Origin of the sequence: Streptococcus sp. SP1, assembly GCF_030440005.1 — a bacterium.
GTDB lineage: Bacteria > Bacillota > Bacilli > Lactobacillales > Streptococcaceae > Streptococcus > Streptococcus parasanguinis.
Window position 1 is genome coordinate 57,672 of record NZ_JAQFJJ010000005.1, and the last position, 57,671, is coordinate 115,342.

General features: G+C 40.2%; 59 protein-coding genes and 1 other annotated feature (2 of these 60 cut by a window edge). Of the genes, 52 read left to right on the plus strand and 7 right to left on the minus strand.

Annotated elements, in window-relative coordinates; all coding sequences use genetic code 11:
* From pcrA to PCY07_RS03905, 4 genes are all read left to right on the plus strand, one after another.
* Nucleotides 1-1,784, plus strand: partial view of a DNA helicase PcrA gene (gene pcrA, locus PCY07_RS03890; RefSeq protein ID WP_301355341.1) — the 3' portion only. It extends 502 nt beyond the left edge of the window; only the last 1,784 of its 2,286 coding nucleotides appear in the window; its start codon lies beyond the left edge, outside the window; its stop codon occupies nt 1,782-1,784.
* Between the two features lie 329 nt (nt 1,785-2,113).
* Entirely contained in the window at nt 2,114-3,388 is a 1,275-nt protein-coding gene (locus tag PCY07_RS03895) for a DUF2130 domain-containing protein (protein ID WP_301355342.1), read from the plus strand.
* A 9-nt stretch (nt 3,389-3,397) separates the two neighbouring features.
* Nucleotides 3,398-3,841: a GNAT family N-acetyltransferase gene (locus PCY07_RS03900; RefSeq protein WP_301355343.1), complete on the plus strand. Its 444-nt coding sequence runs from the start codon at nt 3,398-3,400 to the stop codon at nt 3,839-3,841.
* Nucleotides 3,842-3,872: 31 nt separating this feature from the next.
* A complete protein-coding gene (locus tag PCY07_RS03905) occupies nt 3,873-4,673 on the plus strand; it encodes an alpha/beta hydrolase (protein WP_301355345.1) in 801 nt (266 codons plus the stop codon).
* A gap of 36 nt (nt 4,674-4,709) precedes the next feature.
* Here PCY07_RS03905 and PCY07_RS03910 read toward each other — a convergent pair whose 3' ends face one another.
* A complete protein-coding gene (locus tag PCY07_RS03910; RefSeq protein ID WP_301355346.1) occupies nt 4,710-6,026 on the minus strand; it encodes an FAD-containing oxidoreductase in 1,317 nt (438 codons plus the stop codon).
* A 181-nt stretch (nt 6,027-6,207) separates the two neighbouring features.
* On the opposite strand from PCY07_RS03910, the gene truB reads away from it, so the two are divergent.
* The 13 genes from truB to PCY07_RS03975 all read left to right on the plus strand — a co-directional run bounded on the left by truB (nt 6,208) and on the right by PCY07_RS03975 (nt 18,674).
* Nucleotides 6,208-7,104, plus strand: a complete 897-nt coding sequence (gene truB, locus PCY07_RS03915) for a tRNA pseudouridine(55) synthase TruB (RefSeq protein WP_301355347.1) — start codon at nt 6,208-6,210, stop codon at nt 7,102-7,104.
* Between the two features lie 4 nt (nt 7,105-7,108).
* Nucleotides 7,109-8,029 carry a bifunctional riboflavin kinase/FAD synthetase gene (locus PCY07_RS03920; protein WP_301355348.1) on the plus strand — a complete coding sequence of 307 codons (921 nt, stop codon included), beginning with the start codon at nt 7,109-7,111 and terminating at the stop codon, nt 8,027-8,029.
* Between the two features lie 171 nt (nt 8,030-8,200).
* Complete coding sequence (locus PCY07_RS03925; RefSeq protein ID WP_021152971.1) at nt 8,201-8,602, plus strand: Spx/MgsR family RNA polymerase-binding regulatory protein; 402 nt, start codon at nt 8,201-8,203, stop codon at nt 8,600-8,602.
* 12 nt (nt 8,603-8,614) lie between these two features.
* On the plus strand, nt 8,615-8,893 hold the full coding sequence (locus tag PCY07_RS03930) for a UPF0223 family protein (RefSeq protein ID WP_003003480.1): 279 nt from the start codon (nt 8,615-8,617) through the stop codon (nt 8,891-8,893).
* Nucleotides 8,883-9,653: an inositol monophosphatase family protein gene (locus tag PCY07_RS03935; RefSeq protein ID WP_301355349.1), complete on the plus strand. Its 771-nt coding sequence runs from the start codon at nt 8,883-8,885 to the stop codon at nt 9,651-9,653. The genes PCY07_RS03930 and PCY07_RS03935 overlap by 11 nt, the downstream gene beginning before the upstream one ends.
* Nucleotides 9,654-10,958 (plus strand): RsmF rRNA methyltransferase first C-terminal domain-containing protein, encoded by a 1,305-nt coding sequence (locus PCY07_RS03940; protein ID WP_301355350.1) that lies wholly within the window; start codon nt 9,654-9,656, stop codon nt 10,956-10,958.
* A 106-nt stretch (nt 10,959-11,064) separates the two neighbouring features.
* On the plus strand, nt 11,065-11,931 hold the full coding sequence (locus PCY07_RS03945; RefSeq protein WP_301355351.1) for a phosphate ABC transporter substrate-binding protein PstS family protein: 867 nt from the start codon (nt 11,065-11,067) through the stop codon (nt 11,929-11,931).
* Nucleotides 11,932-11,947: 16 nt separating this feature from the next.
* Nucleotides 11,948-12,859 carry a phosphate ABC transporter permease subunit PstC gene (gene pstC, locus PCY07_RS03950; protein WP_014713132.1) on the plus strand — a complete coding sequence of 304 codons (912 nt, stop codon included), beginning with the start codon at nt 11,948-11,950 and terminating at the stop codon, nt 12,857-12,859.
* Nucleotides 12,849-13,733, plus strand: a complete 885-nt coding sequence (pstA, locus tag PCY07_RS03955; protein ID WP_003006597.1) for a phosphate ABC transporter permease PstA — start codon at nt 12,849-12,851, stop codon at nt 13,731-13,733. The genes pstC and pstA overlap by 11 nt, the downstream gene beginning before the upstream one ends.
* A gap of 10 nt (nt 13,734-13,743) precedes the next feature.
* A complete protein-coding gene (gene pstB / locus PCY07_RS03960) occupies nt 13,744-14,547 on the plus strand; it encodes a phosphate ABC transporter ATP-binding protein PstB (RefSeq protein WP_003006600.1) in 804 nt (267 codons plus the stop codon).
* 29 nt (nt 14,548-14,576) lie between these two features.
* Nucleotides 14,577-15,335, plus strand: coding sequence for a phosphate ABC transporter ATP-binding protein PstB (gene pstB, locus PCY07_RS03965; protein ID WP_014713134.1), 759 nt, complete (start codon nt 14,577-14,579; stop codon nt 15,333-15,335).
* A 12-nt stretch (nt 15,336-15,347) separates the two neighbouring features.
* Nucleotides 15,348-16,001, plus strand: coding sequence for a phosphate signaling complex protein PhoU (phoU, locus tag PCY07_RS03970; protein ID WP_003006603.1), 654 nt, complete (start codon nt 15,348-15,350; stop codon nt 15,999-16,001).
* Between the two features lie 129 nt (nt 16,002-16,130).
* Complete coding sequence (locus PCY07_RS03975; RefSeq protein ID WP_041826275.1) at nt 16,131-18,674, plus strand: M1 family metallopeptidase; 2,544 nt, start codon at nt 16,131-16,133, stop codon at nt 18,672-18,674.
* Nucleotides 18,675-18,915: 241 nt separating this feature from the next.
* Here the strand turns inward: PCY07_RS03975 and PCY07_RS03980 are convergent, their stop codons facing one another.
* Nucleotides 18,916-20,193 carry a GHKL domain-containing protein gene (locus tag PCY07_RS03980; protein WP_301355352.1) on the minus strand — a complete coding sequence of 426 codons (1,278 nt, stop codon included), beginning with the start codon at nt 20,191-20,193 and terminating at the stop codon, nt 18,916-18,918.
* Nucleotides 20,193-20,903, minus strand: a complete 711-nt coding sequence (locus PCY07_RS03985; RefSeq protein ID WP_003017463.1) for a LytTR family DNA-binding domain-containing protein — start codon at nt 20,901-20,903, stop codon at nt 20,193-20,195. Before PCY07_RS03985 ends, PCY07_RS03980 begins: the two co-directional genes overlap by 1 nt.
* A 106-nt stretch (nt 20,904-21,009) precedes the next feature.
* On the opposite strand from PCY07_RS03985, the gene PCY07_RS03990 reads away from it, so the two are divergent.
* Complete coding sequence (locus tag PCY07_RS03990; RefSeq protein WP_301355405.1) at nt 21,010-21,966, plus strand: ABC transporter ATP-binding protein; 957 nt, start codon at nt 21,010-21,012, stop codon at nt 21,964-21,966.
* A gap of 1 nt (nt 21,967) precedes the next feature.
* Complete coding sequence (locus PCY07_RS03995; protein ID WP_003017479.1) at nt 21,968-22,690, plus strand: ABC transporter permease; 723 nt, start codon at nt 21,968-21,970, stop codon at nt 22,688-22,690.
* A 152-nt stretch (nt 22,691-22,842) separates the two neighbouring features.
* On the opposite strand, the gene PCY07_RS04000 is transcribed toward PCY07_RS03995, so the two are convergent.
* Entirely contained in the window at nt 22,843-23,376 is a 534-nt protein-coding gene (locus PCY07_RS04000; RefSeq protein WP_003017471.1) for a BioY family transporter, read from the minus strand.
* Between the two features lie 206 nt (nt 23,377-23,582).
* Here PCY07_RS04000 and PCY07_RS04005 point away from each other — a divergent pair, with 206 nt between their 5' ends.
* The 5 genes from PCY07_RS04005 (at nt 23,583) to PCY07_RS04025 (ending at nt 28,166) form a co-directional block, all read left to right on the plus strand.
* Nucleotides 23,583-24,107 (plus strand): hypothetical protein, encoded by a 525-nt coding sequence (locus tag PCY07_RS04005; protein ID WP_003017467.1) that lies wholly within the window; start codon nt 23,583-23,585, stop codon nt 24,105-24,107.
* A gap of 135 nt (nt 24,108-24,242) precedes the next feature.
* Nucleotides 24,243-24,923 (plus strand): response regulator transcription factor, encoded by a 681-nt coding sequence (locus PCY07_RS04010; RefSeq protein ID WP_037607818.1) that lies wholly within the window; start codon nt 24,243-24,245, stop codon nt 24,921-24,923.
* Nucleotides 24,907-26,277, plus strand: a complete 1,371-nt coding sequence (locus PCY07_RS04015) for a cell wall metabolism sensor histidine kinase WalK (RefSeq protein ID WP_013903377.1) — start codon at nt 24,907-24,909, stop codon at nt 26,275-26,277. The genes PCY07_RS04010 and PCY07_RS04015 overlap by 17 nt, the downstream gene beginning before the upstream one ends.
* Before the next feature lie 15 nt (nt 26,278-26,292).
* Entirely contained in the window at nt 26,293-26,673 is a 381-nt protein-coding gene (locus PCY07_RS04020; RefSeq protein ID WP_049488213.1) for a VOC family protein, read from the plus strand.
* Nucleotides 26,674-26,783: 110 nt separating this feature from the next.
* Nucleotides 26,784-28,166, plus strand: a complete 1,383-nt coding sequence (locus PCY07_RS04025; RefSeq protein WP_301355358.1) for a polysaccharide deacetylase family protein — start codon at nt 26,784-26,786, stop codon at nt 28,164-28,166.
* Nucleotides 28,167-28,208: 42 nt separating this feature from the next.
* Here PCY07_RS04025 and PCY07_RS04030 read toward each other — a convergent pair whose 3' ends face one another.
* Complete coding sequence (locus PCY07_RS04030; protein WP_301355360.1) at nt 28,209-29,294, minus strand: DEAD/DEAH box helicase; 1,086 nt, start codon at nt 29,292-29,294, stop codon at nt 28,209-28,211.
* Nucleotides 29,291-30,268, minus strand: coding sequence for a Gfo/Idh/MocA family protein (locus PCY07_RS04035; RefSeq protein ID WP_301355362.1), 978 nt, complete (start codon nt 30,266-30,268; stop codon nt 29,291-29,293). The genes PCY07_RS04030 and PCY07_RS04035 overlap by 4 nt, the downstream gene beginning before the upstream one ends.
* Nucleotides 30,269-30,394: 126 nt before the next feature.
* On the opposite strand from PCY07_RS04035, the gene PCY07_RS04040 reads away from it, so the two are divergent.
* The 16 genes from PCY07_RS04040 to PCY07_RS04115 all read left to right on the plus strand — a co-directional run bounded on the left by PCY07_RS04040 (nt 30,395) and on the right by PCY07_RS04115 (nt 48,502).
* On the plus strand, nt 30,395-31,321 hold the full coding sequence (locus PCY07_RS04040) for a glycosyltransferase family 2 protein (protein WP_301355365.1): 927 nt from the start codon (nt 30,395-30,397) through the stop codon (nt 31,319-31,321).
* Between the two features lie 65 nt (nt 31,322-31,386).
* Complete coding sequence (rfbD, locus tag PCY07_RS04045; RefSeq protein WP_301355367.1) at nt 31,387-32,238, plus strand: dTDP-4-dehydrorhamnose reductase; 852 nt, start codon at nt 31,387-31,389, stop codon at nt 32,236-32,238.
* 159 nt (nt 32,239-32,397) lie between these two features.
* Complete coding sequence (locus tag PCY07_RS04050; RefSeq protein WP_100208996.1) at nt 32,398-33,687, plus strand: lipopolysaccharide biosynthesis protein; 1,290 nt, start codon at nt 32,398-32,400, stop codon at nt 33,685-33,687.
* Nucleotides 33,687-34,679, plus strand: coding sequence for a glycosyltransferase family 8 protein (locus PCY07_RS04055; RefSeq protein WP_003015771.1), 993 nt, complete (start codon nt 33,687-33,689; stop codon nt 34,677-34,679). Before PCY07_RS04050 ends, PCY07_RS04055 begins: the two co-directional genes overlap by 1 nt.
* 30 nt (nt 34,680-34,709) lie before the next feature.
* Entirely contained in the window at nt 34,710-35,426 is a 717-nt protein-coding gene (locus PCY07_RS04060) for a glycosyltransferase family 2 protein (protein ID WP_227197652.1), read from the plus strand.
* On the plus strand, nt 35,426-35,782 hold the full coding sequence (locus PCY07_RS04065) for a DUF2304 domain-containing protein (RefSeq protein WP_003015785.1): 357 nt from the start codon (nt 35,426-35,428) through the stop codon (nt 35,780-35,782). Before PCY07_RS04060 ends, PCY07_RS04065 begins: the two co-directional genes overlap by 1 nt.
* Complete coding sequence (locus tag PCY07_RS04070) at nt 35,772-36,548, plus strand: glycosyltransferase family 2 protein (protein WP_061604533.1); 777 nt, start codon at nt 35,772-35,774, stop codon at nt 36,546-36,548. The genes PCY07_RS04065 and PCY07_RS04070 overlap by 11 nt, the downstream gene beginning before the upstream one ends.
* Before the next feature lie 110 nt (nt 36,549-36,658).
* Entirely contained in the window at nt 36,659-37,807 is a 1,149-nt protein-coding gene (gene cps2T, locus PCY07_RS04075; protein WP_301355376.1) for a beta 1-4 rhamnosyltransferase Cps2T, read from the plus strand.
* Nucleotides 37,804-38,745 carry a glycosyltransferase family 2 protein gene (locus tag PCY07_RS04080; protein ID WP_003015797.1) on the plus strand — a complete coding sequence of 314 codons (942 nt, stop codon included), beginning with the start codon at nt 37,804-37,806 and terminating at the stop codon, nt 38,743-38,745. Before cps2T ends, PCY07_RS04080 begins: the two co-directional genes overlap by 4 nt.
* Nucleotides 38,745-39,551: an ABC transporter permease gene (locus tag PCY07_RS04085; RefSeq protein ID WP_003003247.1), complete on the plus strand. Its 807-nt coding sequence runs from the start codon at nt 38,745-38,747 to the stop codon at nt 39,549-39,551. The genes PCY07_RS04080 and PCY07_RS04085 overlap by 1 nt, the downstream gene beginning before the upstream one ends.
* On the plus strand, nt 39,551-40,774 hold the full coding sequence (locus PCY07_RS04090; protein ID WP_049482481.1) for an ABC transporter ATP-binding protein: 1,224 nt from the start codon (nt 39,551-39,553) through the stop codon (nt 40,772-40,774). The genes PCY07_RS04085 and PCY07_RS04090 overlap by 1 nt, the downstream gene beginning before the upstream one ends.
* Before the next feature lie 12 nt (nt 40,775-40,786).
* Nucleotides 40,787-42,136, plus strand: a complete 1,350-nt coding sequence (locus PCY07_RS04095) for a glycosyltransferase family 2 protein (RefSeq protein WP_301355379.1) — start codon at nt 40,787-40,789, stop codon at nt 42,134-42,136.
* 1 nt (nt 42,137) lies between these two features.
* A complete protein-coding gene (locus PCY07_RS04100; RefSeq protein WP_301355380.1) occupies nt 42,138-43,883 on the plus strand; it encodes a rhamnan synthesis F family protein in 1,746 nt (581 codons plus the stop codon).
* A 10-nt stretch (nt 43,884-43,893) separates the two neighbouring features.
* A complete protein-coding gene (locus PCY07_RS04105) occupies nt 43,894-45,381 on the plus strand; it encodes a DUF2142 domain-containing protein (RefSeq protein WP_301355382.1) in 1,488 nt (495 codons plus the stop codon).
* A gap of 24 nt (nt 45,382-45,405) precedes the next feature.
* Nucleotides 45,406-47,931, plus strand: coding sequence for an LTA synthase family protein (locus PCY07_RS04110; RefSeq protein ID WP_301355384.1), 2,526 nt, complete (start codon nt 45,406-45,408; stop codon nt 47,929-47,931).
* 94 nt (nt 47,932-48,025) lie between these two features.
* The gene (locus PCY07_RS04115) at nt 48,026-48,502 is read left to right on the plus strand and encodes an EbsA family protein (RefSeq protein WP_041818472.1); all 477 of its coding nucleotides are present in this window, start codon (nt 48,026-48,028) and stop codon (nt 48,500-48,502) included.
* Between the two features lie 9 nt (nt 48,503-48,511).
* Here the strand turns inward: PCY07_RS04115 and PCY07_RS04120 are convergent, their stop codons facing one another.
* The gene (locus tag PCY07_RS04120; protein ID WP_013903397.1) at nt 48,512-48,709 is read right to left on the minus strand and encodes a ferredoxin; all 198 of its coding nucleotides are present in this window, start codon (nt 48,707-48,709) and stop codon (nt 48,512-48,514) included.
* Between the two features lie 45 nt (nt 48,710-48,754).
* On the opposite strand from PCY07_RS04120, the gene PCY07_RS04125 reads away from it, so the two are divergent.
* From PCY07_RS04125 to PCY07_RS04180, 12 genes are all read left to right on the plus strand, one after another.
* Nucleotides 48,755-49,210: an SAG1386/EF1546 family surface-associated protein gene (locus PCY07_RS04125; protein WP_003015783.1), complete on the plus strand. Its 456-nt coding sequence runs from the start codon at nt 48,755-48,757 to the stop codon at nt 49,208-49,210.
* 9 nt (nt 49,211-49,219) lie between these two features.
* Complete coding sequence (cmk, locus tag PCY07_RS04130) at nt 49,220-49,900, plus strand: (d)CMP kinase (protein ID WP_003015791.1); 681 nt, start codon at nt 49,220-49,222, stop codon at nt 49,898-49,900.
* A gap of 23 nt (nt 49,901-49,923) precedes the next feature.
* Nucleotides 49,924-50,052 (plus strand) — a sequence feature (ribosomal protein L20 leader region).
* A gap of 16 nt (nt 50,053-50,068) precedes the next feature.
* Nucleotides 50,069-50,599: a translation initiation factor IF-3 gene (infC, locus tag PCY07_RS04135; RefSeq protein WP_003003721.1), complete on the plus strand. Its 531-nt coding sequence runs from the start codon at nt 50,069-50,071 to the stop codon at nt 50,597-50,599.
* A 33-nt stretch (nt 50,600-50,632) separates the two neighbouring features.
* Nucleotides 50,633-50,833, plus strand: coding sequence for a 50S ribosomal protein L35 (rpmI, locus tag PCY07_RS04140; protein WP_003003453.1), 201 nt, complete (start codon nt 50,633-50,635; stop codon nt 50,831-50,833).
* A gap of 49 nt (nt 50,834-50,882) precedes the next feature.
* Complete coding sequence (rplT, locus tag PCY07_RS04145; protein WP_000124830.1) at nt 50,883-51,242, plus strand: 50S ribosomal protein L20; 360 nt, start codon at nt 50,883-50,885, stop codon at nt 51,240-51,242.
* 104 nt (nt 51,243-51,346) lie between these two features.
* Entirely contained in the window at nt 51,347-51,814 is a 468-nt protein-coding gene (locus PCY07_RS04150) for a deaminase (protein WP_100208998.1), read from the plus strand.
* A 365-nt stretch (nt 51,815-52,179) separates the two neighbouring features.
* A complete protein-coding gene (gene metK / locus PCY07_RS04155) occupies nt 52,180-53,370 on the plus strand; it encodes a methionine adenosyltransferase (protein ID WP_003015745.1) in 1,191 nt (396 codons plus the stop codon).
* A 190-nt stretch (nt 53,371-53,560) separates the two neighbouring features.
* Complete coding sequence (locus PCY07_RS04160) at nt 53,561-54,820, plus strand: UDP-N-acetylglucosamine 1-carboxyvinyltransferase (protein ID WP_049488236.1); 1,260 nt, start codon at nt 53,561-53,563, stop codon at nt 54,818-54,820.
* Between the two features lie 56 nt (nt 54,821-54,876).
* Nucleotides 54,877-55,428, plus strand: coding sequence for a GNAT family N-acetyltransferase (locus PCY07_RS04165; protein WP_013903402.1), 552 nt, complete (start codon nt 54,877-54,879; stop codon nt 55,426-55,428).
* Nucleotides 55,421-56,698: a CBS-HotDog domain-containing transcription factor SpxR gene (gene spxR / locus PCY07_RS04170; RefSeq protein ID WP_003015767.1), complete on the plus strand. Its 1,278-nt coding sequence runs from the start codon at nt 55,421-55,423 to the stop codon at nt 56,696-56,698. Before PCY07_RS04165 ends, spxR begins: the two co-directional genes overlap by 8 nt.
* A 21-nt stretch (nt 56,699-56,719) precedes the next feature.
* Nucleotides 56,720-57,580 carry a methionyl aminopeptidase gene (locus tag PCY07_RS04175; RefSeq protein ID WP_301355393.1) on the plus strand — a complete coding sequence of 287 codons (861 nt, stop codon included), beginning with the start codon at nt 56,720-56,722 and terminating at the stop codon, nt 57,578-57,580.
* An 84-nt stretch (nt 57,581-57,664) separates the two neighbouring features.
* A protein-coding gene (locus PCY07_RS04180; protein WP_003015777.1) for a YihY/virulence factor BrkB family protein crosses the window boundary here: on the plus strand, nt 57,665-57,671 show its beginning. 965 nt of this gene lie beyond the right edge of the window; 7 of the gene's 972 nt are visible here — the first part of the coding sequence; its start codon is at nt 57,665-57,667; the stop codon falls past the right edge of the window.

The following is a 57,671-nucleotide window of genomic DNA, read 5'->3' on the forward strand; positions in this document are numbered from 1 at the left end:
TCGCCAAGTGTTATGAGGCTTACCAAAAAGAACTCCGTCAGTCGGAAGCAGTGGACTTCGATGATTTGATCATGCTGACCTTGCGTCTTTTTGATCAGCATCCTGATGTGCTGACCTATTACCAGCAGAAGTTCCAATACATCCACGTGGATGAGTACCAAGATACCAACCATGCTCAATACCAGTTGGTCAAACTCTTGGCTTCACGTTTTAAAAATATCTGTGTCGTTGGGGATGCGGACCAGTCTATTTATGGCTGGCGGGGAGCAGATATGCAGAATATCCTGGACTTTGAGAAGGATTATAAGGAAGCTAAGGTCGTCCTCCTAGAAGAGAATTACCGCTCGACTAAGACGATTTTGCAAGCAGCCAATGATGTCATCAAAAACAATCGCCACCGCCGTCCGAAGAATCTCTGGACACAAAATGAAGACGGGGAAGAGATTGTCTATTACCGGGCTAATGACGAGCAGGATGAAGCAGTCTTTGTTGCTAAAACGATTGAAGAGCTCAGTCGTGAAGCTGGCTACAAACACCGTGATTTTGCGGTTCTCTACCGGACCAATGCCCAGTCACGGACCATTGAAGAAGCCCTGCTCAAGTCCAACATTCCTTACACCATGGTAGGGGGCACCAAGTTCTACAGCCGTAAGGAAATTCGAGATGTCATTGCTTATCTGAACTTGATTGCCAATCTCAGTGACAATATCAGTTTTGAGCGCATTATCAATGAACCTAAGCGGGGAATCGGGCCAGGTACAGTGGATAAGATTCGCGATTTTGCTCAAATGCAAGAGTCCTCACTCCTGGATGCTTCAGCCAATATCATGCTCTCAGGCATCAAAGGAAAGGCTGCCCAAGCCATCTGGGACTTTGCCAATCTCATTCTTGATTTGAGAGAAAGATTGGACCAGCTGACCATTACAGAGTTGGTCGAAGAAGTCCTTGACAAGACAGGTTATATGACAGCCCTAACCAATCAGGGAAATTTGGAAAGTCAGGCCCGCATCGAGAATATCCAAGAGTTCCTGTCTGTTACCAAGAATTTTGATGAAAATGGAGAGACCGTCGAAGACGAATCAGGTGTGGAAACCTTGAGTCGCTTCTTGAACGATTTGGCTTTGATTGCCGATACAGATGATGGGGCCCAAGAAACCTCAGAAGTGACCCTGATGACTCTTCATGCAGCCAAGGGATTGGAGTTCCCAGTCGTCTTCTTGATTGGGATGGAAGAAAATGTCTTTCCTCTTAGTCGTGCGGCTGAGGATCCAGATGAGTTGGAAGAAGAGCGGCGCTTGGCTTATGTAGGGATCACGCGGGCAGAGAAGGTTCTCTTCTTGACCAATGCTAACTCACGTTTGCTCTTTGGACGGACTAGCTACAACCGGCCAACGCGTTTCATCAATGAAATTAGCTCGGATTTATTGACCTACCAAGGATTAGCCCGTCCAGTTAATACCAGCTTTAAGGCTTCTTATAGTAATGGTGGCGGAACGACCTTTGGAAAGGGAATGAGCCTGTCACAAGCCCTTCAAGAGCGCAAGAGACAAGCAGCTCCGAGTGCTCTCACGTCATCAAGCCTACCTTTTGTCAATAGCAACCGTTCTAGCGCTAAAGAAAGCGTCGCTTGGTCCATTGGCGACATTGCCCTTCACAAGAAGTGGGGAGAAGGAACTGTGCTTGAAGTATCTGGTAGTGGCAGTACCCAAGAGCTCAAGATCAACTTTCCAGAAGTGGGTCTCAAAAAACTCTTGGCTAGTGTCGCGCCAATTGAGAAGAAATAAACTGAAACCAGTAAGCCTAGCTTGCTGGTTTTTTCGTTTTATAAAACTTCCCTTAGGTGAGGGCGGACGGTAGCGACTCCCTTTGGGATTCCATACCTTAGATTTGAGCCTTCTGTCTCAAATCTACCGAGCAGGAGAAACAAATCTGTTTCTCCTGCTTTTCTCACGGCGGGAAGTTTTAATGGTCATCGTTCTGCTTTCTTAAATTCTCTCATTTATTCTATTTACTGTCATAAACTAGGGAAATAGTAGGAGCAAGCTTCGTTTGCTGGTTTTGATTTTACTGGTGGCATGATATAATATATTTAGAATAGAGAAAGAGGCATGCTATGAACGAAATCAAGTGCCCCAACTGTGGGGAAGTCTTTACAGTCAACGAAAGTCAATACAGCGAACTCTTGTCACAGGTACGGACAGCTGAATTTGACAAGGAAATTCATGAGCGGATTCGACAAGAGTTGGCATTAGCAGAGCAAAAGGCCCTTAATGAGCAACAAGAGAAGTTAGCCAAGAAGGACCAAGAAATTGCCCAGTTACAGAACCAGATTCAACAGTTTGATACTGAAAAAGAATTGGCCAAAAAAGAGGTGGAGCAAACGGCTAGTCAAAGCCTACTTGAGAAGGAAAAAGAAGTGCAAGCACTTGAGAATCAGCTGACAACTCTGCGCTTGGAGCATGAGAACAAACTGCAAAAGACACTCTCTGACTTGGAGAAAGAAAGGGATCAGGTTAAAAATCAGCTTCTCTTACAAGAAAAAGAAAACGAGCTTTCTCTGACTTCTGTTAAGCAAAACTATGAAGCCCAACTTAAGGCAGCCAATGAACAGGTCGAGTTCTACAAGAATTTTAAGGCCCAACAGTCGACCAAGGCCATCGGGGAAAGTCTGGAGCAGTATGCGAAAAGTGAATTCAACAAGGTTCGCAGTTTTGCCTTTCCAAATGCCTATTTTGAAAAGGACAACAAGGTCTCTGCGCGTGGGTCTAAAGGTGACTTTATCTTCCGCGAGTGTGATGAAAATGGAGTGGAGATTATCTCCATTATGTTTGAGATGAAGAATGAAGCTGATGGGACAGAGAAGAAGCATAAGAACGCGGATTTCTACAAGGAATTGGACAAGGACCGTCGAGAAAAGAACTGTGAGTATGCGGTTTTAGTGACCATGCTTGAAGCAGATAACGACTACTTTAACACAGGGATTGTCGATGTCAGCCACGAGTATGAGAAGATGTATGTCGTCCGTCCTCAGTTCTTTATCCAGATCATTGGGCTTCTGCGTAATGCGGCCCTCAATTCTCTCAAATACAAGCAGGAATTGGCGCTTGTTCGTGAACAAAATATCGACATCACCCACTTTGAAGAAGACCTGGATGCCTTCAAAGTAGCCTTTGCTAAGAACTACAATTCGGCTTCGGTCAACTTTGGCAAGGCTATCGATGAAATCGACAAAGCCATCAAGCGGATGGAAGAAGTCAAGAAATTCTTGACCACATCAGAAAATCAACTCCGACTTGCCAATAATAAATTGGATGATGTTTCCGTTAAAAAATTGACTCGGAAGAATCCAACCATGAAGGCTAAGTTTGATGCCTTGAAGGAAGACTAGGAGGATCCTATGCAGATACGAAAAGCAACCATAAAAGATGCTGAAGCCCTACTGTCTTTATACGAAGACTTGGGCTATCCAACGACCGCTTCTAAGCTGTCTCGACGTTTAGAAATGATTCTTTCTCAACCACATTATGGCTGTCTTCTAGCTGAAAGAAACGGAGAAATTTTAGGTTTCTTAGGTTATGCAAAGCTCTTCTTTTTTGAAGCAGATGGATCTTACTATCGTATTTTAGCTTTGTCAGTTGCAAAAGAAACAAGACGACAAGGAATTGCTAGTAGGCTAATCGATGAATTGAAAAAACAAGCGGTAAAAGAAGGAGTTGAGGCACTGGCTTTAAATAGTGGATTAACCGCTGAACGAAATGCTGCACATCAGTTTTATCAGGCAGTTGGATTTGAAAAAGTGACTGCCGGCTTTGCCTTGCATTTAAAAACTCAACATAAGTAAATCATGAAAAAATAGTAGAGGGAACGAAGTAATGTCTTCAACAAAAGGGAAAACCTTATATTTTAACGAAAAGAGCATGGACTATGTGACCTTTGGTAAAGGAAAGAAGTCTCTCGTTATCATACCAGGGTTGGGGGATGGGCTTCAGACCGTTAAAGGAAAGGCCAAGCTCTTTTCTCTCTCTTATCGTCTACTTGCTAAGTGCTATAAAATCTACGTTTTTTCTCGAATCAATGAGCTGAGACAGGGCTATACGACGCGGGATATGGCAGCAGATGTAGCAGAAGCAATGGAGACACTAAACCTAGATACCGCCTATGTCATGGGGATTTCACAAGGTGGAATGATTGCCCAATGGTTGGTGGCAGATTTCCCTGAAAAGGTTCAAAAGCTCATCTTAGCTGTGACCACTGCAAAACCTAGTCAACTTGCTAGAGAACGAATTGAACATTGGCAACAACTTAGTCAATCTGGAAATTTTAAGCATCTCATGCTGGATATTGCAAAGCACTCCTACACGCAAAAGAGCTATCAAAAGTGGCGGTTGCTTTATAATATCATGGGTCGCTTGGGACGAATTAAGGATGGGAAACGAATTACCATTCAGTCTCAGTCTTGCCTCACTCACGATAGCCTTGAGGTCTTAAAGGAAATTCAGTGTCCGACCTTTGTCCTTGGTGCGCTTGAAGATGATGTGATTGGTGTGGACGGATCTAAGGAACTGGCAAAAGCGATTTCGGGTTGTCTACTCCTCATTCTTAAGCACTCTGGCCATGCTCTTTATGAAGAAAATAAAGTATTTCAAGAGGCTGTCTGTAAATTCTTAAACTAAAAAAAGCTGGAATATTTTCCAGCGTTTTTATTCTAGTTAAATCGCAAAGAGATCGTTTAGGTTTTCTGCCATGGTTGGGTGGGTAAAGATTTGTTTTGCGATGTAAGTGTAAGGGATCTTGTTGTCCATGGCCATGGTGATCAGGTTGATAAGTTCGCCTGCAGCTTCTCCAAAGAGAGTCGCTCCAAGAATTTCTTTGGTTTCTGGGTTGACCACGGCTTTGAAGGCACCTCGAAGGTCTGCATTGACATGTCCACGAGGCATGGCAGCAACTGGCAATTCTTTAACAGCGACTGAAAGCCCTTTGTCGCGTGCTTCTTGCTCGGTCAAGCCGACTTGGGCCAGTGGAGGAGCAATAAAGAGTGTTGTCGCATAATTGTTACGAGTTTCGAGATTGTAGCTACCATCGCCTGTAAGGTAGTTGAAGACGATGCGAAAGTCATCGAGTGACATGTAGGTGAATTGAGGACCACCATTGACATCCCCAACTGCAAAGACACCAGGGACGCTGGTTTCCAAATGACGGTTGACTCGGATCGCTCCACGATCAGTGACTTTGATATCTGTGTTTTCAAGACCAAGTCCAGTTGTGTTTGGTTTACGTCCTGTTGCGTAGAGAAGGATATCAAACTCGAAGTCTCCTTTATCTGTGACAACCGTTAAGCTGTTTTGGCCATCTTTGATTTCTTGGGTATGAACGCCTTGCAAGAATTGAATACCATCTTCTTCAAGGTAGCTTTTTGCAAGAGCTGCAATACTGGGCTCGATCCGTGGCAAGAATGTTTCAGAAGCATCCAATACCGTTACTTGGCTGCCCAAGGTATTATAGAGATGAGCAAATTCCAATCCAATTGGTCCACCGCCAAGGACACCGAGGCGTTTAGGTAGGTTTTCCAAACCTTGAATACCGGTTGAATCCACAGCAAATTTACTTTCAGCTAATCCTGGGATTGGAAGGACATTTGGCACAGCACCAGTATTAATAATAATGGTTTCAGCTGTCAATTCTTCTTTTTCATCTCCAGCTTGAATTTCGATGACCTTGTTAGAAACGAAACGAGCAGTTGCATCGATAATGTCTACACCAGTTCCAGTAATAGTTGCGTAGTTCTTGCCATTGAGACGAGTAGTGACCGCATTTTTCTCATTCATGGCTTGATCAAAATCCAAGCCTTTTTCAGCTGCAACAATCAAGGTCTTGGTGGGAATACAAGCGATATTGATACAAGTACCACCATACATAGACTTGCTCTTTTCAATCAGAGCGACTTTTTTTCCTTGGCTTGATAATTTCGCTGCAAGTGTTTTACCAGCTTTACCAAATCCAATCACAATAACATCATACATTAACATATGTTACACCTTCTTTCGGTTTCTATTGTATCAAACCCATTTTAAAAAGTCTGAAATCTGCTACGGGATTTTTTAGGAGCTCATGGGAAGGGGGAAAGAGGGACAAGAAGTCTCGTTTCGTGGTATAATAAAGGGTCGGTGGCCCGGATGGTCACACAATCAGTTAGAAAGAGCAAATCAGATGGACGGAATTATCAATGTAAAAAAAGAAGCGGGCATGACTTCACATGATGTGGTCTTTAAACTGCGAAAAATCCTAGGAACCAAGAAGATCGGTCATGGAGGAACGTTGGATCCAGATGTGGTAGGAGTGCTTCCGATTGCAGTTGGCAAGGCGACCCGGATGGTCGAATTCATGCAAGATGAAGGCAAGATCTATGAAGGAGAAATCACTTTGGGATTTTCTACCACGACAGAAGATGCCAGCGGGGATGTTGTTGAGCGGACCCCAGTGGAAGCCCCTTTAGATGTAGCAGAGGTCGATCGCATAATTGCCCAGATGGTGGGAGAGATCGAGCAGGTACCGCCTATGTATTCAGCGGTCAAGGTCAATGGACGCAAGCTATATGAATATGCACGGGCAGGAGAAGAAGTGGAACGCCCTGTCCGGCAAGTGACCATTTATGACTTTACGCGCACTAGTGAGATTAGCTACGAGGAAGGACTAGCCCGTTTTCGTTTTCGGGTTAAATGCAGCAAGGGGACTTATATCCGGACCTTGTCTGTGGATTTAGGGCAGAAACTGGGCTACGCAGCCCATATGTCTCATCTGACACGGACCAGTGCTGCCGGTTTGTCACTGGATGATGCCCTGACCTTGGAAGAAGTGGCAGAAAAAGTAGCGCAAGGAGATTTGAGCATCCTTCATCCACTTGAAATTGGAACCGGGGATCTTGAAAAAGTAGAGCTGACAGTCGAAGAGGTTGGCGAAGTCCAAGTGGGACGCTTTATTCTTGTTGAGAGTGAAGCCAGAGAGTTAGCTGCTTTTTACCAAGGGAAATTGGTAGCCATTTTAGAAAAAAGAGAAGAACTTTACAAACCTCGAAAAGTTTTTCTAACAGAAAGTGTGTTACAATAAATTCATGAATATTCGTACGATAACTACTGCTAACCAGATCCATTTGGAGAATGAGACAGTTTTGGTTCTGGGCTACTTTGATGGCCTGCATCTGGGGCATCAAGAACTCTTTAAAAAGGCGCGTCAGATAGCAGGTGAAAAAGGCTTGAAGGTCGCTTTGTTAACCTTTCCTGAATCTCCTAAGTTAGCCTTTGTTCGCTACCAACCAGAATTACTGCTTCATTTGCAGAGTCCTGAGGATCGGTTCCAAAAATTAAACGAACTAGGAGTGGATGAGCTCTTTCTCATTGATTTTACGACCGATTTTGCTTCTAAAACAGCCAAAGAATTTGTTGATCAATTTGTCAAAGCCTTGAGAGCTCGGGTCTTAATTGCTGGATTTGATTATAGTTTTGGCTCTGATAAGAAAACTGCCTCTGACTTAGCTGCTTATTTTGATGGTCAAGTGGAAGTCATTTCTCCTGTATTGGATCAGGGGGAAAAGATTAGTTCGACCCGCATTCGTCAGGCTGTCCTGGAAGGACGCGTTCAAGAAGCTGCCCGTCTACTTGGTCACCCTTTATCCAGTCGAGGAATCGTCGTGCATGGGGATGCGCGTGGCCGAACCATTGGCTATCCTACTGCCAATTTAGCGCCGATTGACCGGACCTATCTCCCATCAGATGGGGTTTATGTAGTTGATGTTGATTTTAAAGGGCAGATCTATCGAGGCATGGCTTCTGTCGGAAAAAATGTCACCTTTGATGGAAAAGAGCTTCGTTTCGAAGTCAATCTCTTTGATTTTTCTGGAGATATTTATGGCCATACTTTGACCATTCATTGGTTGGATAAGATACGAGAAATGGTCAAATTCGATGGGATCGATCAACTAGTGGCTCAATTGAAAGAAGATGAAGCAATTTCACGAAACTGGACCAAGGATTAGGAGCTTACCTAATCCTTTTTTCTAGCTTTTTCTTGGAAAAAATGAAAGGGATTTCTTTTTTTCGCTGAAATTTAGAAAAATCGTCGAGAAATCAAAAAAGCGCTTTTCAAGCACCTAATTTTTTTGTATAATAGAGTCAGATAGTTATATATAAAAAAAGAAGTGAACCACATGATTACATTATTTTTATCGCCGAGTTGTACATCATGTCGAAAAGCTCGGGCTTGGTTAAAAAAGCACGATGTTCCATTTAAAGAACACAATATTATGACAAGTCCTTTGAGCAAACAGGAGTTGACAAGTATATTGGCCTTGACCGAAAACGGAACAGACGACATTATTTCAACTCGTTCAAAAATTTTCCAAAAATTGGATGTTGATGTTGAAGATTTATCCATCTCAGCCTTGATCCGTCTGATTGAGGAAAATCCAAGTCTCTTACGGAGACCGATTATTTTAGATAACAAACGCATGCAGATTGGCTTTAACGAAGATGAAATTCGGGCCTTCTTGCCACGGAGTTATCGTAAACAAGAGTTACGCTCTGCCACTCTAAGAGCAGAAATAAACTAAGAAGTATGTCGAATGCAAAAAAATTATAGTTACCCACTGGACTTATCGTGGAGCACTGAAGAGCTTGCTTCAGTGCTTTCTTTTTTCAATAAAGTTGAAGAAGCCTATGAAAGTAAGGTAGAAGCCAAAGAATACATGGAAGCCTACCGGGCTTTTAAGAAGGTCGTGCCTAGTATCGGAGAAGAAAAGCGTCTTGGACGGGAGTTCGAAGAAGTGAGCGGTTATTCTCTCTATCGTGCGACCCAGGCTGCAAAGCAAAAAGAGGAAGGATGGTTTTCTCTTGAAGAATAAATTAGAGTTTGCCAAACAAATCGTTTTAGAGGCTGGAGACTATTTGCGTCTTCATCTCCATGATACCTTGATGATCTCAAAAAAGACGGGGCCGACAGATTTAGTCACCCAGATGGACCAACAGGTTCAAAAGGATTTGGTTGAAAAAATCACACATCGCTACCCAGAAGATCGGATTTTTGCGGAGGAAGATGGCCTTCGTTCACCGATTTCAGAAGGATCCGTTTGGGTGATTGATCCAATTGATGGGACCAATAATTTTGTGACCCAAAAGGAAGATTTTGCGGTGATGGTGGCCTATTTTGAAGACGGAATTGGTCAGTTTGGCCTGATCTACGATGTTATGCGGGATCACCTTTTTTTCGGGGGTGGAGAATTCCCTGTTTATCGCAATGAGGTTGAACTGACACCCTTTGTGGACCAACCTCTGGAAAACTTTTTGATTGCTTCAAATGTCGGCATGCTTGAGAAAAATGACTGGGGCATGGCCGACCTTGGTATGGACTCTCTTGGCATTCGGGTCTACGGAAGTGCCGGTATTAGTTTTTCAAAAATTCTCTCAGGTGGGATTCTAGCTTATTTTAGCTACATCTGGCCTTGGGATTATGCCGCAGCTGCGATCATGGGGGAACAGTTGGGCTATACCGTTTTAAATCTAAATGGAGATAAACCCAATTACCAGACAGTGGAACCCATTATGATGGTTCCAAAAGTGAAGTTAACAGAAATTCAAACCTATCTTAAGAAAGGGAGAAGTTAAATGAATTTTCCCAATGGTTTTAAAGAAAAATACCAGCATCTTCTAGGTGAGGATGCTGCTGCTTTTTTTGCGACCTTTGAGCAAGAAGCAGTATCGGCCTTTCGGACTAATCCTTTGAAAGAAGCTCAAAAAGCATTTGATGATCCGATTCCTAATACCCCTTGGGGCCATTATGGAAAGGTCTCAGGAAAATCCATTGAGCACGCAACGGGCTTGGTCTATTCACAAGAACCAGCAGCTCAGATAGTGGCCCAAGTCGCTCAGCCGAAGCCAGGGATGAAGGTACTGGACTTGGCCGCAGCTCCTGGCGGAAAGACCACCCAACTCTTGTCTTATTTGGACAATCAGGGACTCTTGGTCTCCAATGAAATCCACAAGGGCCGCTCGAAAATTCTTGTAGAGAATGTCGAACGCTTTGGTGCGCGAAATGTGCTAGTAACCAATGAGTCTGCCGATCGTCTGGCCAAAGTTTTCTCAGGCTTTTTTGATTTGATTGTACTAGACGCCCCATGTTCAGGTGAGGGGATGTTTCGTAAGCAACCCGATGCCATGGACTATTGGTCTGTCGATTATCCTCGAGAGTGCAGCCTACTTCAAAGAGAGATTCTTGAGGATGCCCTCAAGATGTTGGTTCCAGGTGGTTCCTTGGTTTATTCAACCTGTACCTGGGCTCCAGAGGAAAATGAAGAGGTCGTATCCTGGCTTTTGGAAAACTATGATCTGGAGCTGGAAACGATCGAGAAGATCAATGGTATGGCAGAAGGCATTGACCATCCAGAAACGGCGCGCATGTATCCTCATCTCTTTAAAGGGGAGGGACAATTTGTTGCTAAGTTCCGTTATCTAGGAGAGAATCGTCCTGCTAAAATCCCTTCCAAAAAGGACCAATTATCTGCAGAACAAAAGAAATGGTGGCAGGAGTTTGCCAAGAAACATTTGAAGATTACTCTGGAAGGAGTCCTCGAAACCTTTGGGGATGAACTGTATTTGGTACCACTTGGTTTACCAGATTTGCGCAAAGTAAAAATTGCCCGAAATGGCTTGCACCTAGGGACCTTTAAGAAAAATCGATTTGAACCTAGTTTTGCCCTCGGTCTAGCATTGAGACCGAGTGAAGTCAAAGAGACCGTTTCGATCACGCCTGAGGACTTTGTTCATTATGTGGCGGGAGAGACGGTTCAATTGAAGGAAACGCATCCAAATGGGTGGTACCAGGTCCTGGTCGAAGGCAATGGTTTGGGCTTTGCCAAAGTGACTGGACAGACCCTGAAAAATTTCTATCCAAAGGGGCTTCGTTTTAGGTAAAATGCTGGGCAAAGAGCCCGTTCTATGATATATTGGAAGTACAGGTTTTTTTGAAAAAACTTGTCAAAATTATAAGTGAAATAGTGAAATATCAAGGAGACATGATTTGAAAAAGTCTAAAAAGCTGATCCTAGGACTAGCGACGATCGCATTAGCAGGAAGTTTATCTGCTTGTGCTTCTTGGATCAATCGTGGAGAATCAATCACTGCTGTTGGTTCGACTGCCTTACAACCCTTGGTTGAAGGAGTAGTAGATCGCTACATCGAAGAACATCCTGGTAAGATTGTGAATGTACAAGGAGGAGGTTCTGGTACAGGACTTTCACAAGTTCAATCAGGCGCTGTAGATATCGGAAATAGTGACCTGTTTGCGGAGGAAAAATCTGGGATTGATGCCTCTAGTCTGGTCGACCATCAGGTAGCCGTAGCAGGGACAGCCATCATTGCCAATAAAAATATCTCAATCGACAATTTGACAACTGAGCAATTGCGAAAGATCTTTACAGGTGAATATACCAACTGGAAGCAATTGGGAGGTCCAAATCTTGAAATCACGATTGTGAACCGGGCGGTTGGTTCTGGTAGTCGAGCTGTCTTTGATGCGATTATCATGGATGGCAAACAACCCAAGCAGGCCCAAGAGCAGGATTCTAATGGAATGGTGAAAAACATCGTTTCTCAAACGCCAGGAGCCATCTCTTATCTAGCGTTTACCTACTTGGATAGCAGTGTCAAAACCATGAAGCTCAATGGCTATCAACCAACCAAAGCCAATGTCGTCAACAATAACTGGCCAATCTGGTCCTACGAACACATGTATACGAAAGGGAAACCCAATGAGTTGTCTAAAAAATTCATTGACTACATGATGACCGATGAGGTTCAGCAAAAAGTTGTTGGTAAGATGGGCTATATCCCGATCAATGACATGAAAGTCACCCGTGATTTAAAAGGGAATGTGTCAAAAAAATAAAAGAATTAGGTAAAAAATGAACGAAGTAGCAAAAAAAATGCTGACGAAATCAAAAAACTCCCGCCTAGAAAAATTTGGGAAAACCATTACTTTTCTATGCATGAGTTTGATTGTTGTCGTCGTTGCCATGATTTTGATTTTCGTGGCCCAAAAAGGTTTATCGACTTTCTTTGTCAATAAAGTCAATATCTTTAGTTTTCTATTTGGGAGCTCTTGGAATCCTGCTGCAAAGGAATTCGGAGCCCTACCAATGATTCTAGGTTCCTTTATTGTAACCTTGCTTTCTGCCCTCTTGGCAACGCCGTTTGCCATTGGTGCAGCAGTTTTCATGACAGAAGTCTCACCCAAAGGAGCTCGTTTCTTGCAACCAGCCATTGAGCTCTTAGTAGGGATTCCTTCAGTTGTTTACGGATTCATTGGCCTTCAAGTGGTCGTCCCATTTACGCGTAGTCTCTTTGGAGGGACTGGTTTTGGGATTCTCTCAGGGGTCTTTGTCCTCTTTGTTATGATCTTGCCAACTGTCACCTTTATGACGACCGATAGCCTCCGAGCTGTGCCTCGTCATTATCGGGAAGCTAGTATGGCCATGGGTGCGACACGCTGGCAAACCATTTGGCATGTCACGCTCAAGGCAGCCCGCTCTGGAATCTTTACAGCGGTTGTCTTTGGAATGGCGCGTGCCTTCGGGGAAGCCTTGGCTATCCAGATGGTGGTCGGAAACTCGGCAGTGGTACCAACCTCGCTCACAACACCAGCTTCCACCCTCACCTCTATTTTGACGATGGGAATCGGAAATACCGTCATGGGTACGGTCAATAACAATGTTCTTTGGTCACTCGCCTTGGTATTGCTCCTCATGAGTCTTGCCTTTAACAGTGTGATTAAACTGATTACGAAAGAAAGAGGTAAGAAGAACTATGCACGCTAAACGAATGGATAAAATTGCGACAGGAGTGCTGTATGCTATTTCAGGGATCATCGTTGCGATTCTTGCCTCATTAATCCTTTATATCTTGGTCCGTGGCTTGCCCCATGTATCTTGGCACTTCTTGACTGGGAAATCTTCTTCTTACCAAGCAGGAGGAGGGATCGGAATTCAATTGTATAATTCCTTCTTCCTCTTGGTCATTACCTTGGTGATTTCCTTCCCACTTTCTCTTGGAGCTGGGATTTACCTCTCTGAGTACGCTAAAAAAGGTCGCTTGACCAATTTGGTTCGTACCTGTATTGAGATCTTGTCTTCTTTGCCATCTGTTGTTGTAGGTCTCTTTGGTTACCTGGTCTTCGTTGTCCAGTTCAAATATGGATTTTCGATCATTTCAGGGGCCTTGGCCTTGACCGTCTTTAATCTGCCACAGATGACCCGCAATATCGAAGATAGCTTGCAGCACGTCCACCATACGCAGCGCGAAGCAGGTCTAGCTCTGGGCTTGTCTCGCTGGGAAACTGTGATCCATGTCGTGGTACCAGAAGCTCTTCCAAGTATTATCACTGGGGTCGTCTTGGCTTCGGGACGGATCTTTGGGGAAGCTGCTGCCTTGATCTATACAGCAGGTCAATCGGCTCCAGCCCTTGATTGGTCAAACTGGAATATCTTTAGTGTGACCAGTCCGATTTCGATCTTCCGTCAGGCTGAAACCTTGGCCGTCCATATCTGGAAGGTCAACAGTGAAGGAACTATTCCAGACTCGATCGAAGTCTCAGCCGGTTCAGCCGCCGTTCTTTTGATCTTTATCTTGATCTTTAACTTTGGAGCGCGCAAACTCGGAAGTTACCTCCATAAAAAACTAACATCTGCTTAAAGGAGAAGAAATGTCAAAATACAATTGGGATGAGAGACACATCATTACTTTTCCTGAAGAAAAGGTGGTCCTATCGACCAAAGATTTGCATGTCTATTATGGAACGAACGAGTCCATTAAAGGCGTCGACATGCAGTTTGAAAAGAATAAGATTACAGCCTTGATCGGTCCTTCAGGATCTGGGAAATCAACCTACCTCCGTAGTTTGAACCGGATGAATGATACCATCGATATTGCGCGTGTAACGGGTGAAATTTGGTATGAAGGAATCGATGTCAATCGTCCAGATATCAATGTTTATGAAATGCGCAAGCACATTGGAATGGTTTTCCAACGGCCCAATCCTTTTGCCAAATCGATTTATAAAAACATCACCTTCCCGCATGAACGCGCTGGGGTGAAAGACAAGAAGATCTTGGACGAATTGGTCGAAACTTCTTTGAAACAGGCAGCTCTATGGGATCAGGTTAAGGATGATCTTCATAAATCAGCCCTGACACTTTCAGGTGGCCAACAGCAACGACTTTGTATCGCACGGGCCATCTCTGTGAAGCCAGATATCTTACTCATGGATGAGCCTGCTTCAGCACTTGATCCGATTGCGACAGCTCAATTAGAAGAAACCATGCTTGAGTTGAAGAAAGATTATACGATTGTCATCGTGACCCACAGCATGCAACAAGCAGCCCGTGCTAGCGATTATACCGGTTTCTTCTACCTTGGGAACCTTATCGAGTACGATAAGACTTCGAATATTTTCCAAAATGCGAAATTGCAATCGACCAACGATTATGTATCGGGTCACTTTGGATAAAGTAAAATGACAACAAAAAGGAAAATAGAATGACAGAACCAATTTTGCAAGTCAAGGACTTGTCGGTTTATTACAATAAAAAGAAGGCTCTAAATAGCGTCTCCTTGGACTTTGCTCCAAAGGAGATCACAGCCTTGATTGGTCCTTCAGGATCAGGGAAATCTACTCTTTTAAAAGCCATTAACCGCATGGGAGACCTCAACCATGAGGTCACCACCACAGGGACTATCCTCTACAACGGTCACAATATCTACGGACCACGGACCGATACGGTCGAATTGCGTAAGGAAATCGGAATGGTCTTCCAACAGCCCAATCCTTTTCCAATGTCCATTTATGATAATGTGACCTATGGATTGATGATTAATGGTGTCAAGGACAAGGCTATCTTGGATGAAGCAGTTGAAACCTCTCTGAAACGCGCTTCCATCTGGGATGAAGTCAAGGATCGCCTGCATGATTCGGCTATCGGACTTTCCGGTGGTCAGCAACAGCGGGTCTGTGTGGCGCGGGTTCTTGCGACCAGTCCAAAGATTATTCTTTTGGATGAGCCAACTTCAGCGCTGGACCCGATTTCAGCTGGCAAAATTGAAGAAACCTTGTATGGACTAAAAGACCGCTACACCATGCTCTTGGTGACACGCTCCATGCAACAAGCAAGTCGGATTTCCGATAAAACTGCCTTTTTCTTGGATGGCGATTTGATTGAGTACAATGATACCAATGAAATGTTCTTGAACCCAGCTAAGAAAGAAACAGAAGACTATGTCTCTGGTAAATTTGGATAGGAAGAAAATAAAATGTTACGAGTTCAATTTGAAGAAGATTTAGAGAAGTTGCATAACCAGTTTTACGCAATGGGAAATGAAGTGTTGAGTCAGATCAACCGTACGGTTCGTGCTTTCGTGACCCATGACCGTGAATTGGCCCGTCAGGTCATCGAAGATGATGCGGAGATCAACGAATACGAAGTGAAGCTAGAGCGTAAGTCTTTTGAGATTATCGCCCTTCAACAGCCGGTTTCACAAGACCTTCGTGTCGTGATGACCGTCTTAAAAGCAGTTTCTGACTTGGAGCGGATGGGGGACCACGCAGTATCGATTGCCAAGGCAACGATTCGCATGAAAGGGGAAGTTCGTATCCAATCTGTTGAGGAAGAAATCAGCAAGATGGGCCGTGAAGTCAAAGATTTTGTCGAAGCGACACTAGATGTTTACCTCAAAGGCGATGTGGATTTGGCCTATGAAGTTGCTTCACGAGACGAAGTCATCAACCATTATTTTGATAGTATCCAAGAATTAGCAACAGAAGAAATTCGGAAAAATCCAGAGTCCATCGTGACGGGTCGTGATTATTTCCAAGTGATCAACTTCTTGGAACGCATCGGAGATTATGCAAAAAATATCTGTGAATGGGTAGTTTACTTTGAAACAGGTAAAATTATCGAAATGTAAGATCAGGACGTCTTTCCGATCTCAGACAGGCATTCTCATGCTTGTCTTTTCTTTTATTTTGACTTTGTGATAAAATAGTTTTATTAGGGCTTTTGATTGGAAAGCATGGAAAATAAAAAGGAGGAAATTATGCAAGCAGTTGCACATTTTATTGATACATTTGTACCTGAGCACTACGATCTATTCTTGGATTTGAACCGCTCTAGTAAAACTTTCTCAGGGAAAGTGACCATTAACGGAGAAGCAAAAGAGACTCGCATCTCGCTTCACCAAAAGGATTTGACCATCGAAACAGTAGAAGTAGCAGGTCAAGCCCGCACATTTACGGTGGATGATGACAATGAAGCAGTCTATGTTGAATTAGAAGGGACAGGTCAAGTAACGATTACCTTGACCTATTCTGGTAAGATCACAGACAATATGACTGGGATTTACCCATCTTACTACAGTATTGATGGTGTGAAGAAGGAAGTCCTCTCTACTCAGTTTGAGAGCCATTTTGCGCGTGAAGCCTTCCCAAGTGTGGATGAGCCAGAAGCTAAAGCAACATTTGATCTTTCTTTGAAATTTGACCAAGAAGAAGGTGAAATTGCCCTTTCAAACATGCCTGAAATTGATGTGGAAAACCGTAAAGAAACAGGTATTTGGAAGTTTGACACAACTCCTCGCATGTCTTCTTACCTCTTGGCCTTTGCGGCTGGAGACCTCCAAGGAGTGACAGCTAAGACTAAGAATGGAACCCTTGTCGGAGTCTACTCAACAAAAGCTCACCCATTAGAAAATTTGGACTTCTCATTAGATATTGCCGTTCGTGCTATTGAATTCTACGAAGACTACTATGGCGTTAAGTATCCAATCCCTCAATCCCTTCATATCGCTCTTCCAGACTTCTCTTCAGGAGCGATGGAAAATTGGGGCTTGGTAACCTACCGTGAAGTTTATCTCCTTGTAGATGAAAACTCGACTGCCCAAAGCCGTCAAACAGTAGCCTTGGTGGTGGCTCACGAATTGGCTCACCAATGGTTCGGAAACCTCGTGACCATGAAATGGTGGGATGACCTCTGGTTGAATGAAAGTTTTGCCAATATGATGGAATATGTCAGCTTGGATGCTATCGAACCAAGCTGGAATATCTTCGAAGACTTCCAAACAACCGGTGTGCCTGCTGCCTTGAAACGCGATGCTACAGATGGCGTTCAATCCGTCCATGTGGAAGTCAAACACCCTGATGAGATCAACACCCTCTTTGACCCAGCAATCGTTTACGCCAAGGGTAGCCGTCTCATGCACATGCTTCGCCGTTGGTTAGGCGATGACGCCTTCCGTAAAGGCTTGAAGATCTACTTTGAAAAACACCAATACAGCAATACCATCGGTCGTGACCTTTGGGATGCTCTTGGGCAGGCTTCAGGTCGTGATGTCGCAGCCTTTATGGATTCATGGTTGGAGCAACCAGGATACCCTGTTGTCTCAGCTTCTGTGGAGAACGATACCTTGATCATCCGTCAAGAGCAGTTCTTCATCGGAGAAAGAGAAGAAAAAGGTCGCAAGTGGGTTGTTCCTTTAAATAGCAACTGGACAGGTATTCCAGATACTTTGGAAACTGAAGTCTTAGAAATTCCAAACTACAGTGCCTTGAAAGCAGCTAACAGCGGAGCTCTTCGCTTCAATACAGAAAATACAGCTCATTATATCAGTGACTACCGTGGGGAATTGTTGGAAGACATCCTTGCTGAACTTGCTAGCTTGGATAGCACTTCGAAACTACAAGTGGTTCAAGAACGCCGTCTCTTAGCGGAAAGTGGTCAAATTTCTTATGCAAGCCTCTTGCCAGTGATTGAACACTTGACAGAAGAAAGTTCCTACTTGGTTGTTTCAGCTGTTTCGAGCGTCTTAGCTGGAATCAGTCTCTTTGTGGATGAAGGAACTGAAACAGAAGCGGCCTTCCATGAGTTGTTGAAACGCCTGAACCGTTACAACTTTGAACGCTTGGGTCTAGAAGCTAAGCCTGGTGAAACAGAAGAAGACGAAAAAGTTCGTCAACTAATGATTGCTAATATGATCAAGGCCAATGATGAAGCTGCAAAAGCTCAAGCGAGCGCTATCTTTGAAGCGCATGCAGATGATTTGGAAAAACTTCCAGCTGCCATCCGCTTGCAAATCTTGGTCAACCAAATCAAGCACCAGGAAACCAAGGAGCTTAGCCAACAATACCTGGATACTTATGTTAAGACAGTAGATGGGAACTTTAAACGCCAGTTGGCGGCTGCACTTTCTTATACCAAGGATGAGGAAACTTTGGAAGCTCTATTGAAGGAGTGGAAGAACAAGGATGTGGTGAAACCTCAGGACTTGGCTATGAGCTGGTATTACAACTTCTTGCATGATGACTTTACCCAAGGTAGAACCTGGACTTGGGCGCGTGAAAACTGGGATTGGATCAAGAAAGCACTTGGTGGTGATATGAGCTTTGATAAGTTTGTCATCTACCCAGCTAACTGTTTCAAGACCCATGAACGGTTGAATGAATACAAGGCCTTCTTTGAGCCTCAATTGGATGATATGGCGATCAGCCGAAACATCAGCATGGGAATCAAGGAAATCGCAGCGCGTGTGGATTTAATCCAACGGGAAAAAGCAGCAGTAGAAGCTGCTATCCTTGCGACAAAATAGATTTAAAAAAGATGAGAGTGGGACAGAAATCGGTAATTCGTTAGAATTCGATTTCGTCGTCCCACCTCCGCACAGTTGAGTAGGGCTGTAAAAGCTGATGAAATCAGCGTACTAGAGCCCACTCAACCACTGCGTCTTGCTCGACAATCCAAAAATAATTGAGAGGCTAGGACTTTTGTCCCAGCCTCATCTTTTGTTTTTCAATGAATTATTTGTATTGGATATCGAAGGAGAAGGATCATTAGTTTATTGGACTTGGTAAGAGAATCTCCGTTCGATAGTGGCCATTTTCTTTGAATCGCTTGATAGTTCCTTGGTATTCTTGTACTAGGGCATCAACGTTTCGCAAGCCCCAACCATCTCTTTGACGTGTTTTACGAGTCTCTTGTTCCTGTTCATTAAAGGTATTGTTGATCGAAATAAATAGATTTTGTTGAAAATAACGTATATTCAGAGATAATGTTCTCTCCGATTTATCAGTCAATCGAAGGCAGGCTGAAATACTATTATCCAAACAATTTCCTAAAATAACAGCTAGAACATCGGGCTGAATAGATAGTTCTTGTGGGATAAAGCAGTCAATTTCTAATGCAATTGCATCTTCCACATCGTGCAGTTTTTGATTTAGTAAATAATTAACCGTTGGATTTTTGGAGTAAAAGGTTTGTTTTCCTGAAATACTATCGGTTAATGATTGAAGATACTCTCTAGCCTCATCAGGATTTTCTTCTAGAAGTGCCAAGAGGGTTAAATGTTTATTTTTTAAGTCATGCCGAAGACTTTGCAATCGTTGGTATTCCTCTTGAGACTGTTGTGTTTCTCTTAATTGGAACTGAAGTTGTTCTTTATCTAATTTATTTTGATAATAAGCGTGCTGTTGTTGAGAAAGATGTAAGGTAAAATACAGCGAGGAAAACGACAATACAATAAGAGACAAGAGTGAAATGACAGAAAGATAATCTTGTCCAAATACTTGTCCTTGAATAGCAGATACAGTAAAGGCAAAAATAATCGATAAAATCGGCACGATAAATTGATAAAGCCAATTTTTTCTAGATGTTGCCATGGTTAACTTTTGATGTGTTCGAAATAACTGTCGAAGAACAAGAGTGATCACAGTTGAAAAAAGAAAACTGATGGCAAGGTAACCACTAATCAGTTCTAAATTTTTCGATACTTTTGACAGTGGAAGAAATAGTTGGATAGCTTGATTGAGGACGGCTCCGGCTAATAATGTCAGGCTTGTTTGTAAGAATATCCAAAAAGAAGAATCACGAAAGGAGTAGCCAAAATAGAGTCCTACAAGAGAGGATTCTACAATACTCAGAAAGAGATTGCTAACTAAAAAAACGCGACTTTCTAAAAATAGAAATACAAGAGCCACATGAAAAAGCAAGAAACAACAAAGGACTAAAAGTATTTCTTTTGAATGTTTACTTTTGGATATTGGCCTATAAAATAAAACACTTGCCAGAAATAAGTCAAACAAGATGCTAATGATCCGCATTCCTATTAGCATTAGAAATTCCTTTCACTGAGATAGTTATAGTATTTTTCTTTAAAAGAAGAATGGAACTTACGACTAATTGGAAGTGAATGCTCCTCGGTTCCATTTAGCAAAATAGTTACTGTTTTCGCATCAAAATCTTTGATATATTTGGGATTTACAATATAAGAAGCATGAATTTGAATAAAATAATCAGGTAGTTTATCTAAAATGTCTTGAGTTTTCAGTAAGGACTTATAGGTATCTGCTAGTGTGTAAATAAAAACGGAACGCTTATCTTTCTCAAAATAGGTAATGTCACTTAAAGGAATAGAGTAACTTTGTTTTCCAAATGAGAAGTTAAAGATGGTTTGTCCTAAATCTAAATAACGCAAGATCCTATCTACTACCTTATTTAACCTTTGGGGTTCAATGGGTTTTACTAAGTAATCAAAAGTCTGTACTTCAAATACTTGTTCCATGTAATCACGATAGCTGGTCACAAAAATAATGGGGATAAAAGGATTGAACTGACGAATTTCACGTGCAAGGTCAATTCCGGTAATTTGTGGCATATCAATATCCAAAAAAACACAATGCGTATCCCTTGTTAACTGTTCTAGCATTTTTTGTGGATTTGTATATAGTTTTGTTTCTACAGGAACCTTGTCGTAAGAAAGTAAATACTGTTCTAACTGACTAGCATCTCTAGTTGAGTCATCACAAATAACGACGTTTAACATAAGTCCCCCTTATCAAATTGAGTTGGCTAATTATGACACTAAAATGGTAAATCATGACGTAAACCATGGAAAGTCATATGTTTATTATACAATAATCTTATCAAAAATGAAGGAAGCTGGGAAAATCTTCTCAGTCTTGAGTGATGAGATGAAGACATTTGCGACACTGACTATTAGAGATTTGACAAAATCATTCGATAAGCAACATTTTGCTAATAACCATATTTCCTTAGAAATAGAAGCTGCTAAAATTACAGCCTTTTTAGGACACAATGGTGCTGGTAAGTCCACCCTCTTAAATCAAATGATTGGTTTTACCAAACCTGATAAAGGAGATGTATGCTATGGAGATATTTCTTTTGTACAGAATCGTAAACAAGCTCGCTCAATGATGAGCTATATGTCACAACAGTATGCACCACTTGAGAAATTGACGGTGGAACAAAACATAGAAATGCTTGGAAGAATGAGAGGATTAAACACCTTAGATTTACAAAAGGAAATGGATCAGCTCCTAATCGACTTGGAAATTAAGGAGTACCGGGCAAAACAAGGAAAGGATCTCTCAGGCGGTTTAAAGCGTCTAACTTCTTTTGCAATGGCTTTGATCGGATCTCCGACCATTATTCTTCTTGATGAGCCGACGAACGATGTCGATCCAATACGTCGTGAAAAACAGTGGCAATTATTACAGAAGCTAGCGCATAAAGGTCATACCATTATTATTGTGACACATAACTTGTTGGAAGTTGAAAAATATGCAGACAACTATGCCTTATTTAACCATGGGAAGTTAATCAAATCAGGACCAGTTCAGCAAATAACCTATCAAAAACAGTACCAAATATCTTTTGAGTTTAGGAATGAAGATAGCTTAGCTCTATTCCAAGATTATAGCATCATCAATGGTTCGATTTGCCAGATTGAAGTAGAAGAGAAGGAGTTAACAAGACTGCTACCAAAACTAACACAGGAATTGGATAGAAAGAATATTTTTAATCTGTCACTTGCTCAGAAAAACGTATCCATTTCAGATCTTTATAGAGAGGAGTTGACAAACTGATATGACTCAATTTTTTTACTTACTTCGTTGGAACTATCTTCGTCAAAAAGATCTATTTCTACTCTTTACGCTAGCTCAGGTTCTGTTATCCATTTCACTTCTTTTTGGTTATCCACTAGTGATCGGTGAGATTAATACGACAGCTGCCTACTATCTCTCTTCTGGTTCAGTTTTGATAGGAATTATTTCTATTGGCTGTACTATTTCATCGCCTGTTATAGCAAATGCGAAGTCAGAAGGACATGTAGACTATGTAAGAGCCCTTCCAATACCACGAATTCTGATTTCCTTAGCAGATCTTTGGATGTGGATGATAGCTATTTTGCCTGGAGTATTCATTTCTGTTATACTGGGCTATTTTCGTTTTTCTGTCCGCCTAAATGTATCTGTTCTGGCTGTTTTCATCCTATTTCTGATCTGTCTTACGATGATCAGTCTTGGATTTGCCATTGCGTATACTTTTTCTCCCAATATTGTCACGCTGATGTCTCAGTTGATTCTCATGAGTGGTTTGATGTTTTCACCAATCATGTACCCTGCAAGTCGTCTTCCAGATTGGATAAACCATCTCTATCATGTTCTTCCATTTGTCCCTTCTGTCAACCTCCTACGAGCTTGTGTCTATAGTCATGGTCACGTCTCATTTTTTGACTTCACCATTCTGATCATCTGGATTTTGTTAACACAGTTACTGATCTTGAGAGTTCTTTATAAGGAAAAATAAAGGAAGGAGGATCTATGTTTTTCATCATTAAAACAGTGTTCTCTTTAAAAGGAGTTAAATTGAAAAGATTTATACATGTATCCCTATAACAAAAATCAACATCTGTGTTCAGATGTTGATATTTTTAATATATCCGCTAAGACCTTTGTATCTTATTTGAAATACCAGTGGTGTTTAAGGCTGGCAAAAATCGCCTTGCTGGTGATCGTGATGATGATCAGTTTGATGAGGTCGGCAAGGATAAAGGGAGCAACGACCAAAGCAAATGCTTTTTGGAGATCAGTATGCGTGATCAGCATAAAGCCGATAGCACCAGATACAAAGAGGAGTGCACTACTGAGGAGATTGGCAAAAAAGATAGTGAAAATGCTGGATTTAGCATTGGTAAATAGAGATGTGATCCATGCACGGAATGGGAAGAAGAGGAGGAAACCAGCAGTAGGACCAAGGAAATGCGAAGCACCACCAGCACCTCCGGCAAATACTGGAAAACCTAAGAAGCCTAAAAGCAGGTAAAGACAGACTGTGACAAAGGAATGGCTGGGTTTATAGATGGTTCCGATAATCCCGATCATGAGTGTCTGCAGGGTCAAAGGAATTGGTCCAAATGGAATGGTGAATTGAGATAGGACGGAGATCATGGCCACTCCAATGGAGATGAGAACTAAGGGAAAGATTTTCTTCATATCAGTTAACCTCTTGTTTATTTTATGGTAACTATTCTACAATAAGAGGCTAAACCTGTCAATGGCCCACGCTTATTTTAGGATTTTTTAAGTAAAAATTTAGGCAGGCTTAAGACTCTTGAAGTATAATCGCCATACTTAAAGGATCGAGCTCCCTTTAAAATTTAAAAGACAAGTACTTGTAAAAAAAGATAAAAGGTAAAAAGATGAATCAAAAAGAAACAAAACAAGTAGTCGAAACGCAAGAATCAAAAGAAAAAATGGTTGTCCTAAAACGAAGTCCTAAGTGGTGGATTGGCATGGCAGCAGTTGGTGGATTGTTGGTTGGTGCTGGAAGTGGCTTTGGTGTCGGAGTCATCGCCTCTCAATCTTCCAATAACCAACAATTTTCTCAACCAGTCCAAACGGGTCAAAACCAAGGATCCAATCAGCAACAAAATAGTCAAAATGGCCATGCTTTACAAGGAAACCAGCAAAATGGTGGCCCACAGAATGGCGGTCCTCAAGGCGGTGGCCAAGGACAAGGTGGTCCGCAAGGTGGCGGACCTGGTCAGATGCCACAAGAAGGCAATGGTGGCCCACAAGGGAATGGTCCAGATAATGGCATGAACCAATCTGGCAGACAAGAAGGGAACCAGGGTTCCTCTAAAAAGTCCAATAAGAAGAATTCAAAAAATAAAAACAAGACGAGTGATAGTCAAAGTAACAAAGAAAACACGACAAATTCATAGAATTAGCCTTCCTCAGGCAGGCTGAGTTTGATCATAAAACCAGGTTCTAAACTATAGGAAATGAAGGCAAGTCGTGTTATAATGGTTAAGAATAGATTAGAAAGACTCACTCACGAAAGAGAAGAGGATACGACGATGATTAAAATTCTATTGGTCGAAGATGACCTTGGTTTGTCAAATTCAGTATTTGATTTTTTAGATGATTTTGCGGACGTCATGCAGGTCTTTGACGGAGAAGAAGGTCTTTACGAAGCAGAAAGCGGGATCTATGATTTGATTTTGCTGGACCTCATGCTTCCTGAAAAAGACGGCTTCCATGTCTTGAAAGAATTGCGTGAAAAAGGCGTGACAACCCCTGTTTTGATCATGACAGCTAAAGAAAGTCTGGATGACAAAGGACACGGATTTGAGCTGGGGGCAGACGATTACCTCACCAAACCTTTCTACCTAGAAGAACTCAAGATGCGGATTCAAGCTCTCTTGAAGCGCTCAGGAAAAGTGAATGAAAACACCCTTAATTATGGCAATTTGAAGGTCAACTTATCTACCAATTCGACTTACGTGGACGGTAAGGAAGTGGAACTTCTTGGGAAGGAATTTGATCTCTTGGTCTATTTCCTTCAAAACCAAAATGTCATCCTTCCAAAAACACAGATTTTCGATCGCCTTTGGGGCTTTGACAGTGATACGACTATCTCTGTTGTTGAGGTCTATGTTTCAAAAATCCGTAAGAAATTAAAAGGTACTGATTTCGTTGAGAGCTTGCAAACATTGCGCAGTGTGGGGTATATCTTAAAAGATGCTAACCAGAATTAAGAAAACTGTCGGAGAAGATGATTTTTCCTACTTCATCCGATATTTTGGGCTCTTTACCTTGATATTTTCAGCAATGACCTTGATTATCATTCAGGTTATGCGCTCGAGTCTCTATACAACTGTCGATGAGAACCTCAAGACTTTAAGTAAGGATCCTTATTCGCTAGCGGCTATTGCTTATCGGGACCAGCGACAATCGAAAGATAAGGATAATGATGAAGATCCTGAGGTGATGATCCCAGATCATGATAAATCAGAACCCAAAGGAGATGTCACATCCAATACCACTGTTGTATTGCTCAACAGAAATTATGAAAATCTGACGACAGGCAACGGATTTTTAAACTTTAAATCTGTCACTTTTGGCCGGAAGTTGCTCAACAAAGTTTCCCAGCTCCAAATTACAAATAGCTACGGGAAAAAAGAAAGTTACCGTGCTTATATGACAGATTTGGGATTGACTGATGATGGGGGAAGTGACGTCAAGTATGCGGTTATCATGACCAATATTAGTCAGTTGGAGCAGACGAGTGAAGAGCACGAAAGCCAAATCGCTCTTGTCATGATCTGCTTCTGGGGAATTTCTTTGTTTGCTAGTCTTTTCCTAGCACGTCTCAGCGTTAAACCCCTTCTTGAGAGTATGCAAAAGCAAAAGGCTTTCGTAGAAAATGCCTCCCATGAATTGCGGACACCTTTAGCAGTCCTCCAAAATCGCCTCGAAACGCTTTTTAGAAAACCTGAGGCAACCATCATGGAGTCAAGTGAGAGTATTGCATCCAGCTTGGATGAAGTTCGAAATATGAAGCTCTTGACCACCAACCTTCTTAATATTGCCCGGAGGGATGATGGCTTGAAGCCAGAGATAGAAGAAATTGAGCCAAGCTTTTTTGATCAGACCTTCTCGAATTTTGAGATCATTGCGGAAGAAAATGGCAAATTCTTCCAGGGGGACAATCAGGTGGATAAGGTCATTTGTTCTGATAAAACGCTCCTCAAGCAGTTGATGACCATTCTCTATGACAATGCCTTGAAGTACACCGACGAAGATGGTGAGATTCAGTTTGAAGTCCAGTTGAAGGACAAAAATCTTCTTTTGAGAGCACTGGATAATGGACCTGGTGTTCGAGACGAGGACAAGAAACGGATCTTTGATCGTTTTTACCGGGTGGATAAAGCCAGAACCCGTCAAAAAGGTGGATTTGGTTTGGGGCTATCTTTAGCCAAACAAATTGTAGAGGCTTTTAAGGGAACCATTCAAGTTAAAGATAATAAACCAAAAGGTTCCATCTTTGAAGTAAAATTATCCATCAAGACGGAAAGTCGTAAAAAAATCGTTCATAATTTAAAAAAATAGAAATGAGGAAAACTTATGAGTTCAAAAATGTTGCACACTTGCCTTCGTGTGGAAAACTTAGAAAAATCAATCGCTTTTTACCAAGATGCTTTTGGTTTTGAAGAAAAACGTCGGAAAGATTTTCCAGACTACAAGTTCACGATTGTCTATTTGGCCTTGCCTGGAGATGACTATGAGTTGGAATTGACTTATAATTATGATCATGGTCCATATGTGATTGGAGACGGCTACGCACACGTTGCCTTGAGTACTCCTGATCTAGAAGCTTTAAATGCCGAACACAAGGCTAAAGGCTATGAAGTGACGGAACCAAAAGGTCTTCCAGGAACGCAACCGAATTACTATTTCGTTGTAGATCCAGATGGATATAAAGTAGAAGTCATTCGCGAAAAATAAGAGTGATTAAAAATAGGGGCCACTGCCGGTGACGACAGTCGCCCTCTTTTTTATGAAACCATTTACAAAAAAGGAATGTTTTTTCGATAGAAATTTGCTATAATAAAGTTATGAGATTCAAACACACGAAAACTATATTATTAATCATTACAAATCTCCTTTTACTGAGTCTTTTGTATATCGGTTATCAAAAGATTCAAAGGGTTCGTGAACAAAAAGCCTATCAGGATCAGTTTGCCAAGGTCACCCAACTAGAGAAAAGCTCTGAAAAAGGGAAAGATGTTCAAGTTCAGGAAGGGATTATTGGGACATCTTATGTGACCACTTATTATCCTACTAAGGATGGACAAGCTGTTGAGATTATTAAAGAGAAGATTCAAGAAGATCTTCAGCGTCTAGGATCTGATGAGAAAACCAAAGAGCCTAAGCATCTGACCTTCTACCATAGTGAAGAATCAGAAGCACCTTTTGTTGGCTATCATCCTATCCAAATCAAAAGGGTTGAATACCAGTATAAAAAAGGAAAATTCATCAAAGATGAGACCGTGAAACTACCTCTCTTCTACGTGGATGATGAGAACAACCCTCTGACCCTCAGTCAGGTTTTTGCGGATCCAGATGGAGCCAAACAGATCTTTTTGGAGGAATTGCGAGGGAATCTAGACTTTCGTCAGTTGGATGAGGAAAGCATTGATCAAATGGTCGCCCACTTTTCAGAGTTGGATTTGAGCCAATGGGAATTCCAATATGAAAAAGGGAATTTTACCATTCCATTTCCAAGCAAGGTTAAGGGAGATGATACCTTCACTGTTCCCTTGTCTAAATTCTATGATGTGATTGATACAGAGCGCTTGCTTCCTGACGATCTAGCTTCTTACCAATCCTATATTGAAGAACGCCACCGTAAGATGATTGCTCTGACTTTTGATGATGGACCAGATCCAACCACGACTCCTCAGGCGCTGGCCATCTTAAAGAAATACAATGCCAAAGCTACCTTCTTTATGGTCGGAAAAAATGTTAGTGCGAATCCTGATATTGCCAAGCAAGTCCGCAAAGAAGGTCATCAAATTGGGAACCATACCTGGGATCACCCTCAATTACCAAAATTGAGCTTGGATAATGCTAAAAAAGAGATCTTGGATACCCAAGAAGCTATTCAAAAAGCGACAGGCGTCCAAACCAAGATTACCCGTCCTCCATATGGAGCCATCAATAACGCCATCCAATACGGAGTAGACCAATCCTTCATCATGTGGGATGTGGATAGCTTAGATTGGAAGACACATAATACGACGGCCATTCTCAATGAAGTGAAAAAAGAAGTCAAACCGGGTTCGATTATCCTCATGCATGATATCCATCAAACCACGATTGACGCTCTACCGACCGTCCTTGACTACCTCAAATCGCAAGGCTATACCTTTGTAACGGTGGATGAGTTGTTGGATTATCAACTTGAAAGTCATCGCATTTATTACAATGGAAATTAACATAAAAATCCTCTGCAGTTCATTCACTAGCAGAGGATTTTCTTATTCATTTAAAAAGAGTTCTGAATTTTTTAAAACCAGTTCACGGACAGAAGCGTATTTTTTTAAGGATTTGAGTTCTTCTGGGTGGGTGATAAAGGTGATCACATAGCCATCACGCCCCATTCGTCCTGTTCGACCAGCACGGTGGGTATAGGTCTCTACATCACGGGGGATATCGTAGTTAATCACACACTCAAGATGTTCAATATCGATTCCACGAGCGACCAAATCGGTGGCCAGCAAGAGGGTTAGCTGATGGTCTTTGAAGCGTTCCAGAATGACCTTGCGGTATTTGACATTGACATCACTGGCGAGCGATACGGCTTCGACCCCACGGTATTGTAGTTTTTCTTCAGCACTACCCAGATCAGATAGGCTGTTGAAAAAAGCTAGACCACGAAAATCTTCGACGTAGGCGAGTTTGCGGAGCAATTCGACCTTGTCCCGCTTATCCACTTGCATATAAAAATGTTGGATATTGTCCAAAGAAACTCCATCAACCGTCATGCGAAGGGTATTTTCTTCTAGCTGGTCTGGATCGACCTTGGCTGTGGCACTCATATAGATATATTGGTGGTCGCGGGGAGCATAGTGGCTGATCTTGTCGACGAAGTGGTACTGAGAATCGCTCAGTAATTGGTCGAATTCATCTAAAATGATGGTTTCCACATTCATCATTTTGATCTTTTTCAGCTTGATCAGTTCAAAGATCCGACCAGGCGTCCCAACCAGGATTTCGGGTCCTTTTTTGAGGCGTTCGATTTGCCGTTTTTGACTAGATCCTGAAAGGAAGAGTTGTGTCTGGAGACCGAGAGGCTCTGCCCATTGTTTGGTGACATCAAAAATTTGTCCTGCTAACTCTGTATTAGGAGCTAAAATCAAGAGTTGTTGGGCCTTCTTCGGTTTGAGTTTGAGCAAGCTCGGAAAGAGGTAGGCGAGTGTCTTACCCGTTCCAGTAGGACTGATCCCGAGGACATTTTCTCTTTCATAAATTGGGGAGAAGATCTGTTCCTGAATTTCAGTGAATGTATCAAATCCGAGTGTTTCTAACTGGTCTTTCCAGCTTTGTGGAAATTGTTCTTTCATTCTTTTTCATCCTTAAATTGTATTCTAGCGCTTTGACGCATCTGGTAGAGGGTTTCATGGACCTGCTCAGCTGTTTGTAACCACTCAAGATAAGCAGACGGCTTTTGATGAGCGATGGCAAGGGCAAAGGCTTCTGCCTCTTCTTGCATTTGGTGTGGGCAGGGCTGGATCGGAAGGTCGATGATTTCCCCAGAATGGCTGATGAGGGCCTGGTTGATGGCTGCTACAGCATTGAGAGTTAGCGTTCCAGTCTTGGTGTAGATTTCAGCAGGTAAATGGCTGGTGATATTTTTCCCTACCTGAATGGCAACCTGAAAATCTGGATAAATCAAGACACCTTGGCCATAGAGATCAACCGAATTGGGTAATTGCTGAGCGGTGTAGTGGCTTGAGATTGGAGTTCCAAAGAAGCCAATGGCCAGGTAGAGGCAGTAGACTCCCAGATCCATCAAAGCTCCACCTGCATAGACATCTGAGAAAATATTGGGCATCTCACCTGCAAGAAGGGCCGGCAATTTGGAAGAATATTTGGCAAAGGTGAAGTTGGCGCCTAGGATTTCCTGGTTAGAGAGGAAGTCTTTAACTACTTGAAAGGCTGCTTCTTGATAATTTCTGGCAGCTTCAAAGAGATAGACCTGGTGCTCCTTAGCGAGCTTGACCAGTTCCTTCCATTCAGAAGGGTTTGTCACAGCCGGTTTTTCAATGATGACATGCTTCTTGGCCAGAATAGCAAGCTTGGCCTGAGCGAAATGAAGAGAATTGGGGCTAGCAATGTAGACCACATCCAGCTCACTGTCTAAGAAGTCGATGACATCCGTGTAGCAACAGATCGCCCCATAAGGCTCACAAAACTCTTGAGCCGTCTTCATCTTTCTCGAATACACAGCCTGCAAGTGATAGTGGCCCGTCTGATGAGCAGCTGTAATAAATTCATGTGAAATCCAACTCGTACCAATAATTCCCAGCTTTAACATAAGGTGTCCTTCCGTAATCGATTCACTCTATTATACCATGAAAAGGGGGAGGGACGGGGTGAAAAATACTAGGGTTTATGAGAGTTTTTTGTTACAATAGAAAGTGAATAAGTCAAGGAGAAAGAGATGACCATATCAGTTGTAGTCCCGTGTTTTAACGAAGAAGAATCGATTCCATTATTTTATCGAGAAATGGAACGTGTTCGGATGAAGATGGGAGAAAAATTTGAATATATTTTTATAAATGATGGCTCTTCAGATGGTACACTATCCGTTCTTCGAAAGCTACATGTTACAGATTCAAATGTGCACTACCTTTCTTTTTCTCGAAATTTTGGAAAAGAGGCTGCACTATACGCTGGACTTGAGCGTGCTAGTGGTGAATACGTGACCGTCATGGATGTGGATCTGCAGGATCCTCCAGAGTTATTGATCGAAATGAAGCAGAGGTTGGAGGAACAACCAGATCTAGACTGTGTTGGAACGAGACGCGTAACCCGTGATGGAGAACCACCGATCCGTTCTTTCTTTGCACGGATGTTTTATAAATTGATCAATCATATTAGCCAAGTGGAAATGGTTGACGGGGCGCGGGATTTCCGTTTGATGCGCCGTCCTATGGTCAATGCTATTATGGAGTTATCGGAGTACAATCGTTTTTCAAAAGGGATTTTTGCATGGGTAGGATTTGAGACAGAATACCTCGAATATAAAAATGTAGAGCGAGTGGCAGGAGAGACGTCCTGGAATTTTTGGTCCCTCTTTAAGTATTCGATTGAAGGCATTGTCAATTTCTCGGATGCCCCACTAAATATTGCCTTTATTGGTGGACTATTATCTTGGATTTTGGCCTTTATCATGGTGATTCTGATTGTAATCCGCACCTTAGTCTTTGGGGATCCTACTTCAGGTTGGCCATCCCTTATGACAGTGATTCTTTTCCTGGGAGGGTTCCAATTATTGACCATTGGGATTTTAGGGAAATATATTGGTAAGATCTTCATGGAAACCAAGAAACGTCCAATCTATGTTATAAAAGAGAAAAGTGAGTAAAAAGCAGAAAACTTCTGCTTTTTTTGCTATAATGATAGGGAAAAAGCAATTGAAAGGAATTTAACATGATTTTAATTACAGGAGCGAATGGTCAACTTGGAACAGAGCTTCGCCATTTGTTAGACGAACGAAATGAAGAATATGTAGCTGTTGATGTAGCTGAAATGGACATCACAAAAGCAGAAAAAGTAGATGAGGTATTCGTAGAAGTGAAACCAACCTTGGTATATCACTGTGCTGCCTACACAGCTGTTGATGCTGCTGAAGATGAAGGAAAAGAGTTGGACTATGCCATCAATGTGACTGGTACGGAAAATGTAGCAAAGGCATCTGAAAAACATGGTGCAACCTTGGTTTATATCTCAACCGACTACGTTTTTGATGGGAAAAAACCGGTGGGACAAGAATGGGAAGTAGACGATCAACCAGATCCTCAAACAGAGTACGGTCGTACCAAACGTATGGGGGAAGAATTGGTTGAGAAGCATGTGTCTAACTTCTATATCATCCGAACAGCTTGGGTCTTTGGAAACTACGGTAAGAACTTTGTCTTCACGATGCAAAACCTTGCAAAGACTCACAAAACACTTACAGTCGTTAATGACCAACATGGTCGTCCAACCTGGACCCGTACTCTTGCAGAGTTTATGACTTATTTGGCTGAAAATCGTAAAGATTATGGTTATTACCACTTGTCTAACGATGCGAAAGAAGATACAACTTGGTATGACTTTGCAGTTGAAATCCTCAAAGATACGGATGTAGAAGTGAAGCCAGTGGATTCCAGCCAATTCCCAGCTAAAGCTAAACGCCCACTGAACTCAACAATGAGTTTGGCTAAGGCTAAGGCCACAGGATTCGTTATTCCAACTTGGCAAGATGCCTTGAAAGAGTTCTATAAACAAGAAGTGAAATAAGAATTTTACCTTTATAAAAAGACCGATAAGGTCTTTTTATATTGAAGTAAAATTATTTTCTCTTTTTATTGAATCTAATCTATAGTATAATAAAGGAAAATAGATTTTGTAGGAGAAGCAAAGGTGTCACAAGATAAAAAATATCGCGAAAAAGGTGATATTAAAGAACAATATTTGTATGATAAAAATCCTTCAAATGGTTCTACAAAACAAAATTATGTTTGGAACTTATTTGGAACAGTTTCTTCATCGTTAATTTCAGTTGTACTATTACTTTTTGCTTCTAGATTTCTTGATTCACACAATTCAGATATTTTTAGTATTGCATATGCTTTGGGCCAACAATTTTTTGTTCTAGGTTACTTCCAGATACGTAATATGCAATCTACTGATATTCAGGAAAAATACTCATTTATCTCATATCATAATACACGGATTGTAACAATTATGATGATGATACTAACTTCTGTTGGATATGTAATTTTCCAGGGATATGATTTATATAAGTCTATAATAATCTTACTGTTGGTATTATATCGTGCAATCGATGCTTATTCTGATGTTTTTCAAGGATACTTTCAACAACAAAACCGTTCTGATCTTGCAGGAAAAGTTCAATTTTATCGAAGTTGGATTTGCATAATAGTCTTTGGGTTTAGTTTGTTACTAACGAAATCATTAATGATTTCTAGTATCGTTATATGTTTGATTAATTTAATACTTACAGTTGTCTTAGATTATAGAATTTCTATTAGGAACTTCAATACAAAATTTTTTCCTTCAATATCAAAAGATTTAAGCAGTATATTTTCTATTTTGAGAGAAGCTTTTCCTTTATTTATAAATGGATTTGTAATAACCTATGTCTATAATGAAGCTAAAATTGATATTGATTTGCTACTGTCTAAGGGATTATTTTCTAATGGTATTCAGCGGGACTTTAATGTACTGTTTATGCCAGTTTTTGTTTTATCTCTCTTATTTTTTGTTTTGAGACCATTGACGACTCAATTATCGATTTATTGGTACGAACGGAAATATGAGTTATTTTATAAGCAAATTTATATTTTATTTACAACTATGACTATCTTAGGTGTAATTATTATAGGTCTGGGTTATTTAATAGGTACAGAGATTCTAGGTCTTGTCTATGGTATATCTTTAATAGAATATAAAATACCTTTTGTAATACTTTTAACTGGAGGTATTCTTAATGTGTTGGCGCTTGTTATTGATATAGTTATGACAATTTTTAGAAAGCAATCATATCTAGTGATTGCATATATTACTACCTTTATTGTGGCTAAATTGATTACTATGATATTTGTGAAAAAAGATGGAATTCTAGGTGCATCATTGTCATTTTTAATTTCGATGACTATCTTTTTTATTACAAGCATGTTGATCTATATTTTGGTAAATAATAATGATAAAAGAAAGAGAAGTTAATGAATATTTTATTTACATTAAATAATGCTTTTGTTCCTCAGGTAGCAACTTGTATGTGTTCAATTTTTGAGAATAATAAATCAATTGATGAAATTAATATCTATTTGATTGCTTCGAATATTTCTGATGAAAATAAACAGAAATTAATTGATTTCGCCAAAAAGTATGGGCGTGGTGTACATATAATTCATTTAGATGATGTCTCAGAATTTATAGATTTTGACTTTGATACCAATGGTTGGTCTTCTATTGTACTAGCTAGGCTATTCCTTGATAAGTTACTACCTGATAATATTAATCGAATTTTATATTTGGATGGTGATACTCTTGTATTAAAAGATCTTTCTAAATTTTATAATATTGATCTTGGTGACAACGTTTTAGGCATGTGTCCCGAACCTACTGTAGACAAAAGAAGAAGGGAATTTCTATCTTTAATGGAAGCTCCATATCATAATTCAGGAGTACTATTAATTGACTTAAAGCAATGGAGAAATCGCGAAATAGGGAAAAAAGTTATTGATTTTTATAAGCAGCACGATGGGAAACTTTTTGCACCGGATCAAGATGCATTAAATGGTGCTCTTAAAGATGATATAGTGACATTACCAATTTCGTATAATTATTTCAATATATATGATACATATCCATACAGAATATTAAAACGATTAAGTTTACCTGCAGATTTCATCTCCAAAAATGAGTTTTTAGAAATTAAAAAATCACCTTCAATTATCCACTATTTAGGAGAAGAACGTCCTTGGCGAAAGGGAAACACACATAGATTTGCAAAGCAATACCTTGAATACCAAAATTGTACACCTTGGTCAGATACTCCTATGGAAACAGGTTGGGAATTATACTTTATTTGTTTTAGGATATTTAATATAATTATGAAACCTTTTCCAATGTTGAGATATAAGATTATTAACTCGCTGATACCAGCATTTATGAAATACCGAAAAAAACAGCTCCAAAAAAATAATAGATAGACGTATTAGACATAGAAAGAAAAAGAATACATGAGAGTTTTAATGATAATTCCTGCCTATAATGAAGAGGAAAGCATTTTCGATACGGTAACAAGTATCTTGAATTACCGCAAGAAAGTTGATTTTGATTTGGACTATGTTGTTATCAATGATGGATCAACAGATAAAACAAAACAAATTTTGGAAGAGAATCATTTTAATGCTGTTCATCTTGTGATGAATCTTGGAATCGGCGGTGCGGTTCAAACAGGATACAAATATGCACTAGAGCATGACTATGATGTAGCAGTTCAATTTGATGGAGATGGCCAGCATGATATTGAATCATTGTCAGATTTGCTAGAACCAATTCGAAAAAATGAAGCAGACTTAGTAATTGGTTCTCGTTTTGTTGGTGATGTTAAGTCGGAATTTCAAACGACTTTTATGAGACGTTTTGGTATTGGCGTTATTTCCAATCTGATTAAATGGACAACAGGACAAAGAGTTTTAGATACGACATCAGGCTATCGTTTAGCTGATAAAGCTGTTATCAAACAATTTGCTAGACGTTACCCAATCAAGTATCCAGAGCCTGAAACAATTGTTCACATTTTGAAACGTAAATATAATGTTGTGGAAAAACCTGCTAATATGTTTGAACGTACTGGCGGAGTGTCCTCCATCACCCCCATCAAGTCTATTCGTTATATGATTGAAGTATGTTCATCCATTTTAATCGCAGCCTTTATGAGGGAGAGTGAATAATGTCAGTATTATCTATAGTTATGTTGGTAGCTTCAATCTTTTTCCTTTATCTAGTCATTAGAAATATCAACAAAAATAATATCTTATTTGAACAAGCATTCATGTGGATTGTAATCAGTTTTGTCATGATTATTATTTCCATTTTCGATGTTATTCCTGGTTATTTTGCTGGTTTACTTGGATTTGAATTGACTTCGAATTTTTTATTGTCGCTTGCTATATTTTTCTTGTTGGTTATTGCTTTTTTACAAACTATGACTTTGTCAAAACAAAAAGAGCAGATGAAGCATTTAGTTCAAGAGTTGTCTATTCTAAAAAGTCATATAGAAACGAAAGAGGGAAATGATGAACAATAATCACACTTGGGTGATTTGTGCTTATGGAGAAAGCGAATACTTAGAAGCTTGTATTCAATCTTTGAAGAATCAAACTCTCCAATCACAGATTATCTGTTACAGTTCAACACCACTGGATTCGATTAAGGAACTTTGTCAGCGTTATGCTATTCCATTTTACACCAAGCAAGGTGGTGGGATTGGTAAGGATTGGAACAATGCCATGTCTTTTGTAGAGACGAAATATGCTACCATTGCCCATCAGGATGATTATTATGAACCGGACTATGCTCAGAAAGTTTTGGCTAAGATGGAAAAAAATCAAGATGTGTTGATTGGGTATTCTGATTATTTTGAAGAAAAAGACGGCCATAAAATTCCTGCGAATACAAATCTGAAGATCAAAACCTTGATGTTAAAAACCATGAATCTTTTTCCTGCTAGTCACTTTTGGCGAAACCGTGTGATGGCTTTTGGGAATCCGATTTGTTGTCCAGCTGTTACCTATAATCGTGAAAATTTGAAGAATTTCTATTTTGATGAAGGAATGAGAGTGAGTTTGGATTGGTACGCATGGTATAAGATCAGCGAGTATAAAGGTCGTTTTGCTTATGTATCTGACAAGCTCATGTGCCACCGTATCCATGGAGAGTCTGAAACATCAAAAACCATTGCAGACAATACGCGTAGTAAAGAAGATCTATACATGTATGAACTCTTCTGGCCTAAATGGATGGCCAAGTTGTTGATGAGACAATATGTGAAGAGTCAAAATTCGAATAATTAGAAGTTTTTATAATAAGCGGCTCTAAAGGGTCGCTTTTCTGTTTGTATTAGGCAAAAAGCCTAGAAAATGGTATAATTGGATAGACTGTGAATGATTTGAAAGGGAACTCTATGCAACATGTTTTTATTATCGGAAGTCGTGGACTTCCGGCTCAATATGGCGGTTTTGAAACTTTTGTGGACCAATTGGTCTCGCATCAAGTGTCTCCAGATATCCAGTACCATGTTGCCTGCCTTTCTAATGATCAAGCCTATTATCATTTTGACTACAAGGGTGTCGATTGTTATACGATTAAAGCACCTAAGCTTGGGCCTGCGCGTGTCATCGCCTATGATATGATGGCTATCAACTATGCCTTGAAGTTCATTAAGAAACAAAGAATTGAACAGCCAATTTTTTATGTCTTAGGAAATACAATCGGAGCCTTTGTGGCGCCTTTTGCGCGTAAGATCCATAAGATGGGTGGTCGATTCTATATAAATCCAGATGGACTGGAGTGGAAGCGGGCCAAGTGGGCTAAACCGATCCAAGCCTATCTCAAGTATTCTGAAAAGATCATGACGCGCCATGCTGACCTGGTAATTTCAGACAACCCTGGTATTGAATCCTATATCAAGGAAGCCTACTCTTGGTCTAAGACGACCTATATTGCCTATGGAACGGACTTATCTCCGACCAGCCTAAACAGTCAGGATAGGAAGGTCCGAGAATTCTATCACAAGTGGCAGACACAAGAGAAAAACTATTACCTAATTTTGGGTCGCTTTGTCCCAGAAAATAATTATGAGACCGCCATTCGTGAATTTATGACCTCTTCAACCAAGCGGGATTTGGTGATCATTTGTAACCAGGAAGGCAATCCTTATTTTGAGGAGCTCCGAGCTCGAACTGGATTTGATCAGGATCCTCGTGTTAAGTTTGTAGGAACGGTTTATGATCAAGACCTTTTGAAGTATATCCGTAAAGAAGCCTTTGCCTATATCCATGGTCATGAAGTGGGCGGGACCAATCCTGGTCTCCTAGAGGCTCTTGCCCAGACGGATCTGAATTTAGTTTTAGGGGTCTCTTTTAACCAAACGGTCGCTAAGGACACGGCTCAATATTGGACTAAAGAAACTGGGAATTTGGCACATTTGATTGATCAGGTTGATTCTTTAGAAGATGTATCTGAATGGGGTCAACGAGCCAAGGCCAATATGAAACAAAACTTTACCTGGGAAAAAATTGTAGGTGAGTACGAGGAATTATTCTTATCATGAAAGTAAATATCTTGTTGTCCACCTATAATGGTGAACAGTATCTAAAAGAGCAGGTTAAAAGTATCCAAGACCAGACTTATCAAGACTGGCAACTCTTGATCCGAGATGATGGGTCAAGAGATGGTACGGTGGAGATCATTCAAGAGTTGGTTGCCCAGGATGAGCGCATTCGCTTTATCAACCAGGGAGCTATCGAAAATCTCGGTGTCATCAAGAGCTTCCATGCCCTCTTGAAATATGAAGAAGCAGATTTTTATTGTTTTAGTGACCAAGATGATGTCTGGTTACCAGACAAGATTGCTCTTCAGGTAGCAGAAGCAGAGAAGCATCCTCAAGAAGAGCCTTTGCTGGTCTACACAGATTTAAAAGTGGTCGATGAAAACTTAAATGTTCAGCATGAAAGCATGATTCGTACCCAGTCTGATCATGCCAATACCGAACTGATTCAAGAGTTGACGGAAAATACGGTAACTGGTGGGGTAGCCATGATTAACCACGCTCTGGCGGAGTTATGGACAGGTCAAGAAAAACATGCGCTCCTTATGCATGATTGGTACTTGGCCTTGTTGGCAACTGCCTTTGGGAAGCTCATCTATATTGATCAGCCAACAGAATTGTACCGTCAGCACAGTAGCAATGTTCTGGGGGCTCGTACCCTTAGAAAACGGGTTAAAAATTGGATCCGACCCCATGTGCTGTTTGCCAAGTATTGGAATCTCATCGAGTCCAGTCAAGAACAAGCAAAAAATCTATTGGATCTGCCTGTCAGTTCCCAAACTAAAGAAATCATTGAAAACTTTGTCACCATTATGGATGTTCCACTAAAAGAACGTTTGAGACGGATTCGTCAGTACGGTTACCGGAAGAACCGGGCTTTTCACACCTTTGTGTTTACCAGCTTGATTCTGACAAAGTTTGCATATCGAGGTAAAAAATAATGTTTGACGTTTTTAGTCAGAAAAATCGAATTTTATTAAGAGAATTAATCAAAACAGACTTTAAATTACGTTACCAAGGATCAGCAATCGGTTATCTTTGGTCCATTTTAAAGCCCCTGATGACTTTTACGATCATGTATATTGTCTTCATCCGATTCTTACGCTTGGGTGGAGATGTGCCCCATTTCCCAGTTGCCCTCTTGTTGGCCAATGTAATTTGGGGCTTCTTCTCAGAAGCAACATCCATGGGGATGGTGTCGATTGTTAGTCGAGGCGACCTATTGCGGAAGTTGAACTTCTCCAAACATATCATTGTCTTGTCTGCGATTTCAGGAGCAGCCATTAACTTTGTCATTAACCTTGTAGTGGTCTTGATTTTTTCATTCTTCAATGGGGTGACATTCTCTTGGACAGCTTTGATGGTCATTCCGTTATTCTTTGAGTTATTCTTGATGGCGACAGGATGCGCACTGATCTTAGCGACATTTTTTGTTCGTTTCCGTGACTTAGGTCAAGTATGGGAAGTACTCCTGCAAGCCGGCTTGTATGCGACGCCAATTATCTACCCGATTACCTTTATTGCAGACCGCAATCCATGGGCGGCTAAGTTGGTCATGATGAATCCTTTGGCCCAAATTATTCAAGACATGCGATACTTCTTGATTGATAAGGCCAACACTCCTGTCTGGCTTTTGGTAGAGAATAAGTTCTTGGTTTTGATTCCTTATGTTTTACCAATTCTTATTTTTGTCGCTGGCTTTGCTTACTTTAACAAACATGCTAAGAAATTTGCGGAGATTCTCTAATGACAGATAAACAAATTGCAGTAAAAGTAGACCATGTCAGCAAGTACTTTAAGTTGCCAACAGAGGCAACTAATAGTCTTCGAACTGCCCTGGTCAATCGCTTCAAAGGAATCAAAGGATACAAAGAACAACATGTTCTTAAGGATATTTCTTTTGAAGTAGAAAAAGGTGATTTTTTCGGGATCCTCGGTCGAAATGGTTCTGGAAAATCGACTCTCTTGAAAATTATTTCTGAAATCTATGTGCCAGAAAAAGGTACCGTCACTATTGATGGGAAACTGGTGTCCTTTATCGAGCTTGGAGTAGGCTTTAACCCAGAACTGACAGGTCGAGAAAATGTCTATATGAACGGGGCCATGCTTGGCTTTTCAACAGCTGAAATTGATGCCATGTATGATGACATCGTAGACTTTGCTGAGTTGCATGAATTCATGAACCAGAAGCTTAAGAACTACTCATCAGGCATGCAGGTTCGTCTAGCCTTTTCGGTTGCGATTAAGGCCCAAGGTGATATCTTGATTTTGGACGAGGTCTTAGCAGTAGGAGATGAGGCCTTCCAGCGCAAGTGTAACGATTACTTCCAAGAGCGCAAGAAATCAGGGAAAACCACGATTCTGGTTACCCATGATATGGGAGCCGTTAAGAAATATTGTAACAAGGCTGTTTTGATTGAAAATGGTTTGGTGAAGGCTTTAGGGAGTCCAGAAAATGTTGCCAATCAGTACAGTTTTGATAATACAGCTCCTTTGCAACAGGGAGGAGAAGCTAATGGAGCAGGCAATTCCAACCAGGAAGAAAAAGTCTTGGTTGAAAATTTTCAGCTTCAGTTGTTAAGCTCAAACAAATTACGTCCTCAAGATCCTATTCAGTTCCAGATTGATTTTGATGTTCGTGAAGATATCAGGACCTATATCGCTCTGTCTTTAACGGATATTGATCGGAACATTTGGATATACAATGATAATTCTATGAATCAACTGATGAGTGGAGCTGGACATAAAACGGTTCATTATACTTGTTCACTGCCAACTGTAAATGACTTAAAAATGAAATTGGAAGTGACAGTAAGGGATGAGGAAGGGCAGATGTTGGCCTTTTCAGATGCCACTCAGACCCCACTGATCTTTATCAATCGAGATGATATCGCTTTGGATGATAAATCAGCAATGGATTCGGCAAGTGGCTTAATCCAACGCAATGGAACATGGTCAATGACTGACTAGACTGAGGGAAATATGGAAACGACGCCTTTTGTTTCGATTATTTGTACGGTTTTTAATAAAGAGCCCTGGTTAAAGAAGACGATTGATAGCTTCTTAGCCCAACAAACAGAGTTTTCTTATGAGATTATCTTGGTGGATGATGCTTCAAGCGATGGATCTCGTTCTATCATTCAGGATTATCAAGCCAACTACCCTGATCTGATTCGCGCGTTTTATCAGGATGAGAATCAGGGGATTTCTAAAACTTGGGTTTCTATCTGTAGAGAAGCGCGTGGACAGTATATTGCTCGCTGTGACGGAGATGATTTTTGGTTGGATCCTTTAAAACTTCAGAAACAGGTTGACTTATTAAAAAGTAAACCTGATTGCAAATGGTCCAATACAGATTTCGATATTTATGACGAAAAAGGAACTCTCGTTTCTAAGGCTGGCTTTGCTAATCATACGATTCCATTAGCAGATACCTATGAAAAGATGCTTGCAACAAGAGGTTTTACCATGGCCTCTACATGGCTAGTTGATAGAGATCTGATGTTAGAAGTCAATCAAGAGTTAGACCTAACGACATCAGATGATACTTTTAACCTCCAATTGGAGCTTTTTCAACGGACTTCTTTAGCCTATCTGGATGAAGCGACGGTAGCTTATACTATTAACCAAGGATCGGATTCTCGTCCTACTGATTTCAGAAAACTAGAACGCCGATTTCATAAGTTATTGCAAACGCAACTTGAGTATCTTGATAAATATCCAAATGCCGATTTTAAAGAGATGACGAAGATCCTTTTAGATCGTAATAATACGTATGAAATTCGTCTTTCTAAACCGATGGATTCTCTTTCACACATTGGAATGGAGTCTGTTACAATTTATTTTGGTGACGAAGAAAATACTTATTCGGAAGATCGTACCATGACCAAACTTCTTCAAAAAGAAGATAGTCTGGCAATCGAAATTCCGAAGGGAACTTCTGTTATCCGAGTCGATCTTTCGGAAAATCCTAGTTATTACTCTGATGTTGAATTGAAAGATTCGTCAGGCAAGGCATGTTCAGCTGTTTATTGTAATGGCGTTGTTGTTGATAATTTGTATTTGTTTAGCGAACCGGATCCTCAATTGATTTATGAAGTTGAAGAAGAAGGTGTGTATCAACTGAGCTATAAAATGATTTCTATAGATAATCCCTCTGCACCGGATTATATTGGAAAAGTTTTTGCTGCCGAAATGTTAGATTGTCAAAATAGTTTGAAAAATCTTGAGGCAGAGTTACAAGCTACGAAAGAAGCATATAATACAGTCATCCATTCTCGCCGTTGGACGATTCCAACAAAGATCTTGAAATTCTTAAGAATAAGGAAATAACATGCAACGTTTACTTTTATATGTTCACTTCAATAAATTTAACTTTATCAGTGGACATGTACTCTACCAATTAGAAAACATTCGTCCCCTGTACTCACGGGTGGTCTTTATCTCCAATAGTCAGCTACCAGAAGATGTGAAGTCTAATTTAGTAGCACAGCATCTGGTAGACGATATTCTAGAGCGCCAAAATAGTGGCTTTGATTTCGCTGCTTGGCGCGATGGAATGAAGACAGTCGGTTTTGATCAACTAGCCCACTTTGATTCGGTCACCCTCATGAATGATACCTGCTTTGGACCGCTTTGGGATCTAGAACCAATCTACCAAAAATTTGAGAATGATGATGAGGTTGATTTCTGGGGAATGACCAATTACCGGAAAGACAAGGATTTTAACGAGCATATTCAGAGTTATTATCTTAGCTTTAAAAAACAGGTTATTGAATCAAGTACTTTCCATGAATTTTGGCAGGGAGTTCAAGACTTTACCAATGTTCAAGATGTGATTGATAACTACGAAACCAAGGTCACAACGAACTTCTTGGATGCAGGTTTTCACTATAAGACGGTCTTTGATACCATTCATGAAGACACCACAGGGATGCTCTATCCAGACTTTTCTTACTACAATCCTACAGCGATTCTCAATCATAAGGTTCCTTTCATCAAAGTCAAAACCATTGCTAATAATGAAGGGATTATGCCTTATATTTTTGATGAGTTGGAGCGTGTAACGGACTATCCATTAGACTTGATTCTCAACCACATGTCTATGATTGATCGTCCGGACTATCCTTATCTCTTGTCTCGTAAGTACTTGAAAAAAAAGGAATTGGCAGGAGATTTTGATAAAAAAGTTGCGGTTCATCTTCATGTCTTTTATGTGGACCTCTTGGAAGAATTTCTAGATGCATTTCAAGACTTTCATTTTGCTTATGACTTATGGATCACGACAGATGCAGAAGAGAAGAAGCAGGCTATTGAACAAATCCTTTCTAATCGGGCACAAGATGCCACGGTTGTGGTGACTGGAAATATTGGACGAGATGTGTTACCAATGCTGCTCTTAAAAGATCAACTCTCAAAATACGATTATGTTGGCCATTTCCATACCAAGAAATCCAAAGAAGCAGATTTCTGGGCGGGTGAATCTTGGCGCAAAGAATTGATCGAGATGTTGGTCAAACCGGCTGATCAAATCCTAGCCAATATGGAAGCCAATCCAAAAGTCGGAATCACTATCGCAGATATTCCAACCTTCTTCCGTTACAATCGAATAGTGGTTGCCTGGAATGAAGCTCTTATTTCTCCAGAGATGAACAAGCTCTGGCAACGGATGGGAGCGACCAAGACAATTGATTTCAAAAATCTCAATACCTTTGTCATGAGTTATGGGACCTTTATTTGGTTTAAATACGATGCTTTGAAACCACTCTTTGATTTGAATTTGACAGCAGCGGATGTTCCAGCAGAACCTCTTCCTCAAAATTCGATATTGCATGCGATCGAACGTTTGTTGATCTATATTGCCTGGGATCAAAAATATGACTTTAGGATCTCTCAAAACCCACATGTTCTGACACCATTTATCGATAATAAGCAGTTGAACAATCGCGAAGATCTTCAACCCCATACCTTTGTAGACTTTAATCAAATTGGGGGGATCAAAGGAGCCTTGAAGTATATCGTAATCGGTCCTGCAAGAGCTGTGAAATATATACTAAAAAGAATGATAAAAAGAAAGTAGAGTAAATTATATGGGAGTTATTGATAAGACTAAAATTAGAAATATTTTAATCGCTATATTTTTAGTATTATTTTCAAGGGTGTTTTTGGCTAGTTTATTTCAATTTACTATCAATCTTAAAATTATACTATTAATTATTAGTATCGTGATGTATTTTATTCTTTTTGATCCAAAAGACAAAAAGAAATTGCCAATTAATGCTTTTTTTCTGATAATTATTTTCGGTAGTGTAATTTCAGTAGTGAAACCAGTCCAATATGGATTAGATGAAGAGTCTCATTTACCAAACGTAATTAGTATTTCTGATAGTCCTATTTTTAAATATTCCAATGAGAAATTGGAAGATTATAATTCAGTTTTTAAATATGATGCACTAAGAAATCCTAGTAAAAAAGATAAAAATTATTGGTTTAATGTTGAGCATAAGGAAAGTAAAATTAAAGGAGTAAGAGTTGGATTTGATAATCCAGCCTTCATTCCTAGTGCAATTGGATGGAATATAGGTAGATTAATATCTAAAAAAGTGTTTGTTTCCTATTATTTGGGAAGAATCTTCGAAGTAATAGCATATGCCATTCTAGTATTTATTGCATTAAAAATCAGCAAAGTTTATAGAGAAGCGATATATTTATTTTCTACATTCCCTGCAGTATTGTACATCATAGCAGGTTATCATTATGATTATTTATATTTTGGAGCAACTTTAATTAGTCTTGCTTTATTGACAAATATACTATCTGGTGAAAATAAAGTTGATAAAAAATATACTATTGCATTTCAATTTTCCACATTTCTATTTTCATTTGCAAAATTTCCGTTTGTATTAATTGGAAGTCTATTTTCAATATTGCCAAATAAGTATTATCAGGATAAATCAGTAAGAAAATTCAGTTCAATCTTGTTTGGTTTAAATTTATTAATTTCCTTTACATACGTTGGAATCATTAAATTGTTTGCTTCAGACAACGCTTTGTCAGGCAAAGGCCCAGGACTATTATATTTTGTAACACATCCATTACCATTAATTAGAACTTTACTTTTAGCACCATACGGTATTATTCATGACTTTGTTTCTGAACCATTGAAATATGTTTCAGAATCGTCTCCGTTTTTAATTGCAATTTCGATAGTTATTTTCTTTTTCGCTATGTTTGTAATTGCATTAAAAAATAAAATTGAAATGCCAACATTTTTTAAATATTACTGTCTTCTTTTACTTGCAGGTATTGCCTCATTAATAGTAATTGCTATTTCAGGAGATCCGAGGGTATATCACAAAGGTGATATTACTGTAGGTGGTGTTCAAGGTCGATATTATTATTATATTCTGATGTTCTTGCCACTCTTTTGTGGATCATGGTTTAGAAAACTATTTGGTTTTATGGAAACAACAATTCAGAATGAAGATTCGAACTTTGAATGCAGCTTGCAGTATATGTTAGTGTATTTAAACATTTTAACAATAAGTATTGGTGTATACACTCAATTACAGGGATAAAAAAACTTTTAGGAAGGATAAAAAATGAAAAGAAAGAGGAAATTAGACTTTAGAGATTTTCTTTTTAAAATTTTTAATAAAATAACAAGAACACAAAAGTATTGTATTGCTCTCTTTCTTTTATTTTTTATAAGCAACACTTTCTTAACACAAAATTTGATTTCTAAAGAAATTAAATCGACAGGATCTGTATTATTTCTGGTTAATCAGTGTGGTATTTGGTTTGGAATTTCATTTTTAATTTTAGTTTTACTAATTTCACAATACACTTTAAAATGGTTTTTTTTCCTTAAGATTTTAGTTTCATATGTAATCTATTTAATACTATCTTACTCGATTGATGTTTCGCTTAATATCAATAATCCTAGTTATAAGATTAATGATTTTGAAAAAAATAATTTTTGGCAATTTAATTCTCTAACCTTTGTTTTAACATTGTTAGTGATTTCTTATGTTTTGGGACAGATTAGAAAATCATATGATAATAAAGCAAACAGAAAAAAATTAGAACCTATTGGGAAATGGTTCGAATATGTCTTGCATTCTAGCGTAGTTTGTTCATTCATTTTTACTGATTCTAAAATTCCTTCTCTATTGTATCGTACATCATGGTATGTATCTGGAAATTTTGAGAAATTAGGAGCGGGAAAGTATTCCTTGAGCCAATTTTGGATTTTAGAATTTTATTTGCTATTCTTAAGTATTTTCCTGACTTTAGTTGGCCTGCTTTTTGTTAAGGGACAAGTTGATGTAGTAAAAAATAGGTCTAGTTTTTCGCTAGCTATATTTACAAGTATTAGTCTTGCAATATTATTTAATGCAGGAATACAATTGGGTCTAGGTCATGGGGAACCTTTGGTTGGATACTCAATATTTCCTGGAGGTGTAATATTTCAGATATTATGTTTATCTTATCTGTTTATTTTTCTATATATAATCTTTAATAGATATTTATTTACGACAATATTGATTTTATTTGGTGGGGTTCTGTTTATTGTTGCTAATGCTATAAAATTTAGTATGCGTGCGGAACCAATTTTGCCAAGTGATTTGGTTTGGGTATTTCAACCTTCTGTTTTATTTAGTTTTGTAGATGTCTCAGTTTTAATGACTGTGAGTATTTCCTTAGTGATTTTTACGTTTATTTATATAATTGGAAGGAGATATATTTATCCAGGTAGAATTATTCGCGCAACAATCTTAAGATTTGTTTTATTAGGACTTATGCTCTTATTGTCCATTAATGTTTATTCTATTTTTAAAAGAAAAGATAACGGTAAAATTATAGATGATGTTCCGATTATTACCTTGCTAAATAATTTCCAAGATACAAAGTGGTTAGGGAATTCTATAAATGCTAGATATCGATCGTTGTCATATGTATGGTTGAATCAGATAACTAGTGAACCAATAATAGAACCTAAAGGATATAGTGAAGAAAAAATTAAGGAAATCGAGAAGAAATACAATCAAATAGCTTTAACAATAAATAAAAATAGAAATGAGTTAATTGAGAATCAAACGATTGTTTATGTTTTAAGTGAGAGTTTTGCTGACCCAGCAAGAATAGAGGGAGTAAATTTATCTAGAAACCCTATACCAAAAATTCAAGAAATTAAGACCAAAGTTACAAGTGGATTAATGCAATCGGATGGTTATGGTGGTGGAACTGCAAATATGGAGTTTCAAACATTGACGGGGTTACCTTTTTATAATATCAATCCTACAGTTTCTGTATTATACTCAGAGGTTGCTCCTAAAATGAGAAGACTAATATCAGTCAGTGATTCATTTAATAATAAAGAAGTTATTCATTTCGAATCTCCAATTAATTATTCTAGAAATGTAATTTACAATAGATTGAAATTCAATAAATTTATAAGTATTGATGATAAAAAGAATTATGATTTAGGTTATCAAGAAGTGCATATAAGTGATGAATCTACGTATAAGGTAGTGTTGAAAGAGATGGATGCTAAAAAGAATCAGTTCTTTTCTGTCATTACAATTCAAAATCACTCCCCATTTATAGCAGGAGAACCTTCAGACTTAACAGCAACAGCCAAAGGATTTTCGGATGATGAAAATACAAAGTTAACAAATTATTCACGTCTTTTAACCTTCACCGACACTGCTACCCAATCCTTCCTTGAAAGTCTTTCTAAAATAGATAAGAAGATTACAGTGGTGTTCTATGGGGATCACTTGCCAGGTCTCTATCCTGAGTCTGCTTTTAAGAATAATCCTGAGAGCCAGTATCAGACAGACTACTTCATTTGGAGTAATTTTGATGCTCCAAAATTGAATTATCCTTTGGTCAATTCAAGTGATTTCTCTGCTATGGTCTTTGAACAGACCAATTCAAAAGTTTCACCTTACTATGCTTTGTTGACAGAAGTATTAAAAAAAGCAAGTGTCGATAAAAAGGCCTTAGAAGGTGAAGCACAAGAGATTGCGGACGATTTAAAAATGGTTGAATATGACTTGATTAGTGGGAAAGGATACCTATCTAAAGACTTCTTTAAAGTTCCAACTGATAAATCCAATTAAAAGGAGCACAAGCAGTTAAAAATCTTTGTGATTTTGGCTGTCTGGCTCCCTTTTTTTTGTTTTTTATGCTAAACTATTAGATGGGGGTATGCTCATGATTAAGATATTTGGAAAGGTCCATTATCATTGGCAACCGGACTTATCTATTCTTGTGACTTATTGGTCCATTGCAGTGATTCCGGTCTTTATTGGACTGGCCTTGATGTATGAGAGCTCTAGTGTGCCAACGCTAGTTTTGTTTTCGTTCTTTTTATTTATGGTCTTGCTCGCGATTGGAGTTCATCGTTACTTTACTATTTATGATGATGGGATTTTACGGATTATTACAGCCAATCCTTTTACCCCAATTAAAGTGAAGATCACTTCCATTGAGAAAGTAGAAGTGAATAAGAAGTCTATCAAACTCGTCTTTAATAATGGTTCGCGTAGTCGGACATTCTGTATGCGCAAATGGCCGAAAAAATACTTTATCAATGCACTTGCCTTAAATCCCTATTTTAAGGGTGAAGTAGTTTTGACGGATAACTTTATTCATGTGGACTACTATGAGATGTATTATGCAGACAAATAAAAAGCCCTCTTAATCTTTTAAGAGAGCATGAGTGGGGCATTCTCTGATAGCCTCGAGAACATCGTTTGTGACAGGGACTTCTTTTTCGAGGAGGTCGTCCTCTTCGGTAAATTTGACGATACCATTATCATGGTAATCGAACAACTCAGAGTAGGTTTGACAGAGACCGCAAGCGATGCAACGATCTGGAATTAACGTAACTTTCATACTTCTATTGTAATGATTTTTACGAGAAAAAACAAGGAGGAAGTCATGGCAAAAGAACCATGGGAAGAAGACATTTACGATGATGGAGAAGAAACATTGAAAAGAACGAGTAAATTAAATGGAGTGAAGGCTGATCGTCTCTTAACAATTTTGGCGATTATTTTCTTTGTGGTGGTTGTGGCCATGGTGTGTTTGTTGATTTTCCTTTCTACCGGAGGAAGCGACAAATCAAAACAAATGGCTGGTTTCTACAATGGAGAGACTAAGGTTGAACAGACATCATCAGCTCCTGTAGCACAGACGGACCAAGCAGCTACTAAAGATAGTTCAAAAGATGAGAACTCTGAAGAAGGTACGATCACTGTTCAAGCAGGTGAAGGGGAAGCAGCGATCGCTGCGCGTGCTGGTATTTCCATTGCCCAATTGGAACAGTTAAATCCATCCCACATGTCTACAGGATCTTGGTACGCCAATCCTGGTGATGTCGTTAAGATTCAGTAGGAGTAGAGAATGAAACAAATTCAAATTGCTATTGATGGCCCCGCTTCTAGTGGAAAGTCTACGGTTGCAAAAATTATTGCTAAGGATCTGGGTTATACCTATTTGGATACAGGAGCTATGTACCGTGCGGCGACTTACCTAGCTTTGCAAAATAATTTAACAGCTGAACAGGTTGATGACCTCTTAGATCTTTTAGATCAGTATCCAATTAGCTTCGGTCGTTCGGAAGAAGGAGAGCAGCTTGTCTTTGTAGCAGACGTAGATATTACTCACCCGATTCGCGATAACCAAGTGACCAACAATGTTTCATGGGTTGCAGCACTTGCGCCAGTCCGTGAAAAACTTGTCACTCTACAGCAAGCAATTGCAGCAGAGGGGGGCATCGTCATGGATGGTCGTGATATTGGGACTGTCGTTCTTCCACATGCAGAGTTGAAGATCTTCTTGGTCGCTTCTGTTGAGGAGCGGGCGGAACGTCGTTATAAGGAAAATGTTGAGAAGGGCATCACAGCGGATCTTGAATTGTTGAAAAAAGAAATCGCTGAGCGGGACTATAAGGACAGCCACCGTGCCGTTTCTCCTTTGAAACCTGCAGCTGATGCCATTCATTTTGATACGACGGGTGTTGGAATTGCAGACGTTGTTGCCTTTATTGAAGAAAAAGCAAAAAAACTTCTTGACAAAGAATAAAAAACTTGATATCATATAAAAGTTGAGAAAAGCAGAAGTGAGAACTTCTCGCCTTGTGACGCAAGTTGCCTGGCCCCTACGGATCAAGTTTCAGTAATGAAATACATCATGTAGTTCGGGCCTGTTTTGCAGGTCCGTTCTTTGTTTTTCTCGAATAATAAAAAAGAGGTGAAAACCATAGCAAAGCAAGACTTATTCATCAATGATGAAATTCGTGTACGTGAAGTTCGCTTAATCGGTCTTGAAGGTGAGCAATTGGGTATCAAACCACTTAGCGAAGCGCAAGCACTTGCGGACGACGCTAATGTTGACTTGGTTCTCATTCAACCTCAAGCTAAACCTCCTGTTGCAAAAATTATGGACTACGGTAAGTTCAAATTTGAGTACCAGAAGAAGCAAAAAGAACAACGCAAAAAACAAAGCGTTGTGACCGTGAAAGAAGTTCGTTTGAGCCCAGTAATTGACAAGGGTGATTTCGATACGAAACTTCGCAATGCTCGCAAATTCCTTGAAAAAGGAAATAAAGTGAAGGTATCCATTCGCTTTAAGGGTCGGATGATTACCCACAAAGAGATTGGTGCTAAAGTTTTAGCCGACTTCGCTGAAGCGACACAAGATGTGGCGATCATCGAACAACGTGCTAAGATGGATGGACGTCAAATGTTCATGCAATTGGCGCCAGCAACTGACAAGAAATAATCTGTCAGAAAGTTAAAAAAAGGAGAAAATATCATGCCAAAACAAAAAACACACCGCGCATCAGCTAAACGTTTCAAACGTACAGGTTCTGGTGGACTTAAACGTTTCCGTGCTTACACTTCTCACCGTTTCCACGGAAAAACTAAGAAACAACGTCGTCATCTTCGTAAAGCATCTATGGTGCATGCAGGAGATTTCAAACGTATCAAAGCAATGCTTACTCGCTTGAAATAATCGCGTATTCGTAAGTAAAGAATTCTAGGAAATATTGGAGGAAATATAAATGGCACGTGTTAAAGGTGGCGTTGTATCACGCAAACGTCGTAAACGTATTCTTAAATTAGCTAAAGGTTACTATGGAGCTAAACATATCTTGTTCCGTACTGCAAAAGAACAAGTAATGAACTCTTACTACTATGCATACCGTGACCGTCGTCAAAAGAAACGTGACTTCCGTAAATTGTGGATCACACGTATCAATGCGGCAGCTCGTTTGAACGGACTTTCATACTCACAATTGATGCATGGTTTGAAATTGGCTGAGATCGAAGTTAACCGTAAAATGCTTGCTGACTTGGCTGTTAACGATGCAGCAGCTTTCACAGCTCTTGCAGATGCAGCTAAAGCAAAACTTGGTAAATAATGTTTATAAGGCTGAGAAGATTTTCTCAGTCTTTTTTTCTTACTGATTTCATGCTATAATGAAATCAATTATGGGAGAAATCATATTAGATGGAGGACCTAAAGGTGACACATAATCGACTAGCATGGGATGAGTATTTTGCAGCACAGGCCTTACTAATTTCAAATCGGGCAACTTGTAATCGCGCTAAGGTTGGGGCTGTACTGGTTAAGGATAATAAGGTCATTGCAACGGGTTATAATGGGTCCGTTTCTGGGACAGATCATTGTCTAGAGGATGGCTGTCTAATGGTCGAGGGGCATTGTGTCCGGACGATTCATGCAGAAGTCAATGCTATTTTGCAAGGTGCTGAACGTGGAATTCCAAAAGGGTTTACAGCTTATGTGACGCATTTTCCTTGTCTCAATTGTACCAAGCAGTTACTCCAAGTTGGTTGCAAGCGGGTGGTATACATTCATCAGTATCGAATTGATGAATATGCCGAGTATCTCTACCGTGAAAAAGAAGTAGAACTGATGCATTTACCGATTGAAGAGGTGAAACAGGCAATTGCAGAGACAGAACTGGTCTAGTTTGTACTTTTTTTGAAGTGGAGACTGATGGATACTGTAATGAGGGGATAGGTATATTTTCAATTCTTCTGGATAAGTAGAAGAGAATGACGGCCTCAATCTTCTTGAATTTAGTTATCGAATTGGAAGGAATTTGTACTACAACCTGTTTTCCTATTCATATCTTTATTGCTAGTAAAGAAATATGTCTGCTACTCTCGGGAGTGATATAGATTGAAACTATATCAACTCCTTTTTTAAAACATAGTCTATCATAGTTGAAATGTGTTATAATGAAGTGTTATATGGTCCCGATAAGGTGATAGTCTTTCTATCAGTGCTTTGTAACTCTATAACGAATATTTATTTTAAGGGGGGACATTTTTATGTCAGAACGTAAACTTTTCACGTCTGAATCAGTATCTGAGGGGCATCCAGATAAGATTGCAGACCAAATTTCAGATGCTATTTTAGATGCTATTTTAGAGCAAGATCCAGAAGCACACGTTGCTGCTGAAACAGCTGTTTATACTGGTTCAGTGCATGTCTTCGGTGAGATTTCAACGACTGCTTATGTGGATATTAACCGTGTGGTTCGTGATACGATTGCAGAGATTGGTTATACCAATACGGAATACGGATTCTCAGCTGAAACTGTAGGAGTACACCCATCTTTGGTGGAACAATCTCCTGATATTGCCCAAGGGGTTAATGAAGCCTTGGAAGTTCGTGGAAATGCGGATCAAGACCCACTCGATTTGATCGGAGCAGGAGACCAAGGTCTTATGTTTGGTTTCGCAGTGGATGAAACTGAAGAACTCATGCCATTGCCAATCTCACTCAGTCACAAGTTGGTTCGTCGTTTGGCAGAGCTTCGTAAGTCTGGTGAAATTAGCTATCTTCGTCCAGATGCAAAATCACAAGTCACTGTTGAGTACGATGAAAACGACCGCCCTGTGCGCGTGGATACAGTTGTTATTTCAACTCAACATGATCCAGATGTCAGCAATGAACAAATCCACGAAGATGTGATTAACAAGGTCATCAAAGAAGTGATTCCAGCTTCTTATCTAGATGCTGAGACCAAATTCTTCATCAACCCAACAGGACGCTTTGTTATCGGTGGACCTCAAGGGGACTCAGGTTTGACTGGTCGTAAGATCATCGTGGATACTTATGGTGGTTACTCACGTCATGGTGGTGGTGCCTTCTCTGGTAAGGATGCGACTAAGGTAGACCGTTCGGCTTCTTATGCAGCTCGTTACATTGCCAAAAACATCGTAGCGGCAGGTCTTGCTAAGAAAGCAGAAGTGCAATTGGCTTATGCGATTGGGGTAGCTCAACCTGTTTCTGTTCGTATTGATACCTTCGGTACTGGAACAGTCGCTGAAAGCAAATTAGAAGCTGCAGCGCGTCAAATCTTTGACCTTCGTCCTGCAGGGATTATTCAAATGTTGGATTTGAAACGTCCAATCTACCGTCAAACAGCGGCTTATGGCCATATGGGACGGACGGATATCGACCTTCCATGGGAACGTTTGGATAAGGTAGAAGCCTTGAAAGAAGCTGTAAAATAATTAGTTGAAATGGAAAAGTTAGGGTTAAGATGATCCTAGCTTTTTTTCGTTTTGAAAATTCCTACAGATGGAAAAATAGGTCGATCTGTGGTATAATAGTTGCAGTATTTTAAATACATTGTCCCTTTTATTTCCGTTGAAAAAACGATAGTAAAAGGAAAAAGACTTGAAAGAGCTAATAATTATTAAGATGAAAAAAATTGTAATAAATGGAGGTCGCCCTCTAAAAGGAGAGGTGACCATTAGTGGTGCAAAAAATAGTGTAGTGGCCCTGATTCCTGCAACCATTCTGGCGGACGATATCGTGACCCTCGATGGGGTACCGGATATCTCAGATGTTGCAAGTCTGATTGAAATCATGACCATCATGGGCGCTAAGATCGAACGCAAAGAAGACAGTTTGATCATTGATCCACGTGGGGTGAAGGATATGCCCATGCCATTTGGGAAAATCAATAGCTTACGAGCTTCCTATTATTTCTATGGCAGTTTGTTAGGGCGTTATGGTCAAGCAACTGTTGGACTACCTGGAGGATGCGATCTCGGCCCACGTCCAATTGATTTGCATTTGAAGGCCTTTGAAGCGATGGGAGCCGCTATGACTATGGATGGCTCTAGTATGAAACTTGCGACAGATGGCAAGCCTCTTCAAGGAGCTAACATCTATATGGATACTGTTAGTGTCGGTGCAACGATTAATACGATTTTGGCAGCGGTCAAAGCTAAAGGTCGGACAGTGATCGAAAATGCTGCGCGGGAACCTGAAATTATCGATGTGGTGACCTTGCTCAACAACATGGGAGCTCATATTCGTGGAGCAGGGACAGATATTATTATCATTGATGGTGTTCCGCATTTGCATGGGACTAGACATCAAGTAATTCCGGATCGCATCGAGGCAGGAACCTATATTGCTCTTGCAGCTGCTATTGGGGAAGGTATCCAGATCAATAATGTCTTGTACGAGCATTTAGAGAGCTATATTGCCAAATTAGAGGAAATGGGTGTGCGCATGACCATTTCTGAAGATAGCATCTTTGTAGAAAAGCAAACAGGCTTGAAGGCGATCCAGATTAAAACTTCTCCTTATCCTGGTTTTGCGACTGATTTACAACAACCGATCACACCTTTGCTCTTAACGGCTGCAGGACGTGGGCGAATCGTTGATACGATTTATGAAAAGCGGGTCAACCATGTGCCTGAATTGGCTAAAATGGGGGCTACTATCTTGACTTTGAACGACCACATTATCTATGAAGGGCCAAATCAATTGACGGGATCAAGTGTGAAAGCGACAGATCTTCGAGCTGGTGCGGCTTTAGTGATCGCAGGTCTCATGGCTTCTGGAACAACAGAAATTACAAATGTGGAATACATCCTTCGCGGGTATTCAGATATTATTCATAAATTGACCCAACTTGGAGCAGATATCCAGTTGATCGAAGAGTAGTGATTGAATCTGAGATCTGGTAGTGGTGCCTGGATACATGAACATTGGAGTTTGAAATGAATATTTGGACGCACTTAGCTGCCTATTCACTGATTGAAACACAAAGGTTGTACTTACGACCTTTTCTCTTTGAGGATGCGGAAGATTTTTATAAGATTGCTTCGAATCCTGATAACCTACAATTTATCTTTCCTGCACAAGCTGATCTTGCTGAAACTCAATATGTACTAGCCAATTATTTCATAAAAAATCCATTGGGGGTTTGGGCGATCTGTGATAAGGAAACCAATCGGATGATCGGCTCCATCAAGTTTGAAAAGTTGGATGAAATCAAGAGTGAGGCTGAATTAGGTTACTTTTTACGTAAAGATTTTTGGGGAAAGGGCCTGATGACAGAAGCAGTCAAAGAACTGGTCAATTTATCGTTTGAGAAATTTCAACTAAAGGAACTTAAGATTGTCACCCATGTTGAAAATATAGGGAGTCAAAAGGTCGCTTTAAAGGCTGGATTTCGTCTCTTTCGTCAATTCAAAGGGAGTGACCGCTATACGCGTAAAATGCGCGATTATTATGATTTCCGCCTAGGTAGAGGGGACTTCTATGAGTAAACACCAAGAGATTTTAGACTATCTCGAAAAATTACCAATTGGAAAACGGGTCAGTGTCCGCAGTATCTCCAATTTTCTGAATGTTAGTGATGGGACGGCCTATCGTGCCATTAAAGAAGCTGAAAATCAAGGAATTGTCGAAACGCGTCCTAGAAGCGGGACCATTCGTGTCAAATCTCAAAAGGCAGTACTAGAGCACTTGACTTATCGGGAAATTTTAGAAATCACTGGATCTGAAATATTAGCAGGTGAGGAAGGTCTCGAAAAAGAATTTAATAAATTTTATATCGGTGCTATGACGGAGAAGCACGTCCTAGACTATGTGTCTGAAGGAGGCCTTTTGATCGTGGGAGACCGCACTAGCATCCAACGATTGGCTCTTAAGCATGACAATGCGGTCTTAGTGACAGGTGGCTTTGAGGTCAGTGAGGATGTGATTGATCTGGCTAATCAGGTAAAAATCCCAGTCATACGAACTTCACACGATACCTATACCGTCGCTACCATGATCAATAAGGCTTTGTCTAACATGCAGATCAAGACGGATATCTTGACAGTAGAACAGGTCTATCGGCCCTTCCATGAATATGGTTATCTTTCAGAAACTGATACGGTAAGAGACTATCTGGATTTGGTTCGAAAAAATCGCTTTAGTCGCTTTCCAGTTGTCAATCAGCACCAGATGGTAGTGGGGGTCGTAACCATGAGAGATGCTGGAGATAAGGCGCCTCAGACGACCCTTGATAAGGTGATGTCACGGACCATCTTTACCACTAAATTGTCTACTAGCATTGCAACGATTAGCCAACGGATGATTGCTGAAGATTATGAGATGATTCCTGTTATTCGCAATAATCAGACCTTGCTGGGTGTTATTACACGTCGAGATGTGATGGATCGGATCAGCAAGGTGCAGTTTTCAAGCTTACCAACCTTTAGTGAGCAAATCGGACAAAAGATTCTAACGGAGAATAATCATTACCAATTCACAGTGGAGCCAAGTATGCTTGAAAAGAGTGGTGTTTTGGCCAATGGGGTCATGATCGAAGTTCTGATGAAGATTGTTCGTAAGCTAATGCAAAATATTGGACGTAACCTGATCATCGAACAGCTGATCATCAATTTTTTACAGGCAGTACAGGTAGATGATGTGATTCGCATTGAACCACAGCTTGTCCGCCGAACAAGACGTTCTGCCCTAGTCGATTTTAGTTTGTATTTGGACTTGCAACTGATAGCGAAAGCAACCATTACGATTAAGATTAATTAAACAAAAAGAAATGAGGAGACAATGATTACATTAAAATCACAACGTGAAATTGAAGCCATGGATCGTGCGGGAGATTTCCTTGCCAGCATCCATATTGGATTGCGCGACTTGATCAAGCCAGGGCTTGATCTTTGGGAAGTAGAAGAATATGTCCGTCGTCGCTGTAAAGAAGCCAATGTCTTGCCACTTCAGATTGGTGTAGAAGGCAGTCTCATGGATTATCCTTATGCGACTTGCTGTGGCTTAAATGACGAAGTAGCCCATGCTTTTCCACGTCACGTCATTCTCAAAGATGGTGATCTTCTCAAGGTAGATATGGTCTTGTCTGAACCTCTAGATAAGTCTGTTTTAGATGTTTCAAAATTGGATTTTGATAATGTGGCGCAAGTGAAAAAATATACAGAGTCCTATACCGGTGGTTTAGCTGATTCATGCTGGGCTTATGCTGTTGGAAATGTTTCCCAAGAAGTCAAAGATTTGATGGAAGTGACCAAAGAATGTCTTTACAAAGGAATTGAAAAAGCGGTTGTTGGCAATCGCTTGGGAGATATTGGGGCAGCGATTCAAGAGTATGCCGAAAGCAAAGGCTATGGCGTGGTGCGTGATTTGGTCGGACACGGTGTCGGGCCTACTATGCATGAAGAACCAATGGTACCACATTACGGTCGTGCTGGACGCGGTCTTCGTCTGCGTGAAGGGATGGTCTTGACGATTGAGCCAATGATTAATACCGGTACTTGGGAGATCGATACAGATATGGAAACTGGTTGGGCCCATAAGACCCTTGATGGTGGCCTTTCTTGTCAATACGAGCATCAATTTGTGATTACAAAAGATGGTCCGGTGATCTTAACCAGTCAAGGTGAAGAAGGAACTTACTAAAGGATAGAGAGGAAAGAATGGAGCTGAAGGCAGGTGTCTGGTTTCGCTCTTTGCTCTTTTTTTAGTAAAACGGGGAGGTGACGGATGAAAA

What these genes read in the sequence shown, in the direction of transcription:
- PCY07_RS03900 (WP_301355343.1), top strand. Translation starts at nt 3,398, where the DNA reads ATGCAGATACGAAAAGCAACCATAAAAGATGCTGAAGCCCTACTGTCT.
- PCY07_RS03910 (WP_301355346.1), bottom strand. Translation starts at nt 6,026, where the DNA reads ATGTTAATGTATGATGTTATTGTGATTGGATTTGGTAAAGCTGGTAAA.
- PCY07_RS04035 (WP_301355362.1), bottom strand. Translation starts at nt 30,268, where the DNA reads ATGTTAAAGCTGGGAATTATTGGTACGAGTTGGATTTCACATGAATTT.
- PCY07_RS03975 (WP_041826275.1), top strand. Translation starts at nt 16,131, where the DNA reads ATGCAAGCAGTTGCACATTTTATTGATACATTTGTACCTGAGCACTAC.
- PCY07_RS03980 (WP_301355352.1), bottom strand. Translation starts at nt 20,193, where the DNA reads ATGCTAATAGGAATGCGGATCATTAGCATCTTGTTTGACTTATTTCTG.
- PCY07_RS03985 (WP_003017463.1), bottom strand. Translation starts at nt 20,903, where the DNA reads ATGTTAAACGTCGTTATTTGTGATGACTCAACTAGAGATGCTAGTCAG.
- PCY07_RS04060 (WP_227197652.1), top strand. Translation starts at nt 34,710, where the DNA reads ATGAGAGTTTTAATGATAATTCCTGCCTATAATGAAGAGGAAAGCATT.
- pstA (WP_003006597.1), top strand. Translation starts at nt 12,849, where the DNA reads ATGCACGCTAAACGAATGGATAAAATTGCGACAGGAGTGCTGTATGCT.
- PCY07_RS04055 (WP_003015771.1), top strand. Translation starts at nt 33,687, where the DNA reads ATGAATATTTTATTTACATTAAATAATGCTTTTGTTCCTCAGGTAGCA.
- PCY07_RS03930 (WP_003003480.1), top strand. Translation starts at nt 8,615, where the DNA reads ATGCAAAAAAATTATAGTTACCCACTGGACTTATCGTGGAGCACTGAA.
- PCY07_RS04105 (WP_301355382.1), top strand. Translation starts at nt 43,894, where the DNA reads ATGGGAGTTATTGATAAGACTAAAATTAGAAATATTTTAATCGCTATA.
- PCY07_RS03895 (WP_301355342.1), top strand. Translation starts at nt 2,114, where the DNA reads ATGAACGAAATCAAGTGCCCCAACTGTGGGGAAGTCTTTACAGTCAAC.
- PCY07_RS04125 (WP_003015783.1), top strand. Translation starts at nt 48,755, where the DNA reads ATGGCAAAAGAACCATGGGAAGAAGACATTTACGATGATGGAGAAGAA.
- rfbD (WP_301355367.1), top strand. Translation starts at nt 31,387, where the DNA reads ATGATTTTAATTACAGGAGCGAATGGTCAACTTGGAACAGAGCTTCGC.
- pstC (WP_014713132.1), top strand. Translation starts at nt 11,948, where the DNA reads ATGAACGAAGTAGCAAAAAAAATGCTGACGAAATCAAAAAACTCCCGC.
- rpmI (WP_003003453.1), top strand. Translation starts at nt 50,633, where the DNA reads ATGCCAAAACAAAAAACACACCGCGCATCAGCTAAACGTTTCAAACGT.
- PCY07_RS04080 (WP_003015797.1), top strand. Translation starts at nt 37,804, where the DNA reads ATGAAAGTAAATATCTTGTTGTCCACCTATAATGGTGAACAGTATCTA.
- phoU (WP_003006603.1), top strand. Translation starts at nt 15,348, where the DNA reads ATGTTACGAGTTCAATTTGAAGAAGATTTAGAGAAGTTGCATAACCAG.
- cmk (WP_003015791.1), top strand. Translation starts at nt 49,220, where the DNA reads ATGAAACAAATTCAAATTGCTATTGATGGCCCCGCTTCTAGTGGAAAG.
- pstB (WP_003006600.1), top strand. Translation starts at nt 13,744, where the DNA reads ATGTCAAAATACAATTGGGATGAGAGACACATCATTACTTTTCCTGAA.
- PCY07_RS04095 (WP_301355379.1), top strand. Translation starts at nt 40,787, where the DNA reads ATGGAAACGACGCCTTTTGTTTCGATTATTTGTACGGTTTTTAATAAA.
- PCY07_RS03925 (WP_021152971.1), top strand. Translation starts at nt 8,201, where the DNA reads ATGATTACATTATTTTTATCGCCGAGTTGTACATCATGTCGAAAAGCT.
- pstB (WP_014713134.1), top strand. Translation starts at nt 14,577, where the DNA reads ATGACAGAACCAATTTTGCAAGTCAAGGACTTGTCGGTTTATTACAAT.
- PCY07_RS03940 (WP_301355350.1), top strand. Translation starts at nt 9,654, where the DNA reads ATGAATTTTCCCAATGGTTTTAAAGAAAAATACCAGCATCTTCTAGGT.
- PCY07_RS03995 (WP_003017479.1), top strand. Translation starts at nt 21,968, where the DNA reads ATGACTCAATTTTTTTACTTACTTCGTTGGAACTATCTTCGTCAAAAA.
- PCY07_RS04065 (WP_003015785.1), top strand. Translation starts at nt 35,426, where the DNA reads ATGTCAGTATTATCTATAGTTATGTTGGTAGCTTCAATCTTTTTCCTT.
- PCY07_RS04010 (WP_037607818.1), top strand. Translation starts at nt 24,243, where the DNA reads ATGATTAAAATTCTATTGGTCGAAGATGACCTTGGTTTGTCAAATTCA.
- spxR (WP_003015767.1), top strand. Translation starts at nt 55,421, where the DNA reads ATGAGTAAACACCAAGAGATTTTAGACTATCTCGAAAAATTACCAATT.
- PCY07_RS04165 (WP_013903402.1), top strand. Translation starts at nt 54,877, where the DNA reads ATGAATATTTGGACGCACTTAGCTGCCTATTCACTGATTGAAACACAA.
- PCY07_RS04120 (WP_013903397.1), bottom strand. Translation starts at nt 48,709, where the DNA reads ATGAAAGTTACGTTAATTCCAGATCGTTGCATCGCTTGCGGTCTCTGT.
- PCY07_RS03990 (WP_301355405.1), top strand. Translation starts at nt 21,010, where the DNA reads ATGAAGGAAGCTGGGAAAATCTTCTCAGTCTTGAGTGATGAGATGAAG.
- cps2T (WP_301355376.1), top strand. Translation starts at nt 36,659, where the DNA reads ATGCAACATGTTTTTATTATCGGAAGTCGTGGACTTCCGGCTCAATAT.
- PCY07_RS03905 (WP_301355345.1), top strand. Translation starts at nt 3,873, where the DNA reads ATGTCTTCAACAAAAGGGAAAACCTTATATTTTAACGAAAAGAGCATG.
- PCY07_RS04090 (WP_049482481.1), top strand. Translation starts at nt 39,551, where the DNA reads ATGACAGATAAACAAATTGCAGTAAAAGTAGACCATGTCAGCAAGTAC.
- PCY07_RS04175 (WP_301355393.1), top strand. Translation starts at nt 56,720, where the DNA reads ATGATTACATTAAAATCACAACGTGAAATTGAAGCCATGGATCGTGCG.
- metK (WP_003015745.1), top strand. Translation starts at nt 52,180, where the DNA reads ATGTCAGAACGTAAACTTTTCACGTCTGAATCAGTATCTGAGGGGCAT.
- PCY07_RS04040 (WP_301355365.1), top strand. Translation starts at nt 30,395, where the DNA reads ATGACCATATCAGTTGTAGTCCCGTGTTTTAACGAAGAAGAATCGATT.
- PCY07_RS04020 (WP_049488213.1), top strand. Translation starts at nt 26,293, where the DNA reads ATGAGTTCAAAAATGTTGCACACTTGCCTTCGTGTGGAAAACTTAGAA.
- truB (WP_301355347.1), top strand. Translation starts at nt 6,208, where the DNA reads ATGGACGGAATTATCAATGTAAAAAAAGAAGCGGGCATGACTTCACAT.
- PCY07_RS04015 (WP_013903377.1), top strand. Translation starts at nt 24,907, where the DNA reads ATGCTAACCAGAATTAAGAAAACTGTCGGAGAAGATGATTTTTCCTAC.
- PCY07_RS04070 (WP_061604533.1), top strand. Translation starts at nt 35,772, where the DNA reads ATGAACAATAATCACACTTGGGTGATTTGTGCTTATGGAGAAAGCGAA.
- PCY07_RS04115 (WP_041818472.1), top strand. Translation starts at nt 48,026, where the DNA reads ATGATTAAGATATTTGGAAAGGTCCATTATCATTGGCAACCGGACTTA.
- PCY07_RS04025 (WP_301355358.1), top strand. Translation starts at nt 26,784, where the DNA reads ATGAGATTCAAACACACGAAAACTATATTATTAATCATTACAAATCTC.
- PCY07_RS04100 (WP_301355380.1), top strand. Translation starts at nt 42,138, where the DNA reads ATGCAACGTTTACTTTTATATGTTCACTTCAATAAATTTAACTTTATC.
- PCY07_RS03920 (WP_301355348.1), top strand. Translation starts at nt 7,109, where the DNA reads ATGAATATTCGTACGATAACTACTGCTAACCAGATCCATTTGGAGAAT.
- PCY07_RS04085 (WP_003003247.1), top strand. Translation starts at nt 38,745, where the DNA reads ATGTTTGACGTTTTTAGTCAGAAAAATCGAATTTTATTAAGAGAATTA.
- PCY07_RS04000 (WP_003017471.1), bottom strand. Translation starts at nt 23,376, where the DNA reads ATGAAGAAAATCTTTCCCTTAGTTCTCATCTCCATTGGAGTGGCCATG.
- PCY07_RS04110 (WP_301355384.1), top strand. Translation starts at nt 45,406, where the DNA reads ATGAAAAGAAAGAGGAAATTAGACTTTAGAGATTTTCTTTTTAAAATT.
- PCY07_RS04030 (WP_301355360.1), bottom strand. Translation starts at nt 29,294, where the DNA reads ATGAAAGAACAATTTCCACAAAGCTGGAAAGACCAGTTAGAAACACTC.
- PCY07_RS04005 (WP_003017467.1), top strand. Translation starts at nt 23,583, where the DNA reads ATGAATCAAAAAGAAACAAAACAAGTAGTCGAAACGCAAGAATCAAAA.
- PCY07_RS04160 (WP_049488236.1), top strand. Translation starts at nt 53,561, where the DNA reads ATGAAAAAAATTGTAATAAATGGAGGTCGCCCTCTAAAAGGAGAGGTG.
- rplT (WP_000124830.1), top strand. Translation starts at nt 50,883, where the DNA reads ATGGCACGTGTTAAAGGTGGCGTTGTATCACGCAAACGTCGTAAACGT.